Below are 56,204 nucleotides of genomic sequence, written 5' to 3' on the forward strand. Positions count from 1 at the left end.
CCGACCGCCCCCGCCCACCCGTCGCTTCATTGGCCGGTGGCCGCATCCCCGTCGATATCGGCGCCGGTCTGCACACCCGGTTGCGCGAACTCGCCCACAGTCGCGGTTCCTCGCTGTTCATGGTGATGCACGCCGCCCTCGCTGCCGTCCTGGGACGCCTCAGCGGCAGCGACGACGTCGTGATCGGCACCCCCGTCGCGGGCCGGGGTGAACCCGGCCTCGAGGACCTCGTCGGCATGTTCGTCAACACCCTCGCCCTGCGCACCCCCGTCGACACCGGCGAACCGTTCACCGAACTGCTCACCCGCACCCGCGACACCGACCTGGCCGCCTTCGAACACGGCGATGTGCCGTTCGAACGGGTTGTGGAGGAACTCAATCCGCAACGCGCCGCGGACCGGCACCCGCTGTTCCAGGTGATGCTCGCATTCCAGAGCCTGTCCGGTACCGACGTCGAACTGCCTGGCGTCACCGTCTCCCGCGCCGACATCGACACCGGCCTGTCCCAATTCGACCTGCAACTGATCCTCGCCGACTCCTACGACGACGGGGGAGCAGCGCGCGGGCTGTCGGGAACACTCACCTTCGCCCGCGACCTGTTCGACGAAACCACCGCACACACCTTCCGCACACGACTGCTCCGGGTCCTCGAAACCATCACCACCGACCCCACCGAAGCCGTCGGCGACCTCGGCTGGCTCGACGACACCGAACACCACGACCTGTCGACCCGGGTCGGACCACGCCCGGCAGGCACCCCGCCCCCGGCCCTGCTGCCGGAGGTTTTCGCCGCCGCCGTCCACGACAATCCCACCGGCACCGCCGTCGTCTCCGGCGACACCGAACTCACCTACCGCAAACTCGACACCCGTTCCAACCAGCTGGCACGGCGGTTGATCCGCCACGGCGCCGGGCCCGAACATCCCGTGCTCGTCGCCACCGGCCGCACCGCCGAGGAAGTCGTCGCCTGGTGGGCGGTCGTCAAAACCGGTGCCCCCTACGTCCCGGTGGATCCCCGGTACCCCGCCGGGCGCATCGACCAGATGGTCACCGACTCCCGCGCCGCCCTCGGCATCACCCTGACCGCCGCCCGACCCCAACTGCCCGGCACCGTCGACTGGATCCTGCTCGACTCCCCGGCCGAAACCCCGCAACTGGCGGGCGAATCCGCCGAACCCGTCACCGATGCCGACCGGGTGCGGCCACTCCACGCCACCAACGTCGCCTACATCGTGTTCACCTCCGGATCCACCGGTCGCCCCAAGGGCGTCGCGATCACCCACACCGGCATCGCCGACTTCGTCGCCGGACAACGCCTCGGCACCCCGCCCCGCGGCAGCGATCGCGTCCTGCACTTCGCCTCACCGTCCTTCGACGCCTCGGTCCTGGAAATCCTGCTCGCCACCGGCCGCGCTGCCACCCTCGTCATCGCCCCCACCGATATCTACGGCGGCGACGAACTGGCCGAATTCCTGCGCACCCACCGCATCACCCACGCATTCGTCACCCCCGCCGCCCTCGCCTCCGTCGACCCCACCGGACTCGACGACCTCCAGCACATCGTGTCCGGCGGCGACGAGGTCCCCGCCGACCTCATCAACCGGTGGGCAGACAGCGACCGCGCGGGCACCCGCGAATTCCGGGTCCTCTACGGGCCAACCGAAACCACCATGCTCGCCACCTCCACCCAACCGATCCGTCCCGGCGAACGACCCACCATCGGCACCCCACTGCCCGGAATCCAGGCATTGGTCCTCGACGACCGGCTCCGGCCCGCACCGGTCGGCGTCAGCGGCGAGCTGTATCTGGCCGGACCAGCCCTGGCCCGCGGCTACCTCAACCGCGCCGCCACCAACTCCGACCGATTCACCGCCTGCCCCTACGCCGAACCCGGCAGCCGCATGTACCGCACCGGCGACCTCGTCCGCTGGAACACCCATGGCGACCTGGAATTCCTGGGCCGCAACGACTTCCAGGTGAAAGTGCGCGGCTACCGGGTCGAACTCGGCGAGATCGACACCGCCCTCGGTGCCCGCCCCGACATCGCCTACGCCGTCACCATCCCGCGCCGCGAAGGCACCGGGCCCGTCACCCTGGTGTCCTACGTGGTCGCGGCACCCGGTGCCGAAATCTCCGTCGACACCCTCATCACCGCGCTCACCGACACCCTGCCCGCCTACATGGTGCCCGCCGCGATCATGGTCCTCGACCGGATCCCGCTCTCACCCAACGGCAAACTCGACCGCAAGGCCCTCCCCGAACCCGTCCTGCAGACCAAACAATTCCGTGCCCCCTCCTCACCGGTCGAGGAAATCGTGGCGGGTGTGTTCACCGACGTACTCGGCCTCGACCGTGCCGTCGGTGCCGACGACGACTTCTTCGAACTCGGCGGCAACAGTCTCGTCGCCACCCGCGTCGCCGCCCGCATCGGCGCCGCCCTCGACGCCACCGTGCCCGTCGCGATGATCTTCGACGCACCGACGGTCGCCAAACTCGCCGCCCGCGCCGAATCCCACGCCGACACCGGACGAGTGGCGCTCACCCCGCAACCCCGGCCGCCGCATATCCCGCTGTCCTACGCGCAGCAGCGCATGTGGTTCCTCAACCGGTTCGAACCCGATTCGGCCGCCTACAGCATCCCCATCGTCATCCGCCTCACCGGCCACCTCGACACCGACGCCCTGCACCGAGCCCTCACCGACGTCGTCGACCGTCACGAAGTGCTGCGCACCCGCTACCCACACATCGATGGCGAGCCCGCACAGGTCGTCCTCCCGGCCCACCTCGCCACGCCACCGCTGCACCCCGTCCCGATCGACGACAGCGCACTGCCCGCCGCGCTCACCGCACTCCTGGCCACCGCCTTCGACGTCACGACCGAAGTACCGTTGCGGGCCCGGCTCTACGACACCGGCCCCGACACCTGGGTGCTGGCCGTGGTCCTGCACCACATCTGCGGCGACGGATCCTCCCTCGCCCCACTGGCCCGCGACATGATGACCGCCTACCAGGCCCGCGTCGACGGCCACCCACCCGCCTGGACACCGCTACCGGTACAGTACGCCGACTACGCCATCTGGCAACACACCGTCCTGGGCGCCGCACACGACCCCGACTCGCTGCTGCGCGCTCAAATCGACTACTGGACCGCCCGACTCGCCGATCTGCCACCGCTGCTCGAACTCCCCACCGACCGGCCGCGGCCGCCGATCCAGACCTACACCGGTGGCAACGTCGACCTCACCGTCGACGCCGACCTGCACGCCGCCTTGGAAAAGGTCGCACGCGCCCACAACAGCACCCTGTTCATGGTGTTCCACGCCGCCCTGGCCGCCACCCTCGGCCGCGTCGCCGCCACCGACGACATCGCCATCGGCACGCCCTACGCCGGTCGCGGCGAACCCGAACTCGACGACCTCGTCGGCATGTTCGTCAACACCCTCGTCCTGCGCACCCACCTCACCGACCACATGACCTTCACCGAACTCCTCGAGCACGTCCGAGGCGACGACCTCGCCGCATTCGGGCACGCCGACGTCCCGTTCGAACGCCTCGTCCAAGAACTCAACCCCGTCCGCTCCCACGCCCACCACCCCCTGTTCCAGGTGATGCTCGCCTTCCAGAACCACACCACCACCGACTTCCGGCTCCCCGGCCTCACCGCCTCCGCCGTCGAAGCCGACACCGCGACCTCCCTGTTCGACCTCCAGATCACCGTCTCCGACACCCACGACAGCACCGGTGCACCCACCGGAATGAACGGCACGATCACCTACGCCACCGACCTGTTCGACCCGGCCACCGCCACCACCATGGCCGACCGCCTGCAACGGATCCTGCGCGCACTCGCCACCGACCCCGCCCGCCAGGTCCACGACGTCGACCTGCTCGACACCAGCGAACGCGACGCACTCCTGCACCGGTGGAACGCCACCGAACACCCCCTCGACCCCAACGAAACCCTCGCGAGCCTGTTCACCCACGCCGCACGCACCCACGCCGACCGGCCCGCCGTCGAATCCGGCTCCGAAACCCTCACCTATGCCGAATTCGCCGCACGCGTCAACCGGCTCGCCCGTTGGCTCATCACCCGAGGTGTCGGCCCCGACACCCTCGTCGCACTACCCATGCCCAGGTCCCTCGACCAGGTCACCGCCGTGTACGCCGTCCACGCCGCCGGCGGGGGATACGTCCCCATCGACCCCGCCCACCCCGCCGACCGCATCGACTACATGCTCACCACCGCAGCCCCCGTCCTCGAACTCACCTCCCTCGACGGAATCGACCTCACCGGCTACGACGACACCCCCGTCGGCGACGACGACCGCCGCACCCCACTACGACCCCACAACATCGCCTACGTCCTGTTCACCTCCGGATCCACCGGGCGCCCCAAAGGTGTTGCGGTGCCGCACAGCGCGGCCCTCAACCAACTCCACTGGATCATCGACGCCTACCGGCTCACCACCGCCGACACCGTCCTGCAGAAAACCCCCGCCACCTTCGACGTCTCGGTCTGGGAACTGTTCGCCACCCTGGCCGTCGGCGCCCGCCTGGTGATCGCCCGACCCGACGGACACACCGACCCCGCCTACCTGGCCGACACCATCGCCGACCGCCAGGTCACCGTCACCTCCTTCGTCCCGTCCATGCTCGCGGCCTTCGCCGACGCTGCCCCGGCGCGATCCCTGAACTCGTTGCGCGCCTTGCTCGTCGGCGGCGAAGCATTCGGTGCCGACGTGGTGTCGGCCGCGCGCCGCGCCATGCCCCACGCCGAACTGCACAACCTCTACGGCCCCACGGAATTCACCGTGCACGCCACCGCCCACCACGTCACCGAGACCGACGCCGGCAGCATCCCCATGGGCACACCGGTCTGGAACGTCCGCGCCCACGTCCTCGACACCCGCCTGCGCCCGGTTCCACCCGGGGTAGCGGGGGACCTGTACCTCGCCGGCAACCAGATCGCCCGCGGCTACCACGCCCGCCCCGGCCTCACCGCGGAACGATTCGTCCCCGACCCGTTCACCGCGGGTCAGCGCATGTACCGCACCGGCGACCGGGCCCGCCGCCTACGCACCGGCGAACTGGAATACCTGGGTCGCATCGACTTCCAGGTGAAACTCCGTGGCCTGCGCATCGAACTCGGCGAGATCGAAGCCGTCCTCGCCGAGCACCCCACCGTCGCCCGCGCCATCGCCGCCGTCCACACCTCCGGCACCGGGGACCGGCTCGTCGCCTACCTGATGCCCACGGCAGGTCACGACCTCGACACCGACACCGACGCCGTCCTCGACCACGCCGCCGCCGAACTCCCCGACTACATGGTGCCGACCACGGTCATGGTGCTCGACACCGTGCCGCTGACCGACTCCGGCAAACTCGACCGCAAACACCTACCGGAACCGGTATTCGACGTGGGGGAGTTCCGGGAACCGGAATCCTGGCTCGAAGGCGAGGTCGCCCGGGTCTACGAGCACGTCCTCGGCACAGCCCGTGTCGGCGCCGACGACGACTTCTACGCCCTCGGCGGCAATTCCCTCAAGTCGGTGCAGGTGGTCAGCGAACTCCGCAAGGAACTCGACTACGAGGTCCCCGTCAGTTGGATCCTGTCCGACCCGCGCCCCACCGACCTCGCCAAGCGCATCGAAACCGGAATGCGCACCGGACACGTCACCACCGAACCGACCACACCCGGATTCGATGTCCTGCTACCGATCCGCACCACCGGTACACAACCGCCGCTGTTCTGCATCCACCCCGCCTCCGGCCTGGCCTGGTGCTACCGCCCCCTCGGCGAATACCTGACCGAGGACCGGCCCGTCTACGGCATCCAGGCACCACAACTCAGCGGCGAACCAGGCTCGGCGACCATCGAAGACACCGCCCGCCGCTACCTCGACGAAATCCGCGCCATCCAGCCGCACGGCCCCTACCACCTGCTCGGCTGGTCACTCGGCGGCCAGATCGCCCATGCCATCGCCGCTGAAATACGCACGGCCGGAGAACAAGTCGCGCTATTGGCACTGCTCGACGCCGAAGCCGACGGATTCGAACCCACCGCCGTCACCACCGTGACGGCCGGCGAACTGGTCGCCAACCTCGGCCCGGTCATGGGCATCGATTTCGTACCCACCAACGCCACCGCCGAGGAAGCCGCCGCACTGATCGAACAGAAACTGGGGGAGCGGCTCGGAATCGACGCCGCCCTCATCCAGCACATGACCGACGCCTACAACGAGTCGATCCGGGCCGCCGCCGACTGGCATCCACCGGTAATCGACAGCGACATGCTGTATTTCACCGCCACCGGCGAACGCCGCGACGACGCGACCGGTCATCGGGGATGGGCACCGAGCGTGCGCGGACACATCACCGACATCGACGTCGACGCCACCCACCTGGCGATGACCGAACCCGCGGTCCTGGCCCGCATCGCCGGTGTCCTCAACGAACAACTCGATCGGGAGGTCGCCGGGCAGAGCGGCTGAGCGGAATTCGGGTAACCCGGTACGCATGGACGTACAAGCATTCGAAGCCCACGCGACAGACGCCGAACTCGACGACCTGCGTGCACGATTGGCCGCGGCGCGGTTGCCGGAAGCGGAGACGGTCTACCGTCCGGGACCCGACCCGCGCCGATGGGATCAGGGCGTTCCGCGCGCCGACCTCGTCGAGGTGGTGCGTTACTGGCGCAGCGGATACGACTGGCGCTCGTTCGAAGAGCGCCTCCAACAGATCGGGCAGTTCCGCACGACCATCGACGGTCTCGGCATCCACTTCCTGCACCGCCGGTCCCCGCGCACGGACGCCACACCACTGATCATGACGCACGGCTGGCCCGGCAGCGTCGCCGAATTCACCCACCTCGTCGACGAACTGGCCGACCCGAAAGATGCCGCCGCACCGGCATTCCACGTCGTCGTCCCCTCGGTACCGGGCTTCGGCTACAGCGACAAACCGACCACCACAGGGTGGGGCACCGAAAAGATCGCCGCCGTATGGGTGGAACTGATGGACGGGCTCGGCTACCGGCAGTTCCTGGCACACGGCGGTGACTGGGGCGGCAACATCACCACCGTGCTCGCCGGCAGGTTCCCGGACCGTGTTCTCGGCATCCACACACTGTTCGCCGAAGCACCGCCCGGGCTCACAACAGACGGACTGACGCCGATCGAACGCCGGTGGACCGAGGAAACCCGCGACTTCTGGCAATACCGCGCCGCCTATGCCAAGCAGCAGGCGACCCGACCGCAGACCATCGGCTACTCCCTCGTCGACTCACCGGTCGGACTCCTGGCCTGGATCCTCGACAAGTTCGCCGAGTGGTCCGACACCGACGACAGCCCGTTCGAAACGATCCCCATGGACCGCATCCTCGACGACGTCACCCTCTACTGGCTGACCCGCACCGGCGCCTCGGCAGCCCGCATCTACTACGAAAGCCACGCCTCCCTCGACCCCGACCTTCGCGTGGACGTCCCGTCGGCGATCACGATGTACCCGGCCGACATCGAGAAATGCCCGCGACCGTGGGCGCAGCAACGGTACCGGCAGATCGTTCGCTGGACGACGCCCGAGACCGGGGGACACTTCCCGTCGCTCGAGGTCCCGGAGTACTTCGTCAAGGACCTACAGGAAGGGCTCGCGGCAGTGCTGGCTTCCGACCGATGACCGTATAAGAGCGGCTCGACCAAGTCATCGCGGTGACGTGAACATGCCGTCGAGCACCGCGCTCAGCTCGGTGTGTGCTGCAGCCAACGCCTTTTCGCGCGAGCGTGACGCGGCGACGAACATCGCGAGCTCATTGAGCCCACCCAGCAGCAGGTGTGCCAGCACTTTCGGGTTGTGCCGGGGGAGCAGTTCACCCTGTTCGTGTGCCGCGACGAGCAGGTTCTTGACCAGACCGAGGGAGCGCCCGCCGTCGATTTCGCGCCAGCGTGCCCAGCCGAGGGCAGCGGGCGCTTCCACGAAAAGGATTTGCCGGACGGTCTCGTCGGCCAGCTGATCGACGAAAGCGTGGCTGACCGCACGAACCCGTTCGACCGGGGAACCTGTCACCGCATGCTCCGACAGCGTGTCGACCACGCCGTGATCGACCGCCGCGAAACAGGCCTCCATCAGCCCGGCCATGCTGCCGAAGTGGTGATAAAGCGCTCCCCGCGTGACACCGGCGGCCGCACACACCTGCGCGGTCGTCACCTCGGCGAAGCCGTGCTCGGCGAACAGCGCGGTACCGACCGCGATCAACGTCGCCCGAGTCCGTGCCGCAGCTGCCTCGCGAACTGTTGCCATCTTGCCTTCTCTCTCCCAATGACATACACATTGTATGTCACATACAGTTTGTATGTGAAACTGAGGGAGTGGCAGTGATGCTGAAGATGAAGTCCACCTGCGAGACATGTTCGGCGCCGCTGCGCGCCGACGCCGAAGCGTTCATCTGCAGCTATGAATGCACGTACTGCTCGACCTGCGCGGCAGACCACGGAGTGTGCCCGAACTGCGCGGGGGAGTTGGTTCGGCGGCCGCGACGCACCACCGGAGCTGCCGAAATCGCACGGCGGGCACCGGCCCGGCTGCGCCGCAAGATCCGGGGGACCGGGCGATGAGTCACGTCCGAGTGGCCCAAGAGTGTGCGCAGCTCAACCACAGCGCTTCACCGTGAGCGCAGATATTCGATCGCCGCAGACAAGCGGTCCGGGTCGTCCCCGAATGCGCCTAGCCCCGCGTTGCACAACGAGCACAGCAGGCCTCGGACGGCGCCGGTGCGATGGTCGTGATCCACCGCCAGTGGCGACTTCACGAGTGCTTTCCCATCGCGCCGAGGACGACCGCCGACCCTGGTGGTATCAATATCGGATTCCGGGGACGCGCAGATCGCGCACCGAAACTGCTGGAGCGCGCGGAGCTCGTCGTACCGTTCCGGGGTAATGCGATACTTCGCCCACAGATTCGCCCGGCGTGCCTCGGTGGGCAGCTGGACGGCTCGCCGCGCACGCTGATAACAAGCCTGGCAGAGAGCGTTACCGGCCGTCGACCTAGCGAATCGCTGGCGCGGTTTCTCTGCGCCACAGCCATTCTCGGCGTTGCACACCAGGTTGCATATCAGGTCATCGGCCATGAACCGAGAGTTTGCCAGGGGACACTGACAACTCGATTACTTGACATAGTGTGCATTATCGGCGTTTTAACCGGGCCGGTCGGTAGGGGTTTCGAGAACATTTGTGGCAGCGTATGCAACTTCGCACCGCGTGCCCATGACCCCGTTCGACAGCCGGCCCGCTTCGCTCGGATCAGCCTGTCGCCACAAAATCATCCACCCAGACGGTTTGCTCGCGCCGAGCTTCGGCCGATTTCGAGCCTCCGGCCATTCATGACTGTTCGGGATGAATGCCGCCGCCTGGGGCTTGATCTGCGGGTGGTACGAAGAAGGCCGACTGGGAGGTGACTCGTGTGCGCTCCCCCTCCATCCCCCAACCCCCTCATTTCGTCACAGTGACGAAATGAGGGGGTTGGGGAAGGACTCAGCTGTACAGCGCTTCTACTTCGGACGCGTACTTCTTCATGACCTCGGCTCGGCGCAGGGACATTTTCGGGGTCAGTTCGCCGGTGGCTTCGGTCCAGTCGGTGGGCAGGATGCGGACCTTCTTGATGCCCTCGGCCTTGGAGACCAATTTGTTGGTGTCGGCGACAGCTTGGTCGATGTCCGCGCGGAGGGTGGGATTGTCGACGAGGTCTTCGACAGGGGTATCGGCAGGGATGTTGTTGCGCTGTTTCCAAGCGGGAAGGGCTTCGGGGTCGAGAGTGACGAGGGCACCGACGAAGGGGCGACCGTCACCGACGACCATCGCCTGACCGACCACTGGATGCGCGCGCAGGGCGTCTTCCATGAGGCCGGGCGAGACGTTCTTGCCACCCGCGGTGACCAGGATTTCCTTCTTGCGGCCGGTGATCGTGAGGTAGCCGTCGGCGTCGATGGCGCCCAGGTCGCCGGTGCGGAACCAGCCGTCGACGAAGGCGTCCGCGGTGGCGTCGGGGTTGCCCCAGTATTCGCCGAAGACGACAGGTCCGCGCAGCAGCAGTTCACCGTCGTCGGCGATCTTGACGCCGTGGCCCTCGATGGGTCGGCCGACGGTGCCGACGCGGGTGTTGCGCGGGGTGTTCACGGTGATGGCAGCCGTGGTCTCGGTGAGGCCGTAGCCTTCGTACACCGGGATGCCCGCGCCACGGAAGAAATGCCCGAGCCGTGCGCCGAGTGGGCCGCCGCCGGAGACCGCCGCACCGCATCGGCCGCCGAGCGCGCGACGCAATTGCGCGTACACGAGCTTGTCGAACAGGGCGTGCTCGAGCTTGCGCAGCAGACCCGGCCCACCGGTGTCGAGTGTCTCGCTCCACACGATGGCGGTCTCGGTGGCTCGGTCGAAAATGCGGCCCTTGCCGCCGGCGTGTGCCTTCTGTTTCGCGGCGTTGAACACCTTCTCGAACACGCGCGGCACGGCGAGGATGAAATCGGGCCGGAACTCAGCGAATTGGTCGACGAGGGTCGCCCAATCGGAGCTGAAGGCGACGATCACCTTCGCGTCGAGCGCGGCGAGCGTGACCGCCCGGGCGAAGACGTGCGCCAACGGCAGGAACATCAGTGTGCGGTTGCCCTCGGTGACGAACTCCCCCAGCGCGAGCCGGTCGGATTTGGATTCGGCGTAGAGGTTGGCGTGGGTGAGCAGCACACCTTTGGGGCGGCCGGTGGTGCCGGAGGTGTAGATCAGGGTCGCGGGCGATTCCGCGCCGACACCGGCGCGGCGGGTGTGGACGGCCTGGTCGTCGAGGTGAGCGCCGCGGGCGGTGAGTTCGGCGACGACGCCCTTGTCGATCTGCAGGATCTCACGCAGGTCGGGCAGTGCGTCGGCGGGGATCTCGTCGATGACGCGGCGGTGCTTGTCGCTGTCGACGATCAGCAACACGGTGCCGGAGTCCTGCAGGATCCATTTGGCCTGTTCGGCGGCGGAGCTGTCGTAGATGGCTACGGTGCAGCCGCCGACCGCCCAGATGGCGTGGTCGAGGACGACCCATTCGTAGCGGGTGGGTGCCATGATGGCGACCCGGTCACCGGGTTCGATTCCGGTGGCGATGAGGCCTTTCGCCACGGCGGTCACCGTTTTCGCGAACTGGGCGGCCGTGATGTCGGCGCCCGCGACACTGAACAGCACCGTGTCGGGCGATTCTCGGCCGTACCGGAACACGCTGTCGGAGTTGTTGGCGTTGTCCGGAATCACGTACGACGCCGGGGTTTCGAACTCTCGCATCAGTGCCCTTCCACGGTTGCCGGTTCCTGGCGGTGATCGAGGCCGAGGCGATGCAGGCCACGCAGATCATAGGCGTGGGTGGCCACGAAACCGAGGACCAACCCGATAGCCAGGCCGGCGATGGTCATCCAGAGGCCACGGCTCAGGCCTGCCTCGAGGTTTCCGTCGAAGAACATGATGGCGCGCACGGCGAGGTAGATCTGGTGCATCGGTTCGAATGAGGCCATGTCGGCGATCCAGCGCGGTGTCGCTTCGAGCGGGATGGTGCCCGAGGACGACGGGATGCCGAGGACGACGAAGACGATGAGGTTGATCATCAGGCCCGCGGTGCCGAAGGCGGCCATCACCGACAGACCGGTGACCGCGATGGCGATGATGGCCAGGGTGCCGTAGAGGAACAGCATGAGCGGGCGTTCGATACTCATGTCGAGCAGGGCGCCGACGGCGAGGAAGGCGGCCGAGGCCAGTGGGGCGCTGATGACGGCGATGGCCCATTTGATGAGCAGGGTGCGCCAGCGGCTGATCCGTGCGGGGGTGGTCGGCTTGTGCCACGGCCCGTATTCGGCGGGGATGAAGCCGAGGGACCCGTCGACGAGGGAGTTGATCATCATGGCGCCGCTGAAGCCGACGATCAGCAGGACCAGGGTGTAGAAGAAGGCGGCGAGGCCCTGGCCGGTGCCTTCGGGCAGCGGGTGGTAGGCGCTGACGACGACGTCGATGGGTTTGGCGAGTTGCAGCAGGGCGGCGCCGCTGAGCGGTGTGCTGCCGATCGCGGCGCGGACCTGGTCGGCGAGCTGGGTGCCGACGGTGGTGTTGACCTCGGTCATCGCCTTGTCGGCGATGGTGTGCATGATCTGGGCGGCGAGGGTGCCCGCGCGGGGGTTGGTGAGTACGGAGATCATCGGCTGTTCGACGTCGCCGGTGACGACGGAGGCGGCGCCGAGGATGGCGACGCGTTTGGTGAAGTCGCCGGGAATGATGATGGCGCCGTACACCTCACCGTTGCGTAGTTGCCGGTGGGCCTCGTTGATGCCGACGGTGCGCAGGTCGATTTTCTCGGCGGGGATCTGCTTCTCCAGCGCGGTGGTGATCTGCGCGCCGAGGTTGGCGGGTTTGCCCGCGAGTGTGTCGCCGACGTCCTGGTTGACCAGGGCGATCGGGAAGTCGTGCAGGTGTTTCTCGGGGTCGGCGGTGTAGCCGAGGTACATGGTTCCCAGGAGCGCGGCCAGCACGGTGACCAGCGTGATCGGCGCTAACCAGTCACGGATCGGCATGCTGCGCGGTCGGCGCGTCGGCGCGGTGTTGTCAGTCATGGCATGCGCAAATGTAGTCACCGACTACAAAGTAGTCAATGCAAACATTCCGGGGTGTGTCGGATATCCTGCTAACACCATGTCCCTGCATTCGCGCTATCACCACGGCGATCTCCGCGCCGCACTGCTGCAGCACGCCGAGGCGGCGCTGCGTACGGTCGGCGCCGACGGGCTGTCGTTGCGTCAGCTCGCCCGCGACACCGGTGTCAGCCACGCGGCGCCGAGCAGGCATTTCCGTGACAAGCAGGCTTTGCTCGACGCACTGGCCGTCACCGGCTTGCGACGACTCGGCGCCTGCTTCGAAGAGGCCGCGACCGACGGCCCGATCACGACGCGTCTGCGAACCCTGGCCCACACCTATCTGCGCTTCGCCGTCGACAACCCGGAGCTGTTGCCGCTGATGTTCGCGCGCAGGCACAGCTCCACCGAGACCGAGATCCACGACGCCGCCGAGCGGGCCTTCGCCGTACCCATCGCGCTGATCGCCGAGGGGCAGGCCGCGGGCGAGATCATCCCCGGCGATCCGAGACGCATCGGGGTGACCGCCCTCGCGGCGCTACAGGGGCTGGCGACGTTCGTCGGCTCGGGCTACACCGCCGACTACGACGCCGAGCAACTCCTCGACGACCTGGTCGACCACCTCACCCTCGGTCTACTCCCCCGCCGGTCTTCCTCGGGTGGCGCGAGTAGGTGATGTGCAGTACGTTGCGAGGTTGCGGTGGCGCCGAAAAGCCCTGCTGTGACATTCCATTCGCATTCAGATAGGTGTCACCGACATGACTACAGCCCTCGCCCCATCACCGGTGCAGCGTCGCAACCCGGTATTGGTGTGGCTGGTCTTCCCGCTCATCACGTTCGGGATCTACTTCTTCGTCTGGTACTACAAGATCCACAAGGAGATGGCCGAGCAGCGGCGTGATCCCGAGGCTCCGGTCACCGGGCCTTTGCTGGTGATGCTGTTTCTGTCGTGGACCGGGATCGGTTTCATCGTCAGCTACTGGCGGACGGGCAATCGGATCAGGGCCACCCAGGAGAGCGCCGGGCTGGAGCCGTCGTGCAGCCCGGCGATCGGGTTCCTGCTGAATCTTGTCCTCGGGCTGGGGCTCTTGTACTACCAACTCGAACTGAACAAGGTCGCCGCGCCAGACCGCGACTAGTCGTCGGACTTCGAAGACCCTCCCCCTGGCCGATTCCAGGGGGAGGGTCTTTTTCATGCTCCGACGTATTCGGCGAGGTGCTCACCGGTGAGGGTGGAGCGGGCGGCGACGAGGTCGGCGGGGGTGCCCTCGAACACGATCTGGCCGCCGTCGTGGCCCGCGCCGGGGCCGAGGTCGATGATCCAGTCGGCGTGGGCCATCACGGCCTGGTGGTGTTCGACGACGATGACGGACTTGCCGGAGTCGACGAGGCGATCGAGCAGCCCGAGCAGCTGTTCGACGTCGGCCAGGTGCAGACCGGTCGTCGGTTCGTCGAGGATGTAGACCCCGCCCTTGTCGGACATGTGGGTGGCCAGCTTCAGTCGCTGGCGTTCACCACCGGACAGGGTGGTCAGCGGCTGACCGATGGTGAGGTAGCCGAGGCCGACCTCGGCGAGGTGGGTGAGGATCTTGTGCGCGGCCGGGGTGCGTGCCTCCCCCTCACCGAAGAACTCGCGTGCCTCGTCGACGGGCATCGACAGCACCTCGCTGATGTTCTTGCCCGCGAAGGTGTATTCGAGAACTTCGGCCATGAACCGCTTGCCCTCACACACCTCGCAGATCGTCGACACTCCGGCCATCATCGCCAGGTCGGTGTAGACGACGCCCGCGCCGTTGCAGTTCGGGCACGCCCCTTCGGAATTGGCGCTGAACAGGGCGGGTTTGGCGCCGGTGGCCTTGGCGAAGGCCTTGCGGATGTGGTCGAGCAGGCCGGTGTAGGTAGCGGGATTGCTGCGTCGCGAACCCTTGATGGGTGCCTGGTCGATGGAGATGACACCTTCGTCGACCGGGATGGAGCCGTGCACGAGCGAGCTCTTACCGGAGCCGGCCACCCCGGTGACGGCGACGAGCACACCGAGCGGGATGTCGACGTCGACCTTGCGCAGGTTGTTGGCGGTGGCGCCACGGATCTGCAAGGCGCCGCTCGACTTTCGCACCGAATCCTTGACCTTGGCGCGGTCGTCGAAGTGGCGGCCGGTGACGGTGTCGCTGGTGCGCAATCCGTCGACGGCGCCTTCGAAGCAGATCGTTCCGCCCTTGGAGCCGGCGGCGGGACCGAGGTCGACGATGTGGTCGGCGATGACGATGGTTTCGGGCTTGTGTTCGACGACGAGCACCGTGTTGCCCTTGTCGCGCAGGCGAAGCAGCAGGTCGTTCATGCGCTGGATGTCGTGCGGGTGCAGGCCGGCGGTCGGTTCGTCGAAGACGTAGGTGACGTCGGTGAGCGAGGACCCGAGGTGGCGGATCATCTTGACGCGCTGCGCTTCACCACCGGACAGGGTGCCCGACGGGCGCGACAGCGACAGGTAGCCGAGGCCGATCTCGACGAACGAGTCGAGGGTGCCGCGCAGTGATTCCAGCAGCGGCGCCACGGACGGGTCGTCGATGGTCTTGACCCATTCGGCGAGGTCGGTGATCTGCATGGCGCAGGCGTCGGCGATGCTCTTGCCCTTGATCCTCGACGAGCGGGCCTCGGCCGAGAGGCGGGTGCCCTCGCAGTCGGGACAGGTGCCGAAGGTGACGGCGCGCTCGACGAACGCGCGGACGTGCGGCTGCAGTGATTCGACGTCCTTGGACAGCATCGACTTGCGGATCTTGGGGATCAAACCCTCGTAGGTGAGGTTGATGCCGTCGACCTTGATCTTGGTCGGTTCCTTGTACAGCAGGTCGGCGAGCTGCTTCTTGGTGTACTTCTTGATCGGCTTGGCTGGGTCGAAGAAGCCGCTGCCCTTGTAGATGCGGCCCATCCAGCCGTCCATGCTGTAGCCGGGGATGGTGAACGGGCCTTCGTCGAGGGATTTGTTCTCGTCGTAGAGCTGGGTGAGGTCGATGTCGTTGACCTTGCCCTTGCCCTCGCAGGTGGGGCACATGCCGCCGGTGATGTTGAAGCTGCGGCGCTCCTTGACGGTGACCCCGTTCTTCTCCACCGCGACCGCGCCGGAACCGCTGATCGAGGCCACGTTGAACGAGAACGCCTGCGAGGAACCGATGTGCGGATCACCGAGGCGGCTGAACAGGATGCGCAGCATGGCGTTGGCGTCGGTGACGGTGCCGACCGTGGAGCGCGGGTCGGCACCCAGACGCGACTGGTCGACGAGGATGGCGGTGGTGAGCCCGTCGAGGACGTCGACGTCGGGGCGGGCCTGGGTGGGCATGAAGCCCTGGACGAACGCGCTGTAGGTCTCGTTGATGAGACGCTGGGATTCGGCGGCGATGGTGCCGAAGACCAAAGAGCTCTTCCCGGAGCCGGAGACGCCGGTGAACACGGTGAGTCGGCGCTTGGGGATCTCCACGCTGACATCGCGTAGGTTGTTCACCCGCGCGCCGGTGACCCGGATCAGATCGTGGCTGTCGGCTGGCGCAGGCGCTGCGGTCTTGCTCATGGGTCTCCTCGGTCGTTCGGCGTCCACCGAATCTAGCGGTCGGGTCCGACTATTTCGTCTGCTGGATGCGAATCATGTTGCCCGCCGGGTCGCGGAAGGCGCAGTCACGGATGCCGTAGGGGTGGTCGGTGGGTTCCTGCACCACTTCCACGTCGTCTGCCTGCAGTTTCTCGAACAGGGCGTCGAGGTCGTCGGTGGCGAGGTTGACGGCCGCGTAGGTGCCCTTGGCCATCATTTCGGTGATGACGCGCTTCTCCTCGTCGGTGATGCCGGGGTCGGCGGCCGGTGGGTGCAGCACGATCGAGGTGTCGGGCTGGCCCTTCGGTCCGACGGTGATCCAGCGCATGCCGTTGTAGCCGACGTCGTTGCGGATCTCGAAGCCGAGGGCGTCACGGTAGAAGGCCAGCGCGGCGTCGGGGTCGTCTTGGGGCAGGTAGCTCTGGTGAATGGTGATGTTCATGGGATCGACGCTAACGGTCGCCGGAACCGGTTGCTTCTCGATTCCTGATCGGTCTGGTCACCGCTTTGGCCACGCACGACGGGATGCCCTCGGTCGGTGCGTACTGCTGGCGGTACACGCTCGGCGGGACGCCGACGAGTTCGGTGAATCGCGTGCTGAACGTGCCGAGCGAGGAGGAGCCGACGGCGAAGCACACCTCGGTGACGCTCATCCGGCCCAGTCTCAGCAACGCCATGGCACGTTCGATGCGCCGGGTCATCAGGTACGAGTAGGGCGATTCGCCGTAGGCGAGGCGGAATTGGCGGCTCAGGTGCCCGGCGGACATGTGCACGCCTCGGGCCAGTGCTTCCACGTCGAGGGGTTGGGCGTATTCGCGGTCGATGCGGTCGCGCACGCGGCGCAGCCGGGCGAGGTCGCTCAGTTGCTGGGGGCGTGCACCGGTCATGAAGCGATCGTCGCACGTGCGGGCTATGGCTTGTCCAGCACGGTTGCCAGGTGTGCGCGGAAGTGCGGGCAGGTGCGGAAGTCCTCGGCGTCGCAGTCGAGGACGTGGGTGACCGCGTCGAGGGCGCTGCGGGTGCGGGCGAGTTGTTCGGTGAGCCGCGCGCGTTGTGTTTCCAGGACGCGGCGGCGGGTGTCGCGGTCGGGGTCGTGGGTGAACAGAGTGGCCAGGTCCTCGAGGGTCAGCCCGGCCTTCTTGCCGAGGATGACCATGGCGACCGTGTCGATGTCGGCGTCGCGGTATATCCGTCTGCCTGCCGAGTCGCGTTCGGGGGTGAGCAGGCCTTGGTCTTCCCAGTGCCGCAGTACGTGGGTCGCGAGTCCGAAGCGGGTCGCGACCTCACCGATGGTCGCCATGGTCGCACTCTAGGCGGTGTGCAGGCGGTATCGGGTGACGAGTGCGACGGGATGCCATGGCAGGCGGATGTTCTCACGTTCGATGTCGCCTGCCGTGCGGCGGATCTCGCGGGTACGGGCGAAGCGGAAGTCGTAGAGGGCGGCGGTGGCGCCGGGGCGCAGGACGCGACGGATCTCGCGGAATGCGGCGGGCAGGTCGGGCCATTCGTGCATGCTGAGGCTGGAGACGATCAGGTCGACGCTCGCGTCGGGGTAGGGCAGGTCGGTGACGTCGCCGACGGTGAGATCTGCCCGGTGACCGGCGAGGTTGCGGCGGGCGATGTCGATCATGTGCGGGGACAGGTCGAGGCCGTGCAGCGTGAGGTCGGGGCGCCGGGTAGCGATGTGCGCCAGGAGTTTTCCGGGGCCGGTGCCGAGATCGAGGACGGTGGCGCCGGGGGCGGCCAGGGTGTCGATGTCGGTGCTGATGCGGCGGTAGAGCCCGCTGAGCAGGCGGGTGGCGCGGCGGTCGTAGCCCAGGCTCTGGCGGTGTCCGAAGGTGGTCATGGCACCACTGTCGGTGTTCAGGTCGACCTGAAGTCAAGGGTGGCTAGCGGGGGCGCAGGACCAGGATGCCGGGGACGGTGCGCACGTACTCGAGCAGCGGGGTGTCGACGACCTGGTTGTGCGCGGCGAGGGAGGAGGCGTTGCGGAACACCGGGCCGTCGGTGGTGTGGACGAGGATGCCGACATGGGTGACGTCCAGGCCCGCGGCCGGGGTGTAGGCGCCGATGAAGTCACCGGTGCGCAGTCCGGCGACCACTCCCCCGTCGACGGCGCCGGACGGGATGTGGGTGACGGCCCGGTCGACGACGGGGACGCCGGGCAGGAAGGTGGTGCCGTCGGCTTTGGCGTTCAGGTGCTTGGTCGTGGTGACCGCGGCTGGGCTCAGGTCGGCGGTGATATCGGTGGCCGAGATCCGCGGTGTGCTGGCCCAGTCGGTGAAGAAGTGTTTGCGCTGGGTGAATTCGACCCGGCTGTCGACGTAGCGGGCGGCGATCAGGTTGTCGAAGAACTGCTCGGCGGTGCTCGAGCGTGACGCGGCATCGACGTAGTCGATGAAGGTGAAGCAGTCGACGCGTCGCAGGTCGACGACGAGTTGCTCGGGTGTATTCGCCGACCCGATCAGCATGTTCGCACCGTAGGGGGTGCCGAGCAGGCGCGCGGAGATCCGTTCGATCTGCACGGCCCGGTCGGTGGTGCCTGCCCGGGTGCGGGCGTCGAGCAGTTCGTCGACCTTGCCGGCGGTGACATCGTCGAGAACGACCGGCGGTGTGGCCTGGGCCGGTGGGGCGAGGCAGACGAGCGCGACGAGCAGGCACAGAACCTGGACAATGGTGCGCAAGACGCCTCCGGTGGGCCTGGTCGGTCGAGGTGAGCGGTTCCCACGGTAACCGACGGGGGCGACGACCCGGATTGCAAACAATTCGCGACCTGAACAGTTCTTCGCCTCAGCTCACGTGTCCCGTACCGTTATCCCAGGTAGTGCGTGTTTCACCAAGGTTCGCGAATGGATAGCCAGGGCAGTTCGTCGGAAGGGAAACGACATGCGCGCTTTGACCGTAGTGCCGAACCGACCCGGATCGTTGCGGATAGACGATGTCCCGGATCCGGTGCCCGGCCCCAACGAGCTTCTCGTGGACGGGATTTCGCTCGGCATCTGCGGCACCGACCGCGAGATCGCCTCGGGCATCTACGGGTGGGCGCCGCCGGGACGCGAACACCTCGTCCTCGGGCACGAATCGCTGGGCCGAGTACGCACCGCGCCCGACGGCAGCGGTTTCGCCCCCGGTGACCTCGTCGTCGGGATCGTGCGCAGGCCCGATCCGGTGCCGTGCGGGGCGTGTGCGCACGGTGAGTTCGACATGTGCCGCAACGGTGAGTACGTCGAGCGCGGGATCAAGCAGATCGACGGGTACGGGTCGACGTCGTGGGTGGTGGACGCCGACTACACGGTCAAGATGGACCCCGCGCTCACCGAGGTGGGTGTGCTGATGGAACCGACCACGGTGCTGGCCAAGGCGTGGGACCAGATCGAGAAGATCAACACCAGGGCCTGGTTCGAACCGAAGTCGGTGCTGGTCACCGGTGCGGGGCCGATCGGTCTGCTCGCCGCGCTGCTCGGTGTGCAGCGCGGCCTGGACGTGCACGTGCTCGACCGTTCCACCGAGGGCCCCAAACCGAAACTGGTCGAAGACCTCGGCGCCACGTTCCACACCGGTTCGGCCCTCGATGTCGGTGAGAAGATCAACGCCGACATCGTGATCGAGGCGACGGCGGCCACCGCGATCGCCCAGCAGTTGCTCCAGCTCAACAATCCGGGCGTGATCATCTGCTTGACCGGTGTCTCCTCCCCCGGCAAGGACACCGAGGTCGACGTCGGCGCGGTCAACCGCAACATGGTGCTCGACAACGCGGTGGTGTTCGGGTCGGTCAACGCCAACCGCCACCACTACGAGCTGGCGGCCCAGGCGCTGGCCAAGGCCGACCCGGCGTGGCTGGGCCGGTTGATCACCCGGCGGTTGCCGTTGGAGCGGGCCCTGGAGGCGTTCGATCCGGGCGATCACTCCGATATCAAGGTCGTCATCGACCTCGGCGCGAGTTAGACCGCGCAGCCGTCCGGCCCGCAGGACTCGCCCTCGGCAACGGTGACCAGCGGTGCCGGGCGGTCGTTGTAGGCGGTGGTGAGCGCCTGGGCGAACACCTCGGTGGGCTGGGCGCCCGACACGGCGTACTTGTTGTCGAACACGAAGAACGGCACGCCGGTGACGCCGAGCTGGGCGGCGGTGCGTTCGTCCTGGCGGACGGCGTCGGCGTAGGCGGTGGGGTCGGCGAGGACGGCACGGACCGCGGTTTCGTCGAGGCCGGCGCGTACGGCGAGGTCGACGAGGCGGTCGGTGTCGGCGAAGACCGGTTCGGTTTCGGCGAAGTTGCCCGCGTAGAGGGCGTCGAGCAGTGCCTCTTGGCGGCCCTGTTCGAGGGCGAAGTGCAGGAGCCGGTGCATGTCGAAGCTGCTGCCGTAGTCGCGGCCGCTGCTCTGGTAGGGCAGGCCGAGTTCGGCAGCCTGGGCGGCGATGGCGCGTTCGTTGGCGGCGGCCTGGTCGACGGTGATGCCGTACTTGGCCGCGATGCGCGGGATCACCGGTCCGCTCTCGTCGGCGGGCAGGGTGGGGTCGAGTTCGTAGGAACGGTGCACGACTTCGACGTCGTCACGGTGCTCGAAGCTGTGCAGGGCCTGCTCGAAGCGGGCTTTGCCCAGGTAGCAGAACGGGCAGTTGATGTCGGTCCAGATCTCTACTCTTGTGGTCAAGCGGGCCTCCTGCGCCACATCGTGGATGGGTGCGCCGGCCCGGCGGAACATTCTGGACAGGCGTACAAGTTCGTTCGGTGCAACGCGAGCGACACTGCCGCTATTCCGGTGCAACGGGGAGGAACATGATGGCAGTCGAGCGCGGCGACAGGGGGTGGGTGCAGGTGCCCGACGGTCTGCCACGGCCACGGGCACTCGGCGGACTGTGGGCCATCCGCCACGCCCAGAGCGAAGCCAATGTCTGGTACGCCGATCCCGCTACGCAGACCCGGCCGATGCGCGGCACCGACGCCGGGATGGACCTCACCGAATACGGCCGCACCCAGTGTCAGCGGCTGGGTGGGTGGCTGGCCGGGTTGTCGAGCTCGCAGCGCCCCGGCCTCGTAGTGTGTTCCCCCTACCTGCGCACGCGGCTGACGTGGGCGTTGATGGCCGACGCGGCGGTACGCGAACGCCGCTTCCCCCCGATCCGCACCCTTGTCGACGAACGGCTGCGCGACCGGGAGATGGGCGTGTTCGAACTGCACCCCTACCGGGCGATCCGGCGACGCGCCCCCGAGGAGGCGTCGCGCCGCGAGCAGGTCGGCAACTGGGTGTACCGCCCACCCGGCGGCGAATCGCTGGCCGACGTGGCGGTGCGGGTGCGCGGTTTCCTCGACGAACTCGACGCCGTCGCCGCTGGGGAACAGGTCCTGCTGGTCACCCACGACGCGGTGGTCGTGTCGTTGCGCTACATCCTCGACGGCCTCGGTGCGCCCGTTCCGGATTCGCTGGAACCGGTACCCAACGCCTCGGTGTCGCAGTGGCGGCGCGAGGGCGACCGGTTGGCGTTGCGGGTGTGGGGTTCCGACGACCACCTGACCGTGGGTGAGCGGGACGGCTGAGTGCCCTGCGTGTCGGCGTGGGAGCCGGTTCCGCCGCCCCTAGATTGGCTCTATGCCGAACCAGGACACCGGCCGCACCGGCACTGCCCACCTCGATGCGGCCCTCGAGTTCCTGACCCGGCTGGGAACCGACGCGCTCGAGTGCGGCTACGCCACGGCCACCGCCGAGGACATGGTGCGGGCGTGCGCTGCGGCGTGGGGCTTGTCGCGGCTCACGGTGACGGGCATGGGCCGGGTGCTCATCGTGCAGTGCGAGGACGGGCAGGGGCATCTGGTCTCCCGAATGGGTGAGTCCGCCGGCCTGGACAGCTTCGACTGCGACCGGATGCGCCGCGTCAAAGCAGTGGCGCGAGCGACCGTGACCGAACGGCTCGACCCGGAAACCGCATGCCGCCGGTTGACCGACGCCGATTCCGGTCCGCCGGTGTTTCCGTGGTGGTGGGTACAGGCGGGTGGGATGTTGCTGGCGTTCTGCATCTGTGTGCAGATCGGTGGCGGGATGCTCGCGGCGTCGGCAGCCGCAGTCATCCAGTTGCTGGTGAACGTGACCGGTCGGGGTTTCGGCGCGTGGGGGGTGCCGAAACTGTTCGGTGTCGCGGTCCAGGCGGCGCTGGCGGGCAGCCTGGGCGGGTTGTGTCATCTGGCCGGCTGGTCGACGGTGGCGCAGGCGGCGACGGTGGTCGCCACCACCTGGGTGTTGATCGCCCCACTGCCCCAACTGATTTCGACCGCCATCGACATGGTGAGCGGAGACAGCATGTCGGCGCTGGTGCGTGCGCTCGGTGCGGGATTGATCATCGGTGGGATCGTCCTGGGTGGGCTGCTCGTGCTGTCGTTGTCGTGGCGATTCGATCTCGGCGTTCCCGTGAGCGCGGACCTGCCGGTGCTTCCGGTGTGGCTGGGTGTGGTGTTCGCGGTCCTCGGCGCGATCGGCAACGCGCTGTTCAATGCCGGTGGCAAGGATCTGCTGCTGCCCGCCGCGGTGGCGGGTCTGGTGACCGCGTCGGTGAACCAGACGCTGATCCATCTGGGGAACATGCCCTCGGCGTGGGCGGGACCGATCGCCGCGGTGGTGCTCGGGTTCCTCGCGGCGGCGTGTGCGGACCGGTTGCGGTTACCGATGTCGGCGCTGGCCCTGGTCGGTATCACCGGTGCGTTGCTGCCGGGCCTGATCGTGTGCCAGGGGTTGATGCTGTCGGTGTATCAGGTGTCGGGGGTGCAGTATTTCGTGCAGGCGGGGGCGGTGTGTGTGGCGTTGGGGGTCGGGGCCAGTCTCGGGGTGTACCTGTGGTCGGTGGTGGCGCGGCGTGGTCGGGCGGTCACCGCGCGGTAGCGGGGGTGGAACAATGCCGGGGTGGATATCGCGATCGGTTTGGTGGTGCTCATCGGGGCCGCGGCGGCTCTTGCCGCGACCGCGCGTCGTTTCGGGGTGTCCGAACCGCTCGTGCTGACGGTGGCGGGTGTGCTCGCCTCCTATGTCCCGATGGTTCCGCAGGTGCATCTGGAACCGGAAATGGTGCTGCTCGGTCTGCTGCCGCCGCTGCTGTACACGGCGGCGTTGAAGACCTCGCTGGTCGATTTCCGGAAGAATCTGCGCACCATCGCGTCGCTGTCGGTGGGGTTGGTGTTGTTCTCCACGTTCGCTGTCGCGCTGGTGGTGTGGTGGTTGCTGCCGGTGCCGTTCGCGGCGGCGGTCGCGCTCGGTGCGGTGGTGGCGCCCCCGGATGCCGTGGCGGCCACCGCGATCGCGCGCCGTACCGGGATGCCGCGCAGCATCGTGACGGTGCTCGAGGACGAGTCGCTGTTCAACGACGCGACGGCACTGGTGTCGTTGCGTGGGGCGATCGCGGCGATGGCCGGTGCGGTGACGGTGTGGCAGATCGGTGGCGACTTCCTGCTCGCCTCGGTCGGTGGCGCGGTGATCGGTGCGCTGGTCGCCTCGGTGCTGGTGGTGTTGCGCAGGCGGATTCAGGACCCGGTGCTCGACACGACGGTGTCGCTGCTCGCCCCGTTCGTGGCCTACCTGCCCGCCGAGCACGTGCACGCCTCCGGGGTGATCGCGGTGGTGACGTGCGGGATGATCCTCGGCCACGGCGCGCACCGCTGGCAGGGTGCGGCCTCGCGGGTCGCCGAGACAACCAATTGGCGCACTGTGCAGTTCATTCTGGAGAGCGCGGTGTTCCTGGTCATCGGGTTGCAGGTGCGCTGGATCGTGGAGGGCGCCTGGCATTCCGGTCTCGACCACACCACGTTGATCGTCGCGGCGGTGGCGGTGCTGGCGGCGGTGATGCTTGCGCGTCCGGTGTGGGTGTTCACCCCGGTGCTGGTTGCCCGGCTGTTCGGGCGCGAGACCGAACCGTTGAGTCATGCGGCGGTGGTGTCGTGGGCGGGGATGCGCGGTGTGGTGACCTTGGCCGCGGTGCTGTTGCTGCCGGATTCGACACCGCAACTGCCGGTGCTCGAATTGCTGGCGCTGGTGGTGGTGGGTGGCACGCTGCTGGTGCAGGGCACCTCGTTGCCGTGGCTGGTGCGGCTGCTGCGGTTGCGTGGCCCCAGCCGCGCCGAGGACGCGCTCACCAAAGCCGATCTGCTGCACCAGGCTTCGGTGGCCGGGCTCGCCGAGCTGGACCGCCGGATCGGCCCGCACACGCCGGAACCGGTGATCGAATCGTTGCGCCAGCGCCTCACCTGGCGCAGCAATGCCGCGTGGGAGCGGCTGGGTCGTCCGGAGGCCGAATGGGTGACACCGACCGCGGAGTACCGGCGGCTACGGCTGGCGATGCTGGCCGCCGAACGCGACGCCGTGCTGGCCGTGCGTGACGTGGGTGCGGTGGATTACGAAGTGCTCCAGCATGTGCTGGCCCGCCTCGATCTCGAGGAGTCGATGATCGACCGCTTCGACGAGGACGACGACGACACTTCTACCGAGCCCCTCGGCAACGCCACCGCCGGCTGCGCGCATCTGGAACAGGCACCCGACACCGCGCCCCCGGTGGGCGAACCGGTGTGCCGTGCGTGCCGGGAGGCCGGGATGCGGTGGGTGCATCTGCGGATGTGCCTGGAGTGCGGGCACATCGGCTGCTGCGAGTCCTCGGTGGGCAACCACGCGACCGAACACTTCCATGCCACCGCGCACCCGGTGATGCGCAGCGTCGAACCGGGCGAGCGGTGGCGCTGGTGCTATCTCGACGAACTGCTCGGTTAGCGGCGGTGCGAGTAGATCAGGCGCGCGTACTGCGACAGGAGGCGGTCGAGTTCGGTCGGTTCGCCGGTGGCGGCGAGCTGCTGGTAGCCGATGAGCATGGCCATGCCGACCTCGGTGACCACGGCCGCGGTGTCGTCGTCGCCGATGACGCTGTCGATCACCCGGTGCACGGTGCGCCTGCGTGATTCGTCGATCCGTTTGACGGTGACGTGAACGGATTCGTCGTTGGCCGCCCAGGCGCGCAGGGCCGCTTCGGCGCCGTGTTCGAGGCCGCCGGTGAGTTCGGACATGGCGCGTACGTCGGCGTCGGGGTCGCCGTGGCCGACGTCGAGGGCGCGTAGCTCGACCATCTGCCGGTTCTCCCAGTGCTCGAGCAGCGCGTCGACGAAGCCCTGCCAGGAGCCGAAGTGGTGGTAGAACGAGCCGCTGGTGACCCCGAGACGACGGCACAGCACGCCGATGTTGAGACCTTTGAAGCCGAACTCGGCGAGCACCGCCACAGCGGTGTCGAAGTACTGCTCCTTGGTAACCACTCGGGACATCGCGATGCCGTTCTGTTCGTGCGGGCAGGGCCGAAGAATGCGAACAGTACCCCATCGTATCGAGGGCCCAGAGCACCGTAACGAAATCTATTCTGTGGCCCGACCGCCGCCGCGCCTCCCGAAATGCCAAGGGCTGGAACATAATCGGTGCTCGATGTGGTGAGAGGAGGTCCCGGATGGAATAACGGAGCAATAGCTCTGTAAAGTATTGTTCAGTAGGGACCCCTGTTTCATGGCCCCGCAGACCGTGCTCGACGCCACCGAAACCCCCGTTGCCCGAACGGGTCCCGCCACCTTCGAGGAACCGTCGTCCGCGGTCGAGTGGTAGGCACCGCCTCGGCGAACGCCGGGAAGTGCTGGCGCACATCTGGTTACGCACCGAAAGGAACCGTATGCCCACCCTGCGCCATCACGGCACCGTCGCCGTCCTCGACCTCGGCGAGGGCGAGAACCGCTTCTCCCCCGAGTTCCTCACCGAGATGAACACCCACCTCGACACGGTCGTCACCACCGGTGCGCGGGCCCTGGTGACGACCGCGACCGGCCCCGTCTACTCCCACGGTCTCGACCTGGAGTGGTTGGCCGCCAACGGCGATCAGGCCGCCGGCTACGTGGCCGCCGTGCACACCCTGCTCGCCCGGGTGCTGACCCTGCCGATGCCCACCGCCGCCGCGATCGACGGAGACGCGTTCGGGGCAGGCGCGATGCTGGCGCTGGCCCACGACTACCGCGTGATGCGCGCCGATCGCGGGTTCTTCTGTTTCCCCGAGTCCGAGCTGCGGATCCCGTTCACCAACGGCATGGCTGCCCTGATCCAGGCGAAAGTGCCCCCGAAGACGGCGATCGCGGCCATGACCACCGCACGCCGCTTCGACGGCACCGAGGCCGCGGCCTTCGACCTGGTCGACGCCACCGCCGCCGAGGTCCTCGACGCCGCTCTGGCCTCGGTCGCCCCACTGGGCGGCAAGGATCAGCCGACGATGACTGCCATCAAGTCGGTGATGTTCGAGGGTGTGCTCAGCGCCTTGCGCGGCAAGAACTGATCATGGCAACCGCGGGCCCTTGCCCAGGTACACATCGCCGCGGTCGTCGGTGGCCCAGCCGCCACCGGTATACCCGTCGAGTACGAAACAGGCGCCGCAGAACTGTTTCCCGAACACCGACAAATAGATGCTGCGGTACTGACTGATCGCCCGCATCTTCACCGACTTGTAGGCGGCCTGGGCGGCGGGCTGGGCCTCGAGGAAGGCGTACCGGCGGAAGTCGGCGACCGGTTCGCTCGAGAACCGGACCAGCCCGAGCCGGTTGAGGTTGCCCAGATAGTGTTGGTCGCGTTCGGGCATAGCGCACCCGGCCATATAGGCGATCATGTTGATCCCGTCGGCGAGGCGTTGGGACCCGATCCCGAAGGGCGACTTGGTGCGGATGTCGATGGCAGGCTGTGGTCCGGCGACGGCGAGGAACCGCAGAATCCTGGCCTCGTCGGGAGTCAGGTCGTGCAGGATCGGCACGAACGAGGGGTGCACGTCGCGGGGTTGCTGCGCCGAGTCCCAGCCCTCGTTGATCATGGCGTCGCCGATGGTCTTGAGGTCTTCGGCGTCGACGTCGGAGTCGATGGCGCGCAGGGCACCGGAAGCGGTGGGCGCCAAGCCGAGCGCGCTCAGCGCCGCCCGGCGCAGCACATCGACCCGTTCGTCGATGATGCGTGACATCGGTTCGCCCGCCCGGATGTCGTCGACCAGTTCGGTGGCCGTGTGCACAGCACCCTTGGTGACGGCACCGACGAATTGCCGCATCGAGAGCCCGGCGATGCGGGCCAGACCCGCCAGATCGGTGGGGATACCGGAATCGCGGTCGTCGTTCATGTTCACGCTCCGAAGACCAGTAGGTGCACGCCACCGACGAGGGCGCCCAGGATGCCGCCGTGCAGATACAGCAGCCAGGCGTCCTGTTCGATGGCGGTGTACAGCATTTCGACGAATTCCTCGGGCGGTAGTTCGCGCAGCTTCTCGGTGGCGAGCTCGTCGACGCTGGCCGCTGTCGACTGGGAGAACTCCACGTCCTCGACCAGCCAGGGCTTCATCTCGGTGGCCAGGCTCGCCCCCGCGGTGGCCTGGATGGCGTCGAAATGGCGTGGGCCGACGGCCAATCGGGTCACCGACCGCAGCGGGCCGAGGATGCGGTCGATCTCGAGCTGCAGGAAGTGGGCGATCACCGCGCGGGTCTTGTCACCGCTCGGCCCGTCGAGCAGTTGTTCGGTGACCACGTCGAGGGTGACGATCTGGTACCCGATCGCGTGCCCGAGGTCGGCCGCCGCCTGATACTGACGTTTGGCGAATTTCGCGACACCCCACGGGTATTTGTATCTCGGCTGCGGGTTCGCCGGTTCGAACACGACCTTGATGGCGATGATGTTGACCAGCACACCCACCACGGCGCCGCCGAGCACCACGACCAGCCACGCAGGAAACAGATGCACCAGGGTGTGCAACCAGCCGGGCAGTTCGATCATCGCAGGCGTGTCACCGTGCGGGGAGCTGTAGTGCAGCAACGACAACCACAGTGCTACGACCACACCGAACGGGAAACCCAGCACCCCACTGCGCGTCATGAACCGCAGTTCGGGAGCACCGAGCCCGTAGATCACGTCCTTGAGCAGTTCCGGGCGGCGCCGCAGATACCCGACGACCATCAGCTTCACATCGAGCAGCTGGTCGATATTGGCGCCGATGAAGTCGAAGGCGCGGTCGGTGATCGCGGGCAGTTCGGCTTCGACCCGCGCGTAGATCGCCTCACGCGCGCGCGGCGGCATATCCGCCCACAGCTGCGGGTGTTCGGTGGTCATGATCGAATCGACCATCGAGCGCACATTCGGTAACGCCACGTGCGCGACCTGGGCGGAGATCTTGCGCGGGTCCATCTGGTCGAAGAAGTCCTTGGCCGTGCCGATCTTGGCGACGGCGTTGTCGACCATCAGGCTGGCCATCTTCTCCGCGCGCGCCGGGATGAACCCCTGGAAGCCGAGAATGCCGCCCGGCGCGAACGTCGGCAGGATCTGAACCTTGCGCGGCAACAACGGGAACAGCGTCTTGAGGCCCGGCACATAGAAACCGGTGAATCGCACCGGCGCGAACAGCATGATGACGCCGGTCCAGTTGGTGATCAGACCCGCGATGGCGCTGAAGATCGGAATGCTGATCATGTCGACCCAGAACTTGCTGAGTCCGGTCATCTCTTCCCAGTTCAGCAGGCCGAAGAAGCCCGCCGCCTCGATCTCAGCATTCATCCGGCGTCCACTCCGTCGTGTTCCGAACATCGCGCGTTTCGGTCATCTTAGGGGACAGATCGGGAGGTTCCGGGCAAGTTCGGCACTTACCCGCAATATCGGAGCAAACCTGCGATCATGTCCGGGCCCGGCGTGCATTCGACCTCGCGCAGGTACGTATTCCAGGCTAACGCGGCGGGTCCGGCTCCGGGTCGGGATCGTCGGACCCATGGGTGGTGGCGACCAGCAGCAGGTTGGTGTCGATGTCGTGGGTGACCTTGTTGGCGACCGATCCGAGCAGCCGCGCGGGTCCGCTCATCCCCCGATTGCCGATGACCACGAGGTCGTATTTCCAGGCGGCGTTGCACAGCGCTTCGGCGGGCGGCACGCCGGTGAGCACGTCGTGGCCGAGCAGTTCCGGGTCGTCGAGGCTCAGGGCCGCGTGCACCTGGGCCAGGGTTTCCGCGCCGTCGGCGTCGGTTTTCGTCGCGGTCACCAGGAACGGACGCGCACCGAGTTCCAGGGCCAGGTCGTAGCCGCGGCGCACGGCGAGCATCGAACTGGGTGAGCCGTCGGTGGCCAGGCCGACAGTGGTCCAGCGCTTGGGCACCTTGTGGGTGAACAGGACGTCGGTGGGGCTGTGGTGGGAGACGTGGTTGGCGGTGGAACTGGTGAGCCGGTCCTTGGAGCGGCCGAGACCACGCGCCCCGATCACCAGTAGCGTGCCCGGGTCCTGCGCACCGACCTCGAGCAGCGCCGCGCTCGGTGTCCCCGGCATATCCAGGGCCGTCACCTCGGACAGGCCCGCCTCGACGAGCGCGGCGACGGCGGCGGCGCTGATCCGCACGGCCGATTCGGGATCGAGGGCGGACTTGCGCGCCTTTTCCTTCCAGACGGTCAGCGCGGTGATCGGGACCCCGAGCCGAAGCGCGACCTCACCGGCGACGGTGACCGCCAGTTGCGCGGCCTCCGACCCGTCGGTTCCCACCACGATGCGCTGGTAGCGGTCCATGGGACCCTCTCCGATCCGACGACGGCGGTTCGCCACAGTATAAACACCGCACGCTCCGGCAATCCTGCCGCAAATGCCCGCGCCGGGTCAGAGGGCGATACCGAGGAGCCCGTCGACGGCGTTGCGCACCAGGTCCGGGGCGTCGGTGTCGGTGCCACCGTAGGCGATCGCCTGCTCGGCCCAGTTGTCCACCGCGACAAGAGCTTTGGGGGTGTCGAGGTCGTCGGCCAGGTGCTGACGCAGGCGGGCGACGGTGTCGATCGCCGACGGTCCCGAGCCGAGCGATACCGCTTCACGCCAGCGGGCGAGGCGCGCCTGAGCCTGGCCGAGGACCGCGTCGGTCCACATGCGGTCCTGCCGGTAGTGCCCGGCGAACAGGCCGAGGCGGATCGCGGCGGGGTCGACTCCGGAGCGGCGCAGTTTCGAGACGAGCACCAGGTTGCCCTTGGACTTCGACATCTTCTCGCCGTCGAGCCCGATCAGCCCGGCGTGCACGTAGTGGCGGGCGAAACGGCGGGTGCCGGTGATCGCTTCGGCGTGCGCGGCGGAGTACTCGTGATGGGGGTAGATCAGGTCCGAGCCGCCACCCTGGACGTCGAATTCGGTGCCGATGCGGTTGAGCGCGATCGCCGCACACTCGATGTGCCAGCCGGGGCGCCCGGCGCCGAACGGTGCGGGCCACGACGGTTCGCCGGGGCGTTCGGCCCGCCACAGAAGGGCGTCGATGGTGTCGCGCTTGCCGGGACGGTCGGGGTCGCCGCCGCGTTCGGCGAAGAACTTCTCCATGGTGGCGCGGTCGTAGCCCGACTCGTAGCCGAACTGTTCGGTGGCGTCGGTGCGGAAGTAGATGTCGGGATGTTCGGCGTCGTCGACGATGTAGGCGGCGCCGGAGGCCAGCAACTTCTGCACCACCTCGACGACCTCTTCGACCGATTCGATGGCGCCGATGTACTGACGCGGCGGCACCACCCGAAGGGCGGACATGTCCTCACGGAACAGGTCGATCTCGGAGCTGCCGAGGTCGCGCCAGTCGACGCCGTCGCGGGCGGCGCGCTCGAACAGCGGGTCGTCGACGTCGGTGACGTTCTGCACGTAGTGCACGTCGTGTCCGGCGTCGCGCCACAACCGGTTGACCAGGTCGAAGGTCAAATAGGTCGCGGCGTGGCCGAGGTGGGTGGCGTCGTAGGGGGTGATCCCGCAGACGTACATCTTCGCGGTCGCGCCGGGGGTGACCGGGCGGACCTGGCGGTCGGCGGTGTCGTACAACCGCAACGGCGGCCCTGCTCCGGGGACGGTCGGAAGGGCGTTATCGGACCAGGACTGCATGATTCGAGGGTAGAGCCCCGGCCGGAGTGCTCGCCTCGCGGCCCGGTCGACCCGGTTGCCCGGCCGGATTCGGCGCGGCCCGCAACCTGCACACAAACGTGTTCGACCGGCACTGTCAAGTGTTGTGCTCACGAGGATTCCCAGGCCGCAGGGGGTTCGCCTGTGCGGTGGGCGGTCGTGCCGCGGTCTCGAGCGCCGAGCCCGCGAACGGTAGCTGCCGTCATCGACGCGCTTCGGGCATACTCCCTATCATTACCTAATTGCACCTATTCTGACGTTCGTATACGGTTGTTTCATGCCAGAAGGTTTCTATTCGGTGGAACAGGTCGCGGAATTGCTCGGACTGCATGTGCGCACCGTGCGCGGATATGTGCGCGACGGCAAACTGCCCGCCGCACGGATCGGCAAGCAGTACCGCATCACCCACGACGACCTCGAGACCTTCACCGGCCTCCCGATCAGCGCACCGAAACCAGCAACCGCCGGGCACGCGGAGGCCTCCTGCATCGTCGAGATCGACGACATCGACCGCGCCACCGTCGACCGGGTCGCAACCCTGCTCACCGCCACCGCCGCGACACGGGGTCCCGGCGGACGGGCCCTGCGGGTCGAAACCAGCTACGACCCCGCACGCGGACGCCTCAAAGTGATCCTGCTCGGCGGACTCGCCGACACCGCACGCCTGCTCGACTACCTGGACGGAGTCCTCGCCCCATGAGCACCATCTACACCTCCGAGCACGGCCGCGAACGCATCGCGCAGCGCTACCGCGAACATCTGGCGACCTGGCCGGTGCCGTGGGAGCAGCGGCTCGTCCCGACCGCCGCGGGTGAGACGTTCGTGCTGGTCTGCGGACCGGCCGACGCGCCACCGCTGGTACTGCTGCACGGTTCCGGATCCAATACGAGCGCCTGGCGCGGCGATGTCAGCGAGTGGGCGGCTCACTTCCGGGTGTACGCGGTCGACCTGCCCGGCGAGCCCGGTTTCAGCGCGCCCACCAGGATGGCGCTCGACACCGACGCCTGTGCGAACTGGCTCGACGAGGTCCTCGACGGGCTGGAGCTGGACACGGTGTCGATGACCGGGATGTCTCTGGGTGGCTGGACCGCACTGGACTACGTGACCCGCAGACCGGGCCGGGCCGAGGCGCTGGCGCTGCTGTGCCCCTGCGGCCTGGGCAGGCATCGCTACGGGTGGCTGGTGAAAGCCGTGGGTCTACGGTTGCTCGGTCGCCACAGTGTGCGCGACATGGCGCGAACCGGTCTCGGGCTCACCGGTCCGGCGGCGGAGGCGATCCTCGACGACGTGGAACTGGTCTTCACCCATTTCTCGGCCCGCTCGGGCAACTTACCGAGATTCTCCGAGGCGCGGTTGCGGGCGGTGGACATTCCGGTGCTGGTGATCGTCGGCGAGCGTGACGCCCTGTTCGATTCGGCGGGCACCGCACGTCGTGCCCGGTTGCTCGCCAAGGGCGAGGTGCAGGTGCTGCCCGGTGTAGGACACGCGGTACTCGGCCAGGCAGAACGGATCAGCCGGTTCCTGCGCTCCCGGTGACCGCCGCTCCCCGACGTGCGGCGGTCCGGGGTTCAGCTCACTGCTCGTAGCACTGCACATTCAGGTTGTCGACGTTCTCACCGAACTGCGGAAGGGCGTAGAAGGAGGCGCCGACCTGGTCGGGGGCCTGCACGGTGACATCGGGCAGCGGGGCGCCCGCGCGGTCGGTGGCGGTGCACACGAAGGTCTTGTTCTCCCACCAGCCGGCGGGGAAGGCCTGGGCGGGCGCGGCGACGACGGCGCCGAGCAGCAGGGCGGCGGCGGATCCGGTAACGATCGAACGAGTCGACATGGTGTTCCTCTGATGATGCGGGGACAGCGAAAGTGCTTGGAGCACACTAGCACCGGCGCCGTCGTCCACCCAGGAAAATCCGTGCCGGTCAGGATGGCGTGCGCACCCGCGCTTTCCCGCCCTGCGGACCGAACATGTGCAGGATCTCGACGGTTCGATCGTCGGCGGGCCCGAACCAGTGCGGTCGGTCGGTGTCGAACTCGGCGACCTCGCCCGCACGGAGCACGAGTTCTTCCTCGCCGAGGATCAACCGCAGGTCACCGGCCAGCACATACAGCCATTCGTACCCGGCGTGGGTGACCAGGCGCGGCTTGTTCGGGCCGAGAACCTGTTTGAAGACCTGCATGCGACCCGGGTACTCGGTCAGCGGCACGACCACACTGCCGTTGCGGCTGCGTCGCGGCGTGAGATGCACGCGCGGGTCGCCGGTGGCCGGTGCGGCGATCAACTGGTCGAGCGAGACCCGATGCGCCCGCGCCAACGGCAGCAGCAGATCCAGGGTAGGGCGTCGCTTGCCGGTTTCCAGCCGCGACAGGGCGCTCACCGAGATCCCCGTCTCGGCCGACAACTCGTGCAGGGTCAGGCCGCGGCCGCGGCGCAATGCCAGCAGGCGCGGTCCGATCTCGTCGATGATCTGGGCGTCGTCCACCCCACCATTTTGCGGTCTTCGCAAAATCTCTACCGGTTCGCTCGGCCTCGCCTCGACGATTCTCGCCATGATCGACACAGCGAAAGACCACGCCCTCGGCGCGAGACGACGATGGGCGGTGCTGGCCGTGTGCAGCACGGGCCTGTTCCTGGTGGGGCTGGACACCACCATCGTCAACGCCGCCCTGCCGTCCATCGCCCGCGACTTGCGCACCGGAGTCCGTGGCATCGCCTGGATCGTCGACGCCTACACCTTGGTGATGGCCAGCCTGCTGATCTCGGCCGGCGCCGTCGCCGACCGGGTCGGGCGGCGACGGGTGTTCCGGGTTGGGCTGGTGCTGTTCGGCACGTCGTCGATCCTGTGCGCGGTGGCCCCGACGCTCGGCGTGCTGCTCGCCGCGCGGATCGCGCAAGGTGCGGGCGCGGCGATGTTGAGCCCGGTGGCGTTGGCGATCGTCGTCGGGGTGTTCACCGCCCCGGCGCAGCGGGCTCGCGCGATCGGCGTGTGGGCGGCGGTCTTCGGAGTGGCGATGGCGGCGGGGCCGGTCGTCGGTGGTGCGCTGGTACAGAGCCTGGGGTGGCGTGGGGTGTTCTGGGTGAATCTGCCGGTGATCGCGGTGGTGCTCGTGCTGACGGCGCTGGTGGTTCCGGAGTCGAAAGCCGCGCGGGTGCGGCGGCTCGACGGTCGCGGACAGGCATTGCTGGTGATCGTGGTCGGCGGGTCTGTCGGTGTGCTTCTCGAGGGTCCGTGGCTCGGCTGGGCTTCGCCCGCGACGGTGATCGCATCGGCGGTGGTGTGCGCGGCGATGGTCGCATTCGTCCGGCTCGAAGGTCGCCGGCCCGAACCATTGATCGATCCGGGTTTGTTCCGGCGGCACCGTTCACCGCCGCTGTCCTCAGCGCGGTCGCGGTGTTCGTCGCCCTCGGCGCCACCTTGTTGCTGACGACGCTGTATCTGCAAGACGCGCGCGGGATGTCACCGGCGGCGGCCGGTGCGGTGATGCTGCCACTGGCGGTACCCGCGATCGTGTTCGCCCCACTCTCGGGAGTGCTCGTGAGCCGCCACGGTGCGCGGTTGCCGCTACAGCTCGCGGGCGGATTCACCGCGCTCGGTGGTGTGCTGCTGTTCGTCGCGGTCGGCGAACACCGCCCGATCCCCCTGTTGCTCACCGCATTGCTGCTGGTCGGAATCGGCTTCGGCTTCGCCAACCCGCCCATCACCACCACCGCCGTGAGCGGGTTGCCCGCCGACCGCGCCGGTGTCGCAGGCGGAATCACCTCCACCGCACGTCAATTCGGTGCCGCTCTCGGCGTCGCCGTCGCAGGTGGGTTCATCGGCGGCGCCGCGCAGACGGAACTGGCTCAGCACGCGCGGCCCGGTTGGGTTCTGGTCGGGTGCTGCGGGCTGCTCGTCATGGTCGCGGCCGGGTTCGCACCCTCAGAACGCGGGCCAGGGGATCGGGCGGGCCGAATTCGGTAGGGGCATGATCGGGCGTTCCAGCAGGGCTTTCGTGCGTTCGGTCAGTGCGGTGATCTCGGCGTCGGTGATGTGCTCGGCGAGCGAATCCGCTATCGGGCCGGTCAGATTCGTGGCGAACGCGGTGACATCGGCGATCAGTGCCTCGTCGATGGGCTGACCGGCCCACCCCCACAGCACCGTGCGCAGTTTCGGTTCGCTGTGCAGGCAGATGCCGTGATCGACGCCGTAGACCTGGCCGTCGACACCTTCCAGCGCGTGCCCACCTTTGCGGTCGGCGTTGTTGAGCAGCAGGTCGAGCACCGCCATGCGTTGCAGGCGTGGATCGTCGGCGTGCACGAGCGAGATCTCGTTGCCGGTGTCGTCCAGGGCACGCAGCACCTCGCAGAACCCGTCGGGCACCGTGCCCGGCGAACACAGATCGACCAGGTCCAGGCGCTGGCGTGCGTCGGTGCGGTTGTCGACCGAGGTCACCCACCGCTGCACCATGCCAGGCCCGAACGGACCGTCGCGCAACACCGTTTCCGGGATGACACCCCATCCCAGCTGTTCGGAAATCAGGTACGAGGCCACCTCGCGCCCGGCGAGGGTGCCGTCGGGGAAGTCCCACAGCGGTCGTTCGCCGCGCACCGGCTTGTACACCACCCGCAGCGGCGCACCATCGGGTTCGGGTGCGGCGATCTCGCACACCAGCGTCAGGTTGCTGGCGACGCCGACCCGTCCGATGATCTCGAGCTCACCGTCGGTGATGCCGGACACGTCTCACTCCTCGTCGAGTTCGGCCGCACCGAAGATCTCGCCGCGCTTGTAGCCGTTGGTGCGCACACACATGTGCCCGCGCGCTGACAGCGGTTCCCCGCACAGCGGGCACGGTGGGCGTCCGGCCGCGATCACCCGGGTGGAGCGCAACGCGAACTCGCGCGCCTGCATCGGGGTGAGGAACACGCGCACCGCGTCGGGACCCTCGTCGGTGTCGTCGAGCACCACCGATTCGTCGACCTCGGTTTCGGTGATCGCCAGCAGTTCCACCACCACGGCGTTCGCGTCGGCGTCCCAGCCCAGACCCATGGTGCCGACCCGGAATTCGGTGTCGATGGGAGTCGTCAGCGGCGCCACATCGGTGACGTCCTCACCTTCGGGCGGTACCTCGGCCCCGAAACGGCGCGCCACCTCGTCGAGCAGCAACCCCATCCGGTCGGCGAGCACCTTCACCTGCTGCTTTTCCAGCAGCACGCTGACCACGCGCGGTTCCTGCACGGCCTGCAGGTAGAACGAACGATCGCCCGGCTCGCCCACGGTCCCGGCGACGAAACGATCGGGGGTGCGGAATACATGGATTGCGCGTGACACATGCACCTCCTGATACGTGACCCTCAACGACACTCACGAACAACCTCCTGGTTCAAGGAGAATCGCGGTGTCTCACATTCCCATTATCCGCACTCGCTGTCCCGGGTACTTCCCCGCCGGGCAGCGGTGGCGGTGGTGTACCCGCGGACAGGGCCGACAGGTCGGCGCCGGTGTCGTTGAACTTCCACACCGACGGCCCGTGCGGGCTGTACCGGACCACACTGATCGAGGCCGGTTCCACCGCGATCCGCTGAAAACTGTCCAGGTGCAGGCCGAGCGCGTCGGCCAGGATCGACTTGATGACATCACCGTGCGCGCACGCCACCCACAGCACATCGCGACCGGCCTTGTCGGCGAGCCGGCGTTCGGTGTCGCGGATCGCGGCCACCGCCCGCTGCTGCACCTGGGCCAGGCCTTCGCCACCGGGGAACACAGCACCGGAAGCGTGCCCCTGCACCACTTTCCACAGCGGTTCGGTGAGCAGTTCGGCGATCGGGCGCCCGGTCCATTCGCCGTAGTCGACCTCGATGAGCCGTTCGTCGTGTTCGGGTTCGAGACCGAGTTTGTCGGCCAGCGGGGCGACGGTGCGCTGACAGCGCAGCAGCGGTGAGCTGGCGATGTGTTCGATCGGCAGGGTGGCGAGCCGGTCGGCGACCGCGGCGGCCTGTTCGGTGCCACGCTCGGTGAGCTCCACACCGGGTGCGCGCCCGGCAAGGGTGCGCGCGGTGTTGGAGGTGGACACTCCGTGCCGGAGCAGGATCACCGTCATGGGACCAGCCTAACCATCAGCGGGCCGCGGGCTCAGGTGGCGGAGACGACACCCGCGGCGAGCAGGCCCATCACCGTCAGGCCGAGGATGATCCGGTAGCCGACGAACCAGTAGAAGGAATGCTTGCCGACGAACTTGAGCAGCCACGCCACCGAGGCATAGCCGACGACGAAGGCGAGGATGGTCGCGACCAGCAGTTGCGGGCCGCTCGCGTTGAGGCCCTCACCGGCCGGTTCGAAGGCGTCGGGCAGGCTGAACAGGCCCGACGCGGTGACGGCGGGAATGGCGAGCAGGAAAGAGAACCGCACCGCCGCTTCCCGTTTCAGGCCCAGGAACAGGCCGGCGGTCGAGGTGGCGCCGGAACGCGACACCCCCGGGATCAGGGCAAGGCACTGTGCCAGGCCCATGATGATGCCGTCGCGGGTGGTGAGCTGTTCGATCGGACGGGTCTTCTTGCCGTAGTACTCACCGGCGGCGATCACCAGCGCGAACGCCACCAGCATGAACGACACCAGCCACAGGTTGCGGGCCCCGGTGCGGATCTCGTCCTTGAACAGGAACCCGAGCACACCGATCGGGATGGTCGCGATGATGACGTACCAGCCGACGCGGTAGTCCAGCTCGCGCTGGGTGTCGCGTTCGTGGGCTTCGCGGGCACTGCGGTCCATCACCGGCAGCTTGGTCGTCACCCGGTCACCGACGGCCACCGCACGCTGGGAGCGTTCGCGCCATCGCATGCCGAGGGTGGTGAACCAGGCGATGAGGATGCGCCAGATGTCCTTGGCGAAATACACCAGGACCGCGGCCTCGGTGCCGAGCTGGGTGACGGCGGTGAACGACGCGCCCGCGTCGTCACCGAAGAACACACCCGAGACGATGCGCAAGTGTCCGGAGGAGGAGATCGGCAGGAACTCCGTGAGCCCCTGCACCAGTCCGAGTACCAATGCCTGGAACCAGGTCATCGACTCGCCCACCACATCCTCCTACCACTTCTCGCGCCCGAAAGATCGCGTCCTCCTGGGCTTTTGCTTGCTCGCCCGGCCGTGTGGGCCCGCGATCCCGCAGCGACCCTACCCGTCGGGCCGGATCGGTGTCGTCGGCCCACCGGTGAACCCGACTCGCACCGGGTCGGCGCGGCGGTGACGGCCACGCCGCGCATTAGGCTGGGCGCCGTGACGAAAGCACGGGCGCGGTGATGGAACAGCGAACGGTGGGACGAAGCGGACTGCGGGTGTCGCGGATCGGGTTGGCAACCCACACCTGGGGCACCCATACCGACGCCGAGGAGGCCTCGGTGCAGCTGGCGGCCTTCGCCGATGCCGGGGGAACACTGATCGACCTCTCCCCCGTCTACGGCGACGGCGCCGCGCATCAGATCCTGGCCGGGCTGCTCGGTGAGGTGGTCTCGCGCGAGGACGTGGTGCTCAGCGGGTGTGCGGGGGTGGTGACCCACAAACCGGGTGCCGGAGTGGGTGACACGGTGCCCGCACCGGCCGCGGTGGGTCCCGTCGTCGACGCGTCCCGGCGGACCTTGCTGCGCCAGCTCGATCGCACCCTCACCGACCTGGGTACCGACCATCTCGACATCTTCAGCATCGCCGCCTGGGACCCCTACACCCCCCTCGAGGAGGTCGCGGCCACCCTCGAAACGGTGATCGCCACCGGACGGGCCAGGTACGCGGGCGTGCGTGGCCTCAGTGCCTGGCAGTTGGCGAGCCTGGCCGCGATCGGCCCGGTCACGGCCGCGCAGACACCGTATTCGCTGCTGGCGCGCGGCCCCGAGAACGATGTGATTCCGGCCGCACGCCACCACGGGGTGGGGATCATCGCTTCGGCGCCGCTGGCCGGTGGCATCCTCACCGGCAAATACAGCGACGGTGTGCCCGCCGATTCGCGCGGTGCCGACGAGTCGACGGCCGCCGAGATCCGCCGCCGCCTCGACGACGACCGCGCGACCCGGGTGGTCGACGCGCTGGTCACCGCCGCAGACGGGCTCGGTACTTCGCCGCTGGCGGTGGCGCTGGCCTGGATCCGGGACCGGCCGGGTATCGCGAGCATGATCGTCGGTGCGCGCGATATCGGTCAGCTCACGGGCGTGCTGGCCGCCGAAACCCTGGAATTGCCGCGGGCGATCGCGGCCGCCCTCGACGATGTGAGCGCCCGTTCGGAATGATGGCTAGCCTTACCTGCATGAAACTGGGTGGTGTGCTGACGGCGATGTTGGCGGCGACGGTCCTCACCGGCGCCGTCGCCTGCACCGGAAGCAATCCTGCATCGACTGCACGATCCGGTGGGCCGGTGACCGCCGAATTCGCGGACCTCGACCCTGTCCCGATCGGGCCCGCGCCCACGCCGAAGATGCCGGCGACCGCACGCTCCTTCGACGGCACCGAGGTGACGGTCACCGACGCCTCACGCATCATCGCCGTCGACCGGTACGGCACGCTCGCCCAGACCGTCTGGGCGCTCGGTCTCGGCGACAACCTCGTCGGACGAAGCACCTCCGCCTCGTTCCCCGCCGTCGCCGACGTGCCGAACGTGGCGGGCGGCAACGGCAGCCTCAGTGTCGAAGCGGTGCTCGCCCTTCGCCCGTCGGTGTTCCTCACCGACACCACCAGCGCCGCGCCCGCCGTTCGCGACCAACTGCGCGCCGCCGGTGTGAAGGTCGTGTACTTCGACCCCGACCGCAGCATGGACGGTGTCGTCCCGCAGATCGAGGCCGTCGCGACCGCCCTCGGGGTTCCCGACGCGGGCCGCGCGCTGGGACAGCGCACCCGCGACGAGATCGCCGCCGCCACCGCCCGCGTGCCCGCCGCCGACCCGAAACCCAAGATCGCGTTCCTGTATCTGCGCAGCGCCGCGATCACCATGATGGCCGGCCCGGGTTCCGGTGCCGATTCGCTGATCACCGCGGTGGGCGGGGTCGACGCGGGGACCTCGGCTGGGCTGAGCGAACCGTTCACCGCGATCACCAGTGAGGCGATGATCGCCGCGTCGCCCGATGTGCTGCTGGTGATGACCGACGGCCTGAAATCGGTGGGTGGGGTCGACGGTTTGGTGAAGGTGCCCGGCATCGCCCAAACGCCTGCCGGGCGTGACCGGCGCGTGGTCGACATGTCCGACGCGGTGGTGCTGAGCTTCGGCCCCAACACCGGCCGGGTGATCTCGGCGCTGTCCGATGCCATCTACGGGAAGGCCTCATGACCGCGCGAGCAGCAGGAGTGACCCGCCGGGCGCATGTCCTCCAGCCGGTTGACCCGGTCGTTCGGCGCAGCCGGCGATGCCCGGAGTTCGAACGTCTGGCGCCGGTTACCCGCGAAGCGCCGGGCGGTGGCGATAGCTCTCGCGCTCAACAGCCAGGTCGGCGTCGTCGCCCGATGACGACTGAGCCTTCCCCCGACGAGCTCCGAGACGTCGCATGAGTGACGCCCCGGAGCTGATCAAGTCCGCCGATCCGGCGCGGATCACCGATGCGACGCCTGACCCGCTGCCGCATCCGCGACACCGAACTGCCCGGGTGACGGTGGTGTTCGCGGTCGCACTGGCCGCGCTGGTGATTCTGGCCGTCGTGTCGGCGGTGCTCGGGCAGGTGCCGACGACCGCCGCGGAGGTGGTTGGCAGCGTCGCGCACCGGATCGGACTGGATTTCGGGCCGATGCCCGCGCACCCGGCCGGCGAGGTGACGCTGTGGGAGGTGCGGTTCCCCCGCGTGGTGCTGGCCATTCTGGTCGGGGCGGTCCTCGCGACAGCGGGTGCATTGTTGCAGGGCGTGTTCGCCAATCCCCTGGCCGAACCGGGCGTGATCGGGGTGTCCGCCGGTGCGGCTGTCGGTGCGGGCACGGTGATCGTGATCGGCGGCGCGTTCGTCGCCGCCTGGTCGATCGCGGCGGCCGCGTTCGTCGCCGGTCTAGTCACGACGGCGCTGGTCTATGTGCTGTCGCGCTCGGGTGGGCGCACCGAGGTGGTGACGTTGATCCTCACCGGTGTCGCGATCAACGCGTTCGCCGGTGGTCTCATCGCGCTGCTGCTGTTCGTCGCCACTCCCGCCGCCCGGGATCAGATCGTGTTCTGGCAGCTGGGCAGTCTCAACGGCGCCACCTGGCCGTCGGTCGCTGTCGTCGCCACCCTCGCCGCGAGCGGAATCCTGGCCGCCGTGCTCATCGCGCCGCGCCTGGATCTGCTGGCGCTGGGGGATTCCGCGGCCCGTCACCTCGGTGTCGACGTGGAGCGGTTGCGCAGGCAGGTGATCGTGGTGGTCGCCGTGCTCACCGCCGCGGGTGTGGCGTTCAGCGGCATCATCCTGTTCGTCGGCTTGATCGTGCCGCATGTGGTGCGGATGCTCGTCGGCCCCGGGCACCGGGTGCTCGTGCCCCTCAGCGCCGTCGTCGGGGCGGTGGTGTTGCTGGGTGCCGACGTCGCCGCGCGCACCCTGGTCCGCAATGCCGACCTGCCCCTCGGCATGCTGACCTCACTGATCGGCGGCCCGTTCTTCTTCTGGCTGCTGCGCCGCACCAGGGCCAAGGCTGGAGGTTGGGGATGAGCACACCGGGCCGGTCCGCTTCGCGGCCGGTACTCGACCGAACGGCCACGAGCAGCACGGCGGCGAGCAGCACGGTTCAGCGGCGGAAGACCACGTCGTGGCGGTCGCTGTTCGCCCGTACTCCCGATGTCCCCGCCCGCCCGGAACCGGGCACCGTCACGTTGCGGGCGACGGGTCTCACCGTGCGCCGTGGTGAGCGCACGGTCTTGGAGGACGTCGACTTCCGGGTGGCCGCCGGTGAGATCGTCGCGCTGGTCGGACCGAACGGCGCGGGCAAGTCGAGCCTGCTCGCCGCCCTGGCCGGTGAGCTGGAACCCACCTCGGGCACAGTGAAACTCGAAGGCCACGCCCTGTCGCACTGGACCCACGCCGACATGGCCCGCCGCCGCGCGGTCCTGCCTCAATCACACACCGTCGGCTTCCCGTTCACGGCACGCGAGGTGGTCGCCATGGGTCGCGCACCGTGGCTGCACACCCCCGCCGCCGATCGCGACGACGAACTGATCGCCGCCGCCCTGGCCGCCACCGACGTCACCCACCTCGCCGCCCGCACCTTTCCCGCCCTGTCCGGCGGTGAACGCGCCCGCGTCGCCCTGGCCCGGGTCCTCGCCCAGGACACCGCGACCCTGCTCCTGGACGAACCCACCGCCGCCCTCGACATCGGCCACCAAGAAGCCGTCCTGCGGCTCGCCGCCGACCGTGCCGCCGACGGTGCGGCGGTGGTCGTGGTCGTGCACGATCTAGGGGTGGCCGCGGCCTACGCCGACCGCGTCACCGTTCTCGACGAAGGTCGGGTCGCCGCCGACGGCCCACCCCGCGAAGTCCTCACTCGGGACCTGCTGACCAAGATCTACCGACACCCGGTCGACGTCTTCGACCACCCCGCCACCGGCCTGCAACTGGTCCTACCGGACCGCACCCACCACCGAAATCCCTGACCCGCCACGTCGACGCCGGTCCCGCTGGTCGTCTCATGAGCTGGGGCCTGCTCGAACCTCGAGCGACGGACCGCCTTACTGGGCAGCCGCACGCCCTAGGGGCGGGATTCAGCGAAACCCGCCGCCACAACCGGAGTAACTGCCGCCCGTGTCACCGGAGTAACCGCCGCCCGTCTCACCGCCGTAGGTGGTGGAGGGGCCGCGGTATCCCGGCGACCGACCACGCCCGTTCGGATCGACCGGATGCGGGTCGATCGACTCCCCGGTCAACGCCTCCCAGCCCGCGCTCTCGCTTTGATACTTCTCCTCCAGTGCCCGCTTGGTTTCGGTGCCCCACATCACCCAGGTGTGCGGGTATTGCGCTCGCTCGGCGACCAGTGCCGCATGGACCTCGGTCACCGTCAGCCCACTGTTGTCCCCTCGTGGATCGTCCAAGCTGGACAGGTAGATCCAGAAACTGCGCGAGCCTCGGTAGTCGTTGAGGTAATAGGCCCATTGCGGTCCGGCGGCGGCTTCCAATGCCGTGGCGCGCCGCGTACGGGCTCGCGCTTCCTCGCGATCAGCCTCCTCCTTCTGTCGTTTCCACTCCTGCTCCGCGCGTTGCCTTTGCTGGGTGTTGTACTCGACCAAGAACCCCGGCAGGTCGCCTGCTCTTTCCTTGTACACCGCCAGTGCGCGATCGAACTGCGCGCACAGTTCGTCGGCCTCCGCTTCGTAGTTGTCCCGCAGCGTGCGGTTTCGCCGCGCGTAACGGATGTGCCACCACTGCCGCGACAACGCGGAGCGACGCAGCGGCGGGCGCAGGTGCGCGCTGATCTGCTCGGCCCTGCCCTGCAATGCCTGGATCGTGGCCACCAGTTCCTCGGTGGCCGAAAGCCAACGGTGGTGATCGCTGTCGGTGGCCTTCGCGAGGAGGGGCGGTCGAAATCCGAAATCGGGCTCGGCCACGCACTGCAGTTGAGCGTTGGCCCTGATCCTGCTGCCGAGGACGTCGTCACGTCGGGTGTGGATCATTTCACCGAGTGTGCTCACGTGTACCGCGCGGCCCATACCTCAGTGTGACAGGGAACAGCGTGCACCACAGGCTCTTTCGCGGGCAGGCCACCGCTTACAGATTATTGACCTGGAAGTACAGAACGCCTATTGTCGAATCGTGGCCAGGCCCCGCAACTTCGACATCGAGACGGTCGTGGACCGTGCGCTCGACCAGTTCTGGACCTACGGCTACCTCAACACCTCTCCTGCCCAGCTCGCCGACGCCACCGGCATCGGTAAAGGCAGCCTGTACAACGCTTTCGGCAGTAAACGCGCCCTGTTCGATCGGGCCCTCGAACGGTACGGACGGCTCGGCGTGGCCCTGGCCGAGGAGTATATGGCCGGGCCGGGCAGTGCACGCGACTGCCTGCGCGAGTACCTGCGCGCGGGGGTCGACCTGGATTTCTCGACACCGACCCGGCGCGGTTGCCTCGCGGTGAACAGCGCCGCCGAATTCGGAGACCGCGACACCGCGGTCACCACGACGCTGCGCGCCATCGAGGAGCGCATCGTCGCCGTCCTGGCCGCCCGCATCGAACAGGGTCGCCGCGACGGTGATGTCGATCCGTCCGTCGATGCGAAAACCGTTGCGGCCCTGCTGTTCACCACCAACACCGGCCTGCGCATCATGTCCAAGACCAACGACGCGGCCGCACTCTATCGCGTCATCGACGCGGCCCTGACCATCCTCTGATCTGCCCGTTCCCTCTCCACCCCTTTTCGCATGCCCTAATTTTTGACCTGCAGTTCAAGAAAGGCTCATCCATGGACCTCGACCTCACCGGCAAAACCGCCGTTGTCACTGGTGCCTCGCGCGGCATCGGCCTCGCCGTCGCCGAACTGTTCGCCGCCGAGGGCGTCCGCGTCGTCGGCGCCGCCCGCACCATCACCCCCGAACTCGAGAAAGTCGCCGCCGCAACGGTTTCCGCCGACCTGAGCACCAGCGAAGGTGTGCGCACGGTCATCGACACCGCGCTCGACCATCTCGGCGGCATCGACATCCTGGTCAACAATGTGGGTGGCGGCGACGTCGACAGGCTCGCGCTCGGCGGGTTCCTCGACAGCACCGACGAGCACTGGCAGCGCTACCTCGACCTCAACCTGTTCAGCGCGGTCCGGGCCACCCGTGCGGCCCTGCCCAGCCTCCTCGAGCGACGCGGCGCGATCGTGAATGTCTCCTCGATCAGCGCGCGCCTGCCCGCGAGCGGACCCGCCGGCTACGGTGAGTCCAAGGCCGCCCTCACCTCGTTCGGCAAGCGGCTCAGCGAAGAATTCGGTCCCCGCGGCGTACGCGTCAACACGGTGTCCCCGGGCCCGGTCGGCACCCGGGTGTGGCTCGCCGACGACCACTTCGCCGCGACGATCGCCGCGGCCCAGGGCGTTTCGCATGCCGATCTGCTGGCGTCGTTGCCCGGCCGGTTCGGCATCACCACCGGCCGGATCACCGAACCGCAGGAGGTCGCCGCCCTGATCGCCTTTCTCGCCTCGGACAAGGCCGCCAACATCGTGGGCGGTGAGATCGTGATCGACGGCGGCGTCGTCAAAACGGCCTGAATCCCGGCCGCCTCACCGCCAGATGATCTTGAGCAGCGCGGGGGTGAGCACCATGCGGATGATCGTGGCGTCGATGATGAGCGCCACGATCATGCCGTAGGCGATGTACTTCATCAGCACCAGATCGGAGAAGCCGAAAGCGCCGGTCACGACGATGAGGATGGCGGCGGCGGAGGTGATGACCCCGCCGGTGTGGGCGACGCCGTAGCGGATCGACTCGGTGGCGTCGGCACCGGAGGCACGTTTCTCCGCGATGCGCGACAGCAGGAACACCTCGTAGTCGGTGGACAACCCGAAGATGACCGTCACGATCAACGCGACCACCGCGAACATCAACGGTCCCGGCGTGAACTGGAAGACCCCCGCCCCGTGCCCTTCCACGAAGATCCAGGTCAGCACACCCAATGTGGACACCAGGCTGAGCGCGCTCATCGCCACGGCCTTCACCGCGAGGATCACCGACCGGAACGCCACGATCATCAAGGCCAGGGCGGCGGCGACGAGGATCGCCAACAGCAGGGGCAGCCCGTCGATCAACCCGTTGATGCTGTCGCGTTCCAGCGCCGGGATGCCCGCGACCATGATCTCGACACCGGGTGGTGCGGACAGGGCGCGCAAGGAGTCGATCACCCGGTCGGCATCGCGTTTGTCACCGAGCCCGGCCGAGAGCACGTTCACGTCGTTCTTCGTCGGCGCGGCCGGTTCGAACCGACCGGTCAATCCGGGAATCTGATTGGCCTCGAACCGGATGTCACCGAGCTGCTGCGGTGAGGCACCGACCACGACGAGCTTCAACGGTTCGGTGCGGAAACCGGGGAACAGCCGGTCGAAATCCTCCTGCGCCACTCGCGCCGGATTGTCGGCGGCCAGATACTTCTCGCTGATCCCACCGAACTCGATGTGGCGCAACGGAATACTCAGCGCCAGTAGTCCGAGCACGATGGGGATAACCACCGCCCACGGCCTGCGCATCGCCCAGGTCGCCAGCCGGGAGAAGAACCCGGCATCGATCTGGGCCTCGGTCTTGGTGCGGGAGAACCGTTTCCACCCGAGCCAGTCGATGCGCCGTCCCGCGATGCTCAGAGCGGCGGGCAACGCGGTCACCGACAGCACCGCCGCCAGCATCACCGCCGAGATGCCACCGTAGGGCACCGAGCGCAGCACCCCGTTGGGGAAGATGAACAGCGCACCGAGGCTGAGCGCGATGATCCCGGCCGAGAACTGCACCGTGCGCCCGGCGGTCGCCACGGTGCGCGCGGTCGCTTCTTCCACGCTGCGCCCGGCGGCGAGCTCCTCGCGGAACCTGGTCACCGTGAACAGCCCGTAGTCGATCGCCAGACCGAGGCTGACCAGCGTCATCACGGCGCTGGCGAACACGTTGACCTCGATGTGGTCGGTGAGCACCCGCAGGATCCCCGAGGTGCCGAGGATGGTGAGCCCACCGATGAGCACTGGAAGCAACGCACCGATCACTCCGCCGAACACGAAGTACAGCAGGATCGCCACGATCGGCAACGCGATGATCTCCGCGCGCCGGATGTCGTGCTGCATCCCGATGTTGATGCCCTCGACCACCGGCTGCAACCCGGCCAGTTGCACCGTCGTCCCGCCGGGTCCCCCGCCTGGCACACCGGCGTTCAGGTGTGGTTTGAGTGCCAGGTAGTTGTTGACCGTCGCCGTGCCGCCGCCACCGGCCAGCCCGATGCTGGCGAAGGCGTGCTGTTTGGTCGGGTCGGAGGCGTTCGCCGAGAACGGGCTGTCCCAGTAGCTGTCGATCTTGTGGATGCGCTCGCCGTGCTCGGCACGTAAACCGTCGAGGGCGGCCAGGACCGGGCCGCGCACCGCCGGATCGTCGACGGTGGCGCCGGCCGGGGCGGTGTAGATGACGATGAGGTCGCCGTCGGTGTCGCGCCCGAAGGTGTCGTCGGCCAGTTTCGACGCGGCGACCGATTGACTGTCTTCGTCGAACCAGCCCTCCTGGGTGTAGCGACCGGCCAGGTCACGGCCGTACCACCCGGAGATCGCCACCGCGAGGACGAACAACCCGAGCACGAGAAAACGATGCCGGTGGACGAAACGCCCCCACCGCATCGACCGCGATTCCCGCATCTCAGCCGCAGGCGGCGGTGCGGTAGTCGGCCGAGCGCAGGATGCCGCACAGATCGGTGCGCGAGATCTTCCACTTCCCGTCGATCAGCACGAAATGCACGATGGTGGTGCGGACATTGGTGCCCGAACCGTCCTTGTCCAGGCGCATGGTCGCGGTGAGCGTGCCGTCGCGGTTGTCGAACACCGGGTCCACGACCCCGTACACGGCGTGCGGGTTGTCGCGCAGCGCTTTGTACATGTCGGGGATCGCGTCCTTGAACGCGGCGCCGTCCTCGATGAGAGCGGTGCGTTCGTCGTCGGGCAGGTTGGGGTCGAGCGCGCGTTTGATCTGCGCGTCGAGTTCGGCGGCGGTCGGCAGCGGCACGTTGGCCTTGCTCGACGAGATCGCGACCGAGGAGGACAGGGAGGCGTTGGCCGAGGACCGTGCGGCGTCGACCGAGGCCTCGTCGGTCCCACCGCAGGCGGTGAGGACGGCGAGGGCCGTGAGGCAGGCGGTGGCCGCAGCGGCCCTGGCGAAAAGTGTGGAAGACATCACCATCTACATACCATCAATGACGGCACCGATCCGGCCGAGGATGCCGCGAACACTGGTTTCGGGCCGCTGCACGGGTTGTGCGTGCTCGATCAGGTCGCGCACGAACGCGACGACGCTTCGCTCGTCGTCGAGGTCGATATCGGTGACCTGCGCACTGGCCTGGGCCACCACATCGGCGGAACCGGGCACGGTTTCGCCCAGGTCGGGGCGGTATATCTGGACGGTCAGGGTGGCGCGCCGGGTGCGGAAAGCGAAGGGCCGCCCGTCGTCGGTGGTGCCGAAACCATGGGCGAACGGGCCGAGCGACAGGTCATCGATACCGAAACCCGACGCGGTGGGCTCGGTCATCGTGTGTTCTCCTGCCGCTGTGCGGGGCGATCAGTTGTCGACACGTCAACAGTAACGCGCGTCACCGCCGTCTCGGCGCGGGCCACCCGGTCGGAGCTACTGGTGAGTCATCATGGTCAGATGGTGATCTGCGGTCATCTCGTGCGGAATTGAAGGAGTTCGGTGCATGCGCCTTCGTGGCTCGGTCGCCTCGACGTTGCTGGCGGCACTTGTGGTGGCCACCGGTTGCGCGGGTGAGGACAGCGGTCCCTCTGTGCCGACCCGGGAACCGGCGACCGCCGCGGTCTCGCCCCCCGCGGCAGGTGTCCCGGCCGGGAGTGTCACGCCGCTGTCGGCAACGAAAGCGCTACTGGCCGAACGGGCGACCGGTCGGCTCGCCGCGCTCGACACCGCGGGCACGACGCTCGCCCTGATCGACTCGGCGGGCACCCAGCGGGTGGCCCTGCCCGTCGCGGGCACCGCCCTGGCGCAGGGGACGGCAGGTGAGGTGCTCGTCGCCGCCGACGGCCGGGTGCTGCGGGTGCGTGCCGATTCGGGCGCGATCACCGAACTGCCCGTCGAGGGTGACGTGCGCAGTGTGCAGATCCGTCCCGACGCGAGCCTGGTCGTGGGCACCGCCGACGGCACCGTCCGCGTCCTCGACCCCACCGGTGCGGTCACCCGCACCGTCACCGGCCTCGTCTCGGCCGACGCACTCGCGGTCACCGGCGACGCCATCACCGTCCTGGACCGCAAACAGACCGCCGTCGTCGGTGTCGGCACCGACGCGCTCGGCCTGATGCTGCGCGCGGGCGACGGCGCGACCAACGCCCTGGCCGACCCGCACGGCCGCATCGTCGTCGCCGACACCGACGGCGGCGAACTGCTCGTCTACTCGGCCGGTCCGCTCGTGCTGCGTCAGCGTTTCCCGGTAGCATCGGCGCCTTACGCCCTGGCCTACGATCCGCGCTCGGACACGGTCTGGGTGTCGTGCACGCAGAGCAACGAGGTCGTCGGGTACGACCTGTCGACCGGCATCGGTGTCGAGGTCGACCGCTTGACCACCGTGCGTCAGCCCGACGCGATCGCCGTCGACGAACGCACCGGCGACCTGTTCGTCGCCTCGGCCGCGGGCGATGGCCTGCAGCGGATCGGGGCCGGACAGCGGAAGAGAGGGCTGTGATGGCGACTCCGCCGAGCTGGGAGACCAGCAACGACGATTACGAATACGTGCCGCTTCGCCTGCCACCGGAGGTCACCCGGGTCTCCGCCTCCATGCGGTTGGCCATTCAGGCCGAATTCGGTGGCTGGGAACTGTCGCGGGTGCGCGCCTACACCGACGGCAGCCGCCGGGTGTTGTTGCGCCGCCGCAAGACCGCCGTCCTCCCTGTGCCCGAACCCGGATTGTGAGCCGACCCATGTACGCCCTGCTATTACGTCTGATGTTCCTGATCCCGCCGGAGCGGGTGCACCACCTGGTGTTCGCGGCCCTGCGGTTCGCGACATGGTTCCCGCCCACGCGGTGGCTGGCGCGCAAGCTCACCGTCGTCGAGGACCCGATCCTGGCGACGACCGCGTTCGGTGTCGATTTCCCCGCGCCGCTCGGGCTGGCCGCCGGTTTCGACAAGAACGCCGACGGCGCGAACACCTGGGGCTCGCTCGGTTTCGGGTTCGCCGAGATCGGCACCGTCACCGCCCAGGCCCAGCCCGGTAATCCGGCGCCGCGCCTGTTCCGGGTGTCGGCCGATCGCGGCCTCATCAACCGCATGGGTTTCAACAATCACGGTGCGGCCGCCGCGGCCGCCCGCCTGCACGGTGCGCACCCCACGGTGCCGATCGGCGCGAACATCGGTAAGACCAAGGTCGTCGAACCCGATGCGGCCGCGGCCGATTACGCCACCAGTGCGCGCCTGCTCGGTCCGCTGGCCGACTTCGTCGTGGTCAACGTGTCCTCCCCCAACACCCCCGGCCTGCGCGATCTGCAGGCGGTCGAGTCGTTGCGCCCGATCCTGGCGGCCGTGCTCGACGTGGTGTCGGTGCCGGTGCTGGTGAAGATCGCCCCAGACCTGTCCGACGACGACATCGACGCGGTCGCCGACCTCGCCGTCGAGCTCGGTCTGGCCGGCATCGTCGCCACCAACACCACCATCCGCCGCGACGGTCTCAAGACTCCCGCCGCCGAGGTCGAGGCGATGGGCGCGGGCGGGCTGTCGGGCGCCCCTGTGGCCGAGCGTTCCCTACAGGTTCTGCGCCGCCTCTACGCCCGCGTGGGCGACAAGCTCGTCCTGATCTCGGTGGGCGGTATCGAAACCCCCGAGCAGGCCTGGGAGCGCATCCTCGCCGGCGCCACCCTGTTGCAGGGCTACACCGGTTTCATCTACGGCGGTCCCTTCTGGACCACCCGCATCCATCGCGGCATCGCCGCCAACCTGCGCGCGGGCGGTTTCACCTCCCTGGCGCAGGCCGTCGGCGCCGAACACCGCACCGCCAAGGCCTGAGCCTCACCCGTAGTACACGTCCCGCGCACGCTCGCCGTGCGGCAGCTTCGGCGGACCCCAGCCGACTCGGCGGGCGGGCGGATCGTGGAACGATTCGCCCGCGGGTTCGCGTCCGGCGCGGGCGTCGAGCCGTTTGGCCAACTTGATCAGCGCCTGCTGCCACATCATGCCGAGGATGTCGGCGCGGGCGCTGATCTCGGCGTGGGCGATGCGGTCGTAGGCCATGCCGAGATCGCTGACGAGTTCGTCCAGTTCCATGCCCGCGCGAGCCTGTTCCGTGGTGAGCAGATAGCCGGGCAACCAGCTCAGGGTCCAGGAATCGGGGCCGACGCGTTCGGCGTATTCCGGTGTGCGGTCGCTGCGCATGGTGTCGTCGGTGCGGAAAATCATCGCGGACCTGCCTTCCCCGGCGGGCGCTTCACCTGTCCGGGTGTCCGGCGGGGCGGGCGCTCCCCCGTAACCCAGTGTGGCATTTGCCTTTTGTCCGGGTCAATTGCCATTGTAGAGAGGTAATTGCCGCAAACCGGGCGTGGCAAACCCGGCATTGTGGCGATCGCAGTCCGGCGACCGCGCGGTCGCGGGTCGTCAGGTGACGGGAGGCAGACATGTCGATGGTTCCCCAGGACGCCCGTGTCGCCGCGATCCGCAGCATCCTCACCCGCCTCGGCAAGTACTCCGGCCTGAGCGCGGAACGCTTGCGCCACACCGAAATCGACGCCGCGCCACTGCTCGAGCTGCTGTCGGTGCGCAGGCACGCCAGGCGCACCGGAGAGAGTGTCGAAGCCGCGATCCTGCCGGTGGTGCGTGAGGTCGCCCAGTGGCTCGCCCCTACCGATCGGCTGATCGTCGATGCCGCCCTGTGTCTGGGGTTGTGGCGGGACCGGCCGGGCGTCGGTGTCGATGTCGAACGCCTGTATGCGGACAACCTCGGTGAACGTCGAGAGGCCTTGACCGAACAGTGGGTCGCGTTGCACGCCCTGCTCGATGTCGACCCGATCCCCGAGACCCCCACCGTCAAACGCCTGCGCACCGTCGCCGAGCATGCCGCGTTCACCGCGCTGGCCGGGCTGCTCGCCGCCGACTCGGGCTATCCGATGGCGCAGCCCGCCGCGCCCGCGCCGACCGCGCCGCCGCCCGCCCAGCGCGGGGTGGTGACGGTATTCGGTGACGCGGTGATCGACCACCTGTACCGGGTCGACGACTTCCCCACCGCCACCAGCTCGGCCAGCGGCAGCTTCACCGGTCATCCCGGCGGCAAAGGCCTCAACCGGGCGGTAGCGGCGGCCCGGCTCGGCATCGACGTGCACCTGGTGTGCGCGGTCGGTGACGACGAGTACGGCCGCCGCATCCGCGAATTCCTCGAAACCGAGCGCGTGCACCTGGATCTGGTGAAGGTGGTCCTGTTCGCGCCGTCGCTGGTGACCGCCGTCGTGCTGGCCCCCAACGGCGAATCGCGGATGATCGGCTGCCGCGACACCCGCGTGCAGTTGCAGGACGAGGACCTGCACCGCCCCGAGCTGCGTGCCGCCCTCGAGTCCTCGGATGTGGTGATCCTGAGTTTCGAGCAGCCACCGGCGGTGATCGAACAGGTACTGGCCACGGTGTCGCAGCTGCAACCCAAACCGCCCGTGATCGTGTGTCCCACCCCGTCGATGCAGGTTCCCCAGGGGCTGTATCAGTATTTCGGCGCCGTCGACTACCTCGTCGGCACGGCCGCCGAACTCGCGGCGCTGCTGCCCGACGTGCCCGCCGAGTCCGGCGACGATATCGCCCGGTTACTGCGCGGGCTCGGTGTCGGCACCGTGTGCACGGTGGAGAACTTCCGCTGCGTGGTCGCCTCCGACACGGTGAACACCGTGGTCGACCACTTCCCGCAGGTGCTCAAGGCCTCCGTCGGTGCGGCCGCGGCGTTCACCGGGGCGTTGGCGCATCGGTTGGTGAACAGCCGAACCGCGCTCACCGCCGCCGATTTCGCGTGGGCCACCGCCGCGATGATTCCCACCCAGAAGCTGGGTGCGGTCGCGGTGACCATGCCCGGTGTCGACGACATCGATCGCATCGTGCGCCTGTACGCGCCGCGCGCCTGATCCGGGGGTAAAGTCGCGGCGTCGCACCGCACCCCGTCCCACCTCGGAGGATCGTTGACCATACTGTCGTTCGGCAGTACCGCGAGCACCCGCGCCGGGTCCGACACCGCCCACCGTTTGGGCCGTGCGGGCGGGCAGCTGCCGGTTCGGGTCATCGAGATCGCCGACCCCGACGACGGCGGGCATCTGCTGGTTTTCGGCAACCCCGGCGACGGTTGCCTGGTACGGCTGCATTCACGCTGCCTCTACGGCGAAAGCCTGGGCTCCGACGACTGCGACTGCGGCGCCGAACTGCGCACCGCGATGGACCGCATCCAAGCCGAGGGCTGTGGTGTGCTGGTCTATCTGGAGCAGGAGGGCCGCGGCGCCGGCCTGATCTGGAAGGCCAGGGGGTACCGGGAGAGCGAACTGTCGGGCGCCGACACGTTTCAGGCTTATGAGCGCCTCGGCCTTCCCGCCGACACCCGCCGTTTCGCACCCGCCGCGAACGCACTCTCCGAGCTGGGCTTGCGCCGGGTACGCCTACTGACCAACAACCCCGACAAGTGCCGGGCTCTGACCGATGCGGGCATCGACGTGAACCCGGTGCCCCTGACGATCACCCTGGCCACGACCCGGGGCAGACAGTATTTGCAGGCCAAACGCGTGCACCGCCACCACACCATCCCCGTCGACGACCAGGTCCCCGGCACCCGCCGCCGGACGTGGTGGTGGCCCGGTCGCCGCAGGTAAACGCCCCGGGATTCCCGATATCCGGCTAAGATATGTGAGCCGTGCCACATTTGACGTCTTCGCCTCGAGATGATGTGAGGAAAGTCGTCTCATTGGTTCGGCACTTCAGCTCGGCCTATGGGAACAGGGATATGACAGAGATCGGTTTCGCGCACGCTTCCGGGGTCACGGTGCACACCGTACCCGCCGCCTTCCAGCAGACCGCCGCCTTGCGGCCCGGCCAGATCGCGCTGCGCACCGTCGGCGGCACCCAGGAGATCACCTGGTCCGAATACGCCACCCGGGTGCGCGCACTGGCCGCCGGCCTGGCGAAACTCGGTGTCGGGCACGGTGATTCGGTCGGGATCATGCTCACCAACCGACCCGAGTTCAACCTGATCGACACCGCCGCCCTACACCTGGGCGCCACCCCGTTCTCGGTGTACAACACCAGCTCGCCGGAGCAGATCGCGCACGTGTTCGCCAACGCGGGCAACCAGGTGGTCATCACCGAGCAGGCATTCCTCGATGTGATCCGGGAATCCGGTGCCGAGATCGCGCACACGGTCCTCGTCGACGGCACCGCCGAGAACACCGTGTCGCTGGCCCAGCTCGAGTCGGACCCACTGCCGGACTTCGATTTCGAAGCCGCCTGGCAGGCCGTGGAGCCCGGCGATCTGGCCACCCTCATCTACACCTCGGGCACCACTGGCCCGTCCAAGGGTGTGGAGCTCACCCACAGCAATGTGATCGCCCAGGTCGTCGGCCTGGTCTCCGGCCCGCTGCCGGTCGGTTTCGACGACCGCGCGGTGTCGTATCTGCCCGCCGCCCATGTCGCCGACCGCATTTCCGCGCACGCGATCAGCCTGCTCACCGGTGTGCAGATCACCACCGTCCCGGATCCGCGCGAGATCGCCGCCGCCCTGCCCGACGCCCGCCCGACGGTGTTCTTCGGTGTGCCACGGGTGTGGCAGAAGATCAAGACCGGTATCGAGAACAAGCTCGCCGTGGAACCGAGCCCGGTGAAGAAGGCGCTGGCCAACTGGGCGATCGGTGTCGGCGTCGCCGACGCGCGCGCCAAGCTGGCGGGCGAGGGCTCGTCCCTGCTGCTCGGTGTGCAGCACAAGATCGCCGACGCGCTGGTGCTGTCGAAGTTGCGGGACGCGCTCGGTTTCGCCGAACTCAAGGTCGCCGCGTCCGGTGCCGCCCCGGTGCCGCCGGAAACTCTCGAGTACTTCCTCGGCCTCGGCTTCTCGGTGAGCGAGGTGTGGGGTATGTCGGAGACCTCGGGTGTCGGGACGTTCACCGAGATCGACAAGCCGCGCCCCGGTTCGGTCGGTCGTGTCATGGACGGGGTCGAGTTGCGGTTGGACGCCGACGGCGAGGTCCTCATCCGCGGTCCGATCATCACCCGCGGTTACCGCAATATGCCCGACAAGACCGCCGAAGCCATCGACGACGCGGGCTGGCTGCACACCGGTGACGTCGGCACGCTCGACGCCGACGGCTACCTGCGCATCGTCGACCGCAAGAAGGAACTCATCATCAGCGAGGCGGGCAAGAACATCGCCCCCTCCAATATCGAGAACGCCATGAAGGCGGCCTCGTCGATGATCGGTCAGGCCGTCGCGATCGGCGACGCCCGCCCCTACATCACCGCCCTCGTCATGCTCGATCCCGATGTCGCCGCCCTGCGCGCCAAGGAATTCGGTGCCACCGACGCCACTCTGGCCGAGCTGTCACGGCGCCCCGAGATCATCGAGGAGGTCAAGGAGGCGGTGCTCGCGGGCAACCGCAAGCTGTCGCGGGTGGAGCAGGTGAAGCGGTTCCACATCGTGGAGACGCTGTGGGAGCCCGGCGGCGACGAGCTGACCCCGAAGATGTCGCTCAAGCGCACCCCCATCGCGAACAAATACGCCGACCGGATCGCCGAGCTCTACGCGGCCGAACCGCCCGCGGGCGTCGTGAACGTGAAGTAGGTCCGAAAGAACCGGTGGCCCCGCATCCGTGCGGGGCCACCGGTGTTTTCAGTGCTGTTCGTAGGTGCCGACGAGGGTGGCACGACCCAGGGTGTGGAAGAACAGGTTGAACCCGAGGTAGGCCGGGGAGGCGTCGGGGCCGACTTCGAGTTCGGGCACGTCGACGGCGTGCACGACCACGAAATACCGGTGCGGCCCATGGCCTTTCGGCGGGCCCGCGCCGACGAACCCGGGGAATCCGCCGTCGTTGCGCAACGACACCGCACCGGCGGGTAGGGTGCCGCCCTCGCTGCCCGCGCCGGTGTCGAGCGAGGTCACCGAGGCGGGGATGTTGGCGACCGCCCAGTGCCAGAATCCCGACGCGGTCGGGGCGTCCGGGTCGTAGACGGTGACCGCGAAACTCTGGGTGTCCTCGGGGAATCCGGACCAGCTCAGCTGCGGGGAGATGTCCTTGCCGCCCGCGCCGAACACCCCGGACACCTGATCGTTGGCCAGCGGCTGTCCGTCGGTGATGTCGGTGGAGGTGAGGGTGAACGACGGCACCTTCGGCAGCGCGTCGTACGGGTTGTAGGTCATAGCGGCCTCTCTGTGTTGTTGGCGGCTGGGCCCGCGGGTTCAGCTGTTCAGCAGGAAGTGTTCCAGCACCCGGGTGCCGAATTCCAGGGACTGCACCGGCACCCGTTCGTCGACGCCGTGGAACAGGG

Annotated in this window: 55 protein-coding genes (1 of these 55 running past the window's edge); 26 read left to right on the plus strand and 29 right to left on the minus strand. The window is 68.2% G+C overall.

What is annotated here, in order from left to right:
• Together HYG95_RS00005 and HYG95_RS00010 are read left to right on the plus strand one after the other, a co-directional pair.
• Positions 1–6,491, plus strand: a 6,491-nt coding sequence (locus HYG95_RS00005; RefSeq protein ID WP_181695944.1) for a non-ribosomal peptide synthetase, incomplete at its 5' end; no start/stop codon positions are given.
• Positions 6,492–6,516: 25 nt separating this feature from the next.
• Complete coding sequence (locus tag HYG95_RS00010; protein WP_181695945.1) at positions 6,517–7,674, plus strand: epoxide hydrolase family protein; 1,158 nt, start codon at positions 6,517–6,519, stop codon at positions 7,672–7,674.
• A 24-nt stretch (positions 7,675–7,698) separates the two neighbouring features.
• On the opposite strand, the gene HYG95_RS00015 is transcribed toward HYG95_RS00010, so the two are convergent.
• Entirely contained in the window at positions 7,699–8,295 is a 597-nt protein-coding gene (locus HYG95_RS00015) for a TetR/AcrR family transcriptional regulator (protein WP_181695946.1), read from the minus strand.
• A 77-nt stretch (positions 8,296–8,372) separates the two neighbouring features.
• On the opposite strand from HYG95_RS00015, the gene HYG95_RS00020 reads away from it, so the two are divergent.
• A complete protein-coding gene (locus tag HYG95_RS00020) occupies positions 8,373–8,609 on the plus strand; it encodes a DUF1272 domain-containing protein (protein ID WP_181696445.1) in 237 nt (78 codons plus the stop codon).
• A 47-nt stretch (positions 8,610–8,656) separates the two neighbouring features.
• Here HYG95_RS00020 and HYG95_RS00025 read toward each other — a convergent pair whose 3' ends face one another.
• The 3 genes from HYG95_RS00025 to HYG95_RS00035 form a co-directional block, all read right to left on the minus strand.
• Complete coding sequence (locus tag HYG95_RS00025) at positions 8,657–9,121, minus strand: endonuclease VII domain-containing protein (RefSeq protein WP_181695947.1); 465 nt, start codon at positions 9,119–9,121, stop codon at positions 8,657–8,659.
• Positions 9,122–9,524: 403 nt separating this feature from the next.
• Positions 9,525–11,303: a long-chain fatty acid--CoA ligase gene (locus HYG95_RS00030; protein WP_181695948.1), complete on the minus strand. Its 1,779-nt coding sequence runs from the start codon at positions 11,301–11,303 to the stop codon at positions 9,525–9,527.
• Positions 11,303–12,616, minus strand: a complete 1,314-nt coding sequence (locus HYG95_RS00035; RefSeq protein ID WP_255494909.1) for an ABC transporter permease — start codon at positions 12,614–12,616, stop codon at positions 11,303–11,305. Before HYG95_RS00035 ends, HYG95_RS00030 begins: the two co-directional genes overlap by 1 nt.
• A 79-nt stretch (positions 12,617–12,695) precedes the next feature.
• Between HYG95_RS00035 and HYG95_RS00040 the strand changes: the two genes are divergently transcribed.
• Together HYG95_RS00040 and HYG95_RS00045 are read left to right on the plus strand one after the other, a co-directional pair.
• Entirely contained in the window at positions 12,696–13,310 is a 615-nt protein-coding gene (locus HYG95_RS00040) for a TetR/AcrR family transcriptional regulator (protein WP_181695949.1), read from the plus strand.
• 82 nt (positions 13,311–13,392) lie between these two features.
• Complete coding sequence (locus tag HYG95_RS00045) at positions 13,393–13,773, plus strand: DUF4234 domain-containing protein (protein ID WP_181695950.1); 381 nt, start codon at positions 13,393–13,395, stop codon at positions 13,771–13,773.
• A gap of 53 nt (positions 13,774–13,826) precedes the next feature.
• On the opposite strand, the gene HYG95_RS00050 is transcribed toward HYG95_RS00045, so the two are convergent.
• The 6 genes from HYG95_RS00050 to HYG95_RS00075 are packed head-to-tail and all read right to left on the minus strand — an operon-like array spanning position 13,827 to position 18,898.
• Positions 13,827–16,196: an excinuclease ABC subunit UvrA gene (locus HYG95_RS00050; RefSeq protein WP_181695951.1), complete on the minus strand. Its 2,370-nt coding sequence runs from the start codon at positions 16,194–16,196 to the stop codon at positions 13,827–13,829.
• Between the two features lie 49 nt (positions 16,197–16,245).
• Positions 16,246–16,656, minus strand: coding sequence for a VOC family protein (locus HYG95_RS00055; protein WP_181695952.1), 411 nt, complete (start codon positions 16,654–16,656; stop codon positions 16,246–16,248).
• Positions 16,657–16,666: 10 nt separating this feature from the next.
• A complete protein-coding gene (locus tag HYG95_RS00060) occupies positions 16,667–17,101 on the minus strand; it encodes a helix-turn-helix transcriptional regulator (protein ID WP_181695953.1) in 435 nt (144 codons plus the stop codon).
• 23 nt (positions 17,102–17,124) lie between these two features.
• The gene (locus tag HYG95_RS00065) at positions 17,125–17,514 is read right to left on the minus strand and encodes a MerR family transcriptional regulator (protein ID WP_181695954.1); all 390 of its coding nucleotides are present in this window, start codon (positions 17,512–17,514) and stop codon (positions 17,125–17,127) included.
• A 9-nt stretch (positions 17,515–17,523) separates the two neighbouring features.
• The gene (locus HYG95_RS00070; RefSeq protein ID WP_181695955.1) at positions 17,524–18,060 is read right to left on the minus strand and encodes a class I SAM-dependent methyltransferase; all 537 of its coding nucleotides are present in this window, start codon (positions 18,058–18,060) and stop codon (positions 17,524–17,526) included.
• Between the two features lie 43 nt (positions 18,061–18,103).
• Positions 18,104–18,898 (minus strand): N-acetylmuramoyl-L-alanine amidase-like domain-containing protein, encoded by a 795-nt coding sequence (locus tag HYG95_RS00075; RefSeq protein ID WP_181695956.1) that lies wholly within the window; start codon positions 18,896–18,898, stop codon positions 18,104–18,106.
• A 202-nt stretch (positions 18,899–19,100) separates the two neighbouring features.
• On the opposite strand from HYG95_RS00075, the gene HYG95_RS00080 reads away from it, so the two are divergent.
• Positions 19,101–20,159, plus strand: coding sequence for a glucose 1-dehydrogenase (locus HYG95_RS00080; protein WP_181695957.1), 1,059 nt, complete (start codon positions 19,101–19,103; stop codon positions 20,157–20,159).
• Here HYG95_RS00080 and HYG95_RS00085 read toward each other — a convergent pair.
• Positions 20,156–20,863, minus strand: a complete 708-nt coding sequence (locus HYG95_RS00085; RefSeq protein ID WP_255494910.1) for a DsbA family oxidoreductase — start codon at positions 20,861–20,863, stop codon at positions 20,156–20,158. The two genes, HYG95_RS00080 and HYG95_RS00085, sit on opposite strands and share 4 nt — an antisense overlap.
• A gap of 125 nt (positions 20,864–20,988) precedes the next feature.
• Between HYG95_RS00085 and HYG95_RS00090 the strand changes: the two genes are divergently transcribed.
• Genes HYG95_RS00090 through HYG95_RS00100 form a run of 3 tightly spaced genes read left to right on the plus strand, consistent with a single transcriptional unit; the run spans position 20,989 to position 24,952 of the window.
• Positions 20,989–21,747: a histidine phosphatase family protein gene (locus HYG95_RS00090; RefSeq protein ID WP_255494911.1), complete on the plus strand. Its 759-nt coding sequence runs from the start codon at positions 20,989–20,991 to the stop codon at positions 21,745–21,747.
• Between the two features lie 52 nt (positions 21,748–21,799).
• Positions 21,800–23,080 carry a threonine/serine exporter family protein gene (locus HYG95_RS00095; RefSeq protein WP_181695959.1) on the plus strand — a complete coding sequence of 427 codons (1,281 nt, stop codon included), beginning with the start codon at positions 21,800–21,802 and terminating at the stop codon, positions 23,078–23,080.
• A gap of 21 nt (positions 23,081–23,101) precedes the next feature.
• Complete coding sequence (locus tag HYG95_RS00100) at positions 23,102–24,952, plus strand: Na+/H+ antiporter (RefSeq protein WP_181695960.1); 1,851 nt, start codon at positions 23,102–23,104, stop codon at positions 24,950–24,952.
• Here the strand turns inward: HYG95_RS00100 and HYG95_RS00105 are convergent.
• On the minus strand, positions 24,949–25,494 hold the full coding sequence (locus HYG95_RS00105) for a TetR/AcrR family transcriptional regulator (RefSeq protein WP_067490032.1): 546 nt from the start codon (positions 25,492–25,494) through the stop codon (positions 24,949–24,951). The two genes, HYG95_RS00100 and HYG95_RS00105, sit on opposite strands and share 4 nt — an antisense overlap.
• A 392-nt stretch (positions 25,495–25,886) precedes the next feature.
• Between HYG95_RS00105 and HYG95_RS00110 the strand changes: the two genes are divergently transcribed.
• Complete coding sequence (locus HYG95_RS00110; RefSeq protein WP_181695961.1) at positions 25,887–26,537, plus strand: enoyl-CoA hydratase/isomerase family protein; 651 nt, start codon at positions 25,887–25,889, stop codon at positions 26,535–26,537.
• On the opposite strand, the gene HYG95_RS00115 is transcribed toward HYG95_RS00110, so the two are convergent.
• From HYG95_RS00115 to mshC, 4 genes are all read right to left on the minus strand, one after another.
• Positions 26,538–27,359 carry an Abi-alpha family protein gene (locus HYG95_RS00115; protein WP_181695962.1) on the minus strand — a complete coding sequence of 274 codons (822 nt, stop codon included), beginning with the start codon at positions 27,357–27,359 and terminating at the stop codon, positions 26,538–26,540.
• A gap of 2 nt (positions 27,360–27,361) precedes the next feature.
• Positions 27,362–28,780 (minus strand): hypothetical protein, encoded by a 1,419-nt coding sequence (locus HYG95_RS00120; protein ID WP_181695963.1) that lies wholly within the window; start codon positions 28,778–28,780, stop codon positions 27,362–27,364.
• Positions 28,781–28,946: 166 nt separating this feature from the next.
• Positions 28,947–29,771 (minus strand): universal stress protein, encoded by an 825-nt coding sequence (locus tag HYG95_RS00125; RefSeq protein WP_181695964.1) that lies wholly within the window; start codon positions 29,769–29,771, stop codon positions 28,947–28,949.
• A gap of 87 nt (positions 29,772–29,858) precedes the next feature.
• A complete protein-coding gene (gene mshC, locus HYG95_RS00130; RefSeq protein WP_181695965.1) occupies positions 29,859–31,097 on the minus strand; it encodes a cysteine--1-D-myo-inosityl 2-amino-2-deoxy-alpha-D-glucopyranoside ligase in 1,239 nt (412 codons plus the stop codon).
• A 295-nt stretch (positions 31,098–31,392) separates the two neighbouring features.
• Here mshC and HYG95_RS00135 point away from each other — a divergent pair, with 295 nt between their 5' ends.
• Together HYG95_RS00135 and HYG95_RS00140 are read left to right on the plus strand one after the other, a co-directional pair.
• A complete protein-coding gene (locus HYG95_RS00135; RefSeq protein WP_067490050.1) occupies positions 31,393–31,815 on the plus strand; it encodes a helix-turn-helix domain-containing protein in 423 nt (140 codons plus the stop codon).
• Positions 31,812–32,651, plus strand: coding sequence for an alpha/beta fold hydrolase (locus tag HYG95_RS00140; RefSeq protein WP_181695966.1), 840 nt, complete (start codon positions 31,812–31,814; stop codon positions 32,649–32,651). Before HYG95_RS00135 ends, HYG95_RS00140 begins: the two co-directional genes overlap by 4 nt.
• Before the next feature lie 37 nt (positions 32,652–32,688).
• Here the strand turns inward: HYG95_RS00140 and HYG95_RS00145 are convergent, their stop codons facing one another.
• Together HYG95_RS00145 and HYG95_RS00150 are read right to left on the minus strand one after the other, a co-directional pair.
• Positions 32,689–32,943 (minus strand): hypothetical protein, encoded by a 255-nt coding sequence (locus HYG95_RS00145; RefSeq protein WP_181695967.1) that lies wholly within the window; start codon positions 32,941–32,943, stop codon positions 32,689–32,691.
• Positions 32,944–33,031: 88 nt separating this feature from the next.
• Positions 33,032–33,592, minus strand: coding sequence for an XRE family transcriptional regulator (locus tag HYG95_RS00150; protein ID WP_356982710.1), 561 nt, complete (start codon positions 33,590–33,592; stop codon positions 33,032–33,034).
• Positions 33,593–33,659: 67 nt separating this feature from the next.
• Between HYG95_RS00150 and HYG95_RS24570 the strand changes: the two genes are divergently transcribed.
• Together HYG95_RS24570 and HYG95_RS24575 are read left to right on the plus strand one after the other, a co-directional pair.
• Positions 33,660–34,535, plus strand: a complete 876-nt coding sequence (locus tag HYG95_RS24570) for an MFS transporter (RefSeq protein ID WP_255494912.1) — start codon at positions 33,660–33,662, stop codon at positions 34,533–34,535.
• The gene (locus tag HYG95_RS24575) at positions 34,502–35,071 is read left to right on the plus strand and encodes an MFS transporter (protein WP_370465621.1); all 570 of its coding nucleotides are present in this window, start codon (positions 34,502–34,504) and stop codon (positions 35,069–35,071) included. The genes HYG95_RS24570 and HYG95_RS24575 overlap by 34 nt, the downstream gene beginning before the upstream one ends.
• Here HYG95_RS24575 and HYG95_RS00160 read toward each other — a convergent pair.
• Genes HYG95_RS00160 through HYG95_RS00175 form a run of 4 tightly spaced genes read right to left on the minus strand, consistent with a single transcriptional unit; the run spans position 35,030 to position 38,149 of the window.
• A complete protein-coding gene (locus tag HYG95_RS00160) occupies positions 35,030–35,827 on the minus strand; it encodes an SCO1664 family protein (protein ID WP_181695969.1) in 798 nt (265 codons plus the stop codon). The genes HYG95_RS24575 and HYG95_RS00160 overlap by 42 nt on opposite strands.
• A gap of 3 nt (positions 35,828–35,830) precedes the next feature.
• Positions 35,831–36,418 (minus strand): DUF3090 domain-containing protein, encoded by a 588-nt coding sequence (locus HYG95_RS00165; RefSeq protein WP_181695970.1) that lies wholly within the window; start codon positions 36,416–36,418, stop codon positions 35,831–35,833.
• A gap of 52 nt (positions 36,419–36,470) precedes the next feature.
• Positions 36,471–37,187, minus strand: a complete 717-nt coding sequence (locus tag HYG95_RS00170) for a histidine phosphatase family protein (RefSeq protein ID WP_067490061.1) — start codon at positions 37,185–37,187, stop codon at positions 36,471–36,473.
• A 32-nt stretch (positions 37,188–37,219) separates the two neighbouring features.
• Entirely contained in the window at positions 37,220–38,149 is a 930-nt protein-coding gene (locus tag HYG95_RS00175) for an undecaprenyl-diphosphate phosphatase (protein WP_220138941.1), read from the minus strand.
• A 233-nt stretch (positions 38,150–38,382) separates the two neighbouring features.
• Between HYG95_RS00175 and HYG95_RS00180 the strand changes: the two genes are divergently transcribed.
• From HYG95_RS00180 to HYG95_RS00195, 4 genes are all read left to right on the plus strand, one after another.
• A complete protein-coding gene (locus tag HYG95_RS00180; RefSeq protein WP_181695972.1) occupies positions 38,383–39,360 on the plus strand; it encodes an aldo/keto reductase in 978 nt (325 codons plus the stop codon).
• A gap of 17 nt (positions 39,361–39,377) precedes the next feature.
• A complete protein-coding gene (locus tag HYG95_RS00185; RefSeq protein ID WP_181695973.1) occupies positions 39,378–40,391 on the plus strand; it encodes a hemin ABC transporter substrate-binding protein in 1,014 nt (337 codons plus the stop codon).
• Positions 40,392–40,605: 214 nt separating this feature from the next.
• Positions 40,606–41,727 carry an iron ABC transporter permease gene (locus HYG95_RS00190; RefSeq protein WP_255494913.1) on the plus strand — a complete coding sequence of 374 codons (1,122 nt, stop codon included), beginning with the start codon at positions 40,606–40,608 and terminating at the stop codon, positions 41,725–41,727.
• The gene (locus tag HYG95_RS00195; RefSeq protein WP_255494914.1) at positions 41,724–42,665 is read left to right on the plus strand and encodes a heme ABC transporter ATP-binding protein; all 942 of its coding nucleotides are present in this window, start codon (positions 41,724–41,726) and stop codon (positions 42,663–42,665) included. The genes HYG95_RS00190 and HYG95_RS00195 overlap by 4 nt, the downstream gene beginning before the upstream one ends.
• A gap of 108 nt (positions 42,666–42,773) precedes the next feature.
• Here the strand turns inward: HYG95_RS00195 and HYG95_RS00200 are convergent, their stop codons facing one another.
• On the minus strand, positions 42,774–43,679 hold the full coding sequence (locus tag HYG95_RS00200) for a hypothetical protein (protein WP_181695974.1): 906 nt from the start codon (positions 43,677–43,679) through the stop codon (positions 42,774–42,776).
• Between the two features lie 139 nt (positions 43,680–43,818).
• On the opposite strand from HYG95_RS00200, the gene HYG95_RS00205 reads away from it, so the two are divergent.
• Entirely contained in the window at positions 43,819–44,394 is a 576-nt protein-coding gene (locus HYG95_RS00205; RefSeq protein WP_181695975.1) for a TetR/AcrR family transcriptional regulator, read from the plus strand.
• Between the two features lie 71 nt (positions 44,395–44,465).
• A complete protein-coding gene (locus tag HYG95_RS00210) occupies positions 44,466–45,254 on the plus strand; it encodes an oxidoreductase (protein ID WP_181695976.1) in 789 nt (262 codons plus the stop codon).
• A 12-nt stretch (positions 45,255–45,266) separates the two neighbouring features.
• Here the strand turns inward: HYG95_RS00210 and HYG95_RS00215 are convergent, their stop codons facing one another.
• Genes HYG95_RS00215 through HYG95_RS00225 form a run of 3 tightly spaced genes read right to left on the minus strand, consistent with a single transcriptional unit; the run spans position 45,267 to position 48,246 of the window.
• Positions 45,267–47,306 (minus strand): MMPL family transporter, encoded by a 2,040-nt coding sequence (locus HYG95_RS00215; protein WP_370465624.1) that lies wholly within the window; start codon positions 47,304–47,306, stop codon positions 45,267–45,269.
• Between the two features lie 58 nt (positions 47,307–47,364).
• Positions 47,365–47,895, minus strand: coding sequence for a hypothetical protein (locus tag HYG95_RS00220; RefSeq protein ID WP_225279939.1), 531 nt, complete (start codon positions 47,893–47,895; stop codon positions 47,365–47,367).
• A 6-nt stretch (positions 47,896–47,901) separates the two neighbouring features.
• Positions 47,902–48,246: a hypothetical protein gene (locus HYG95_RS00225; protein ID WP_181695978.1), complete on the minus strand. Its 345-nt coding sequence runs from the start codon at positions 48,244–48,246 to the stop codon at positions 47,902–47,904.
• Between the two features lie 166 nt (positions 48,247–48,412).
• Here HYG95_RS00225 and HYG95_RS00230 point away from each other — a divergent pair, with 166 nt between their 5' ends.
• The 3 genes from HYG95_RS00230 to HYG95_RS00240 are packed head-to-tail and all read left to right on the plus strand — an operon-like array spanning position 48,413 to position 50,723.
• Positions 48,413–49,408, plus strand: coding sequence for a YncE family protein (locus HYG95_RS00230; RefSeq protein WP_181695979.1), 996 nt, complete (start codon positions 48,413–48,415; stop codon positions 49,406–49,408).
• Complete coding sequence (locus HYG95_RS00235) at positions 49,408–49,635, plus strand: DUF5703 family protein (protein ID WP_067638350.1); 228 nt, start codon at positions 49,408–49,410, stop codon at positions 49,633–49,635. The genes HYG95_RS00230 and HYG95_RS00235 overlap by 1 nt, the downstream gene beginning before the upstream one ends.
• Before the next feature lie 8 nt (positions 49,636–49,643).
• The gene (locus HYG95_RS00240) at positions 49,644–50,723 is read left to right on the plus strand and encodes a quinone-dependent dihydroorotate dehydrogenase (RefSeq protein WP_181696450.1); all 1,080 of its coding nucleotides are present in this window, start codon (positions 49,644–49,646) and stop codon (positions 50,721–50,723) included.
• A 3-nt stretch (positions 50,724–50,726) separates the two neighbouring features.
• Here HYG95_RS00240 and HYG95_RS00245 read toward each other — a convergent pair whose 3' ends face one another.
• Entirely contained in the window at positions 50,727–51,113 is a 387-nt protein-coding gene (locus HYG95_RS00245) for a hypothetical protein (RefSeq protein WP_181695980.1), read from the minus strand.
• Between the two features lie 215 nt (positions 51,114–51,328).
• Here HYG95_RS00245 and HYG95_RS00250 point away from each other — a divergent pair, with 215 nt between their 5' ends.
• The 3 genes from HYG95_RS00250 (at position 51,329) to HYG95_RS00260 (ending at position 55,500) form a co-directional block, all read left to right on the plus strand.
• Positions 51,329–52,810: a PfkB family carbohydrate kinase gene (locus HYG95_RS00250; protein WP_181695981.1), complete on the plus strand. Its 1,482-nt coding sequence runs from the start codon at positions 51,329–51,331 to the stop codon at positions 52,808–52,810.
• Between the two features lie 54 nt (positions 52,811–52,864).
• Entirely contained in the window at positions 52,865–53,542 is a 678-nt protein-coding gene (locus HYG95_RS00255) for a GTP cyclohydrolase II (protein WP_181695982.1), read from the plus strand.
• 131 nt (positions 53,543–53,673) lie between these two features.
• Positions 53,674–55,500: a long-chain fatty acid--CoA ligase gene (locus HYG95_RS00260; RefSeq protein ID WP_181695983.1), complete on the plus strand. Its 1,827-nt coding sequence runs from the start codon at positions 53,674–53,676 to the stop codon at positions 55,498–55,500.
• Between the two features lie 48 nt (positions 55,501–55,548).
• Here HYG95_RS00260 and HYG95_RS00265 read toward each other — a convergent pair whose 3' ends face one another.
• Together HYG95_RS00265 and HYG95_RS00270 are read right to left on the minus strand one after the other, a co-directional pair.
• A complete protein-coding gene (locus HYG95_RS00265; protein ID WP_181695984.1) occupies positions 55,549–56,076 on the minus strand; it encodes a YbhB/YbcL family Raf kinase inhibitor-like protein in 528 nt (175 codons plus the stop codon).
• A gap of 39 nt (positions 56,077–56,115) precedes the next feature.
• A protein-coding gene (locus HYG95_RS00270; protein ID WP_181695985.1) for a M20/M25/M40 family metallo-hydrolase crosses the window boundary here: on the minus strand, positions 56,116–56,204 show its 3' end. It continues 1,273 nt past the right edge of the window; only the last 89 of its 1,362 coding nucleotides appear in the window; the start codon falls outside the window, past its right edge; its stop codon occupies positions 56,116–56,118.

Origin of the sequence: Nocardia sp. GTS18 (genome assembly GCF_013839555.1) — a bacterium.
GTDB lineage: Bacteria > Actinomycetota > Actinomycetes > Mycobacteriales > Mycobacteriaceae > Nocardia > Nocardia rosealba.

Coding starts and splice junctions, on each gene's coding strand:
- HYG95_RS00240 (WP_181696450.1), top strand. CDS start 49,644: ATGTACGCCCTGCTATTACGTCTGATGTTCCTGATCCCGCCGGAGCGG.
- HYG95_RS00030 (WP_181695948.1), bottom strand. CDS start 11,303: ATGCGAGAGTTCGAAACCCCGGCGTCGTACGTGATTCCGGACAACGCC.
- HYG95_RS00025 (WP_181695947.1), bottom strand. CDS start 9,121: ATGGCCGATGACCTGATATGCAACCTGGTGTGCAACGCCGAGAATGGC.
- HYG95_RS00045 (WP_181695950.1), top strand. CDS start 13,393: ATGACTACAGCCCTCGCCCCATCACCGGTGCAGCGTCGCAACCCGGTA.
- HYG95_RS00245 (WP_181695980.1), bottom strand. CDS start 51,113: ATGATTTTCCGCACCGACGACACCATGCGCAGCGACCGCACACCGGAA.
- HYG95_RS00110 (WP_181695961.1), top strand. CDS start 25,887: ATGCCCACCCTGCGCCATCACGGCACCGTCGCCGTCCTCGACCTCGGC.
- HYG95_RS00020 (WP_181696445.1), top strand. CDS start 8,373: ATGCTGAAGATGAAGTCCACCTGCGAGACATGTTCGGCGCCGCTGCGC.
- HYG95_RS00010 (WP_181695945.1), top strand. CDS start 6,517: ATGGACGTACAAGCATTCGAAGCCCACGCGACAGACGCCGAACTCGAC.
- HYG95_RS00145 (WP_181695967.1), bottom strand. CDS start 32,943: ATGTCGACTCGTTCGATCGTTACCGGATCCGCCGCCGCCCTGCTGCTC.
- HYG95_RS00260 (WP_181695983.1), top strand. CDS start 53,674: ATGACAGAGATCGGTTTCGCGCACGCTTCCGGGGTCACGGTGCACACC.
- HYG95_RS24570 (WP_255494912.1), top strand. CDS start 33,660: ATGATCGACACAGCGAAAGACCACGCCCTCGGCGCGAGACGACGATGG.
- HYG95_RS00055 (WP_181695952.1), bottom strand. CDS start 16,656: ATGAACATCACCATTCACCAGAGCTACCTGCCCCAAGACGACCCCGAC.
- HYG95_RS00070 (WP_181695955.1), bottom strand. CDS start 18,060: ATGACCACCTTCGGACACCGCCAGAGCCTGGGCTACGACCGCCGCGCC.
- HYG95_RS00175 (WP_220138941.1), bottom strand. CDS start 38,149: ATGACCTGGTTCCAGGCATTGGTACTCGGACTGGTGCAGGGGCTCACG.
- HYG95_RS00095 (WP_181695959.1), top strand. CDS start 21,800: ATGCCGAACCAGGACACCGGCCGCACCGGCACTGCCCACCTCGATGCG.
- HYG95_RS00040 (WP_181695949.1), top strand. CDS start 12,696: ATGTCCCTGCATTCGCGCTATCACCACGGCGATCTCCGCGCCGCACTG.
- HYG95_RS00060 (WP_181695953.1), bottom strand. CDS start 17,101: ATGACCGGTGCACGCCCCCAGCAACTGAGCGACCTCGCCCGGCTGCGC.
- HYG95_RS00050 (WP_181695951.1), bottom strand. CDS start 16,196: ATGAGCAAGACCGCAGCGCCTGCGCCAGCCGACAGCCACGATCTGATC.
- HYG95_RS00140 (WP_181695966.1), top strand. CDS start 31,812: ATGAGCACCATCTACACCTCCGAGCACGGCCGCGAACGCATCGCGCAG.
- HYG95_RS00135 (WP_067490050.1), top strand. CDS start 31,393: ATGCCAGAAGGTTTCTATTCGGTGGAACAGGTCGCGGAATTGCTCGGA.
- HYG95_RS00265 (WP_181695984.1), bottom strand. CDS start 56,076: ATGACCTACAACCCGTACGACGCGCTGCCGAAGGTGCCGTCGTTCACC.
- HYG95_RS00180 (WP_181695972.1), top strand. CDS start 38,383: ATGGAACAGCGAACGGTGGGACGAAGCGGACTGCGGGTGTCGCGGATC.
- HYG95_RS00185 (WP_181695973.1), top strand. CDS start 39,378: ATGAAACTGGGTGGTGTGCTGACGGCGATGTTGGCGGCGACGGTCCTC.
- HYG95_RS00250 (WP_181695981.1), top strand. CDS start 51,329: ATGTCGATGGTTCCCCAGGACGCCCGTGTCGCCGCGATCCGCAGCATC.
- HYG95_RS00035 (WP_255494909.1), bottom strand. CDS start 12,616: ATGACTGACAACACCGCGCCGACGCGCCGACCGCGCAGCATGCCGATC.
- HYG95_RS00195 (WP_255494914.1), top strand. CDS start 41,724: ATGAGCACACCGGGCCGGTCCGCTTCGCGGCCGGTACTCGACCGAACG.
- HYG95_RS00105 (WP_067490032.1), bottom strand. CDS start 25,494: ATGTCCCGAGTGGTTACCAAGGAGCAGTACTTCGACACCGCTGTGGCG.
- HYG95_RS00230 (WP_181695979.1), top strand. CDS start 48,413: ATGCGCCTTCGTGGCTCGGTCGCCTCGACGTTGCTGGCGGCACTTGTG.
- HYG95_RS00225 (WP_181695978.1), bottom strand. CDS start 48,246: ATGACCGAGCCCACCGCGTCGGGTTTCGGTATCGATGACCTGTCGCTC.
- HYG95_RS00220 (WP_225279939.1), bottom strand. CDS start 47,895: ATGTCTTCCACACTTTTCGCCAGGGCCGCTGCGGCCACCGCCTGCCTC.
- HYG95_RS00200 (WP_181695974.1), bottom strand. CDS start 43,679: ATGATCCACACCCGACGTGACGACGTCCTCGGCAGCAGGATCAGGGCC.
- HYG95_RS00090 (WP_255494911.1), top strand. CDS start 20,989: ATGATGGCAGTCGAGCGCGGCGACAGGGGGTGGGTGCAGGTGCCCGAC.
- mshC (WP_181695965.1), bottom strand. CDS start 31,097: ATGCAGTCCTGGTCCGATAACGCCCTTCCGACCGTCCCCGGAGCAGGG.
- HYG95_RS00115 (WP_181695962.1), bottom strand. CDS start 27,359: ATGAACGACGACCGCGATTCCGGTATCCCCACCGATCTGGCGGGTCTG.
- HYG95_RS00190 (WP_255494913.1), top strand. CDS start 40,606: ATGAGTGACGCCCCGGAGCTGATCAAGTCCGCCGATCCGGCGCGGATC.
- HYG95_RS00125 (WP_181695964.1), bottom strand. CDS start 29,771: ATGGACCGCTACCAGCGCATCGTGGTGGGAACCGACGGGTCGGAGGCC.
- HYG95_RS00235 (WP_067638350.1), top strand. CDS start 49,408: ATGGCGACTCCGCCGAGCTGGGAGACCAGCAACGACGATTACGAATAC.
- HYG95_RS00170 (WP_067490061.1), bottom strand. CDS start 37,187: ATGACGGTGATCCTGCTCCGGCACGGAGTGTCCACCTCCAACACCGCG.
- HYG95_RS00210 (WP_181695976.1), top strand. CDS start 44,466: ATGGACCTCGACCTCACCGGCAAAACCGCCGTTGTCACTGGTGCCTCG.
- HYG95_RS00015 (WP_181695946.1), bottom strand. CDS start 8,295: ATGGCAACAGTTCGCGAGGCAGCTGCGGCACGGACTCGGGCGACGTTG.
- HYG95_RS00065 (WP_181695954.1), bottom strand. CDS start 17,514: ATGGCGACCATCGGTGAGGTCGCGACCCGCTTCGGACTCGCGACCCAC.
- HYG95_RS00080 (WP_181695957.1), top strand. CDS start 19,101: ATGCGCGCTTTGACCGTAGTGCCGAACCGACCCGGATCGTTGCGGATA.
- HYG95_RS00120 (WP_181695963.1), bottom strand. CDS start 28,780: ATGAATGCTGAGATCGAGGCGGCGGGCTTCTTCGGCCTGCTGAACTGG.